We start from the raw sequence: 57222 nt of genomic DNA on the forward strand, positions 1-57222 counted from the left end.
ATTATTTGCCCCTGTAACTGCTGCGTTGCAGGGTAGGCTGAGGCATTCGACAACTTTGTTTGCACGGTAAAAGCAGCAGCGGGGGCAGGCGCTGCGGCTTCTGGCGCTTGCTGGGCGGCTTGGCGATGATCTGCAAAAATTAACCAGAGCGCTAAAAGCAGAGTTAGTAAGATAGCTAAGAATAACGGTGACTTAACGCGAGGTAACAGCATAAATAGCTCTTTATAACAATATTACCGCTAATTTAATCAGTTTTAAGCTGTTTACACAAAAGGTAAATGTAATAAAACGTATAGCATAGCGGTTTTTTCTTCAGCAAATGACCAAGCGCAGCGCATAGGCTCAATACTACAGTGACTAAATAGTCTGGCGGTAATGAGCGCAAAGTGATTATTTTATGCTTTCGCTGGCAATTTGACGCAGTGAAGCGGCTAATTGCTGTGGCTCTTGTGCGCCAGAAATCAGGTATTTGTTATTAATGATAAAGGCCGGAACTGAGGAAATACCGGCTTGTTGGTACTTAGCGATATCAGCAGATACGATATCGGCGAAGTCATTACTGGCTAAGATCTGTTCTGCTTGCCTTTGATCTAAACCGGCATTTTTCGCGCATTCTGCCAGCACTGATCTATCAGCCACATTGGCTGCTTCACCAAAATAGGCATCAAACAGTGCCAGCTTCATGGCGGTGGCTTTTTGTTGTGTGTCGGCCCATTTGACCAAGCGATGCGCATCAAAGGTATTACAGGTTTTGCGCTGCTGTAACTGGCTAAAATTGATGCCGAGGCCGCTGGCGATCTGCATCATATTGGCTTGCGCTTGGCGCATTTCTTCTTCACTTTTACCGTATTTACGGCTAAGTGCCGGTAATATCGCTTCCTGTGGCGCGTTCTTATCCGGATTTAATTCAAAGGCGTGCCACTCTAAGGTGACGGCTAATTCCGGTGCCAGTGTTAATGCCTGCTCTAAGCGGGCATAGCCGATAGCGCACCATGGGCAGGCAATATCAGAAACTAAATCGATTTTTAACGGCGTCATGCAGCTAGATCCTTGTGATGTTAAAAGCCAGTGAAACAATGTGTATAACAGAACGATGAGGGCGACAGGCGCGCGTTTCAACTCAGCTTTGATGCTAAATAGTCCACGAGGACCCGCACTTTGGCGGATAAATGCCGATTTTGTGGATAGATAGCCCAAATACCCTCATCCGGTTGCCGCAGTTCACTAAGAACCGCCACCAACTCGCCTTGCTGCAAATTGTCACTGACATAGTAGTCAGGTAATTGCACTAAACCCAGCCCTTTGAGGGCGGCATCGCGCAGTGCCACGCCACTATTGCAAACAATACGGCCTTGTGGCTTAAACTGAACGATTTTTCCTTGCTGCATAAAGCGCCAATTCGCTACGGTGCCGGTGAGGCATTGATGCTGCGCTAAGGCTGTTAGGCTAGTGGGTGTGCCATGCTGAGCTAAATAGGCTGGCGCTGCCACCACATATTGTGTGCGGCTGGCCAGTTTGCGGGCAATCAAACTCGAACTTTCTAATGTGCCAAGTCGAATAGCCAAATCATAGCCGCCTTGCACCAAATCCAGTTTGTTGTTGCTAAGCTGCAAATCTAATTCAGTGTCGGGGTAGCGCAGCATAAAATCATGTAGCAGTGGGGCAATTCGGGTTTCACCATAAAAAACGGGTGCGGTCAGTTTAATTTGGCCGCGAGGCGTTGCTTTTAGGTTGGCCAGTGTGCGGTTTGCTTCATCTAAACTGGCCACCAAATGCCGACAATGCTGTAAATACAATAAGCCCTCTTCAGTCAGGCTGACACTGCGGGTACTGCGATACAGCAGTTTAATGGCAAGACTCGCCTCTAATTCAGCAATGTTACGACTGACTTGTGCGACCGAAATGCCTAACTGTTTAGCGGCCTTAGTAAAACTCTGTTGCTCAGCCACGGCCACAAACTCACTAATGCCGATCCATTGTTTCATTAAAATGCCATTGTTATTGTTACTCGCCAGATCGCTTGTCACTTTTTGCGTTAATCGCCTTGATCATAGTACAAAGTGCTACATTATTGCAAAAATGAAAAACTGATTTGCATTTTAATGCTATTCAACCTGATATGGAAAAAATCAAAATCAGGTTACACTTAACCCCATAGTAAAATCTTCCTGTGTAACTTTTATAAGGATCAACAGATGAACATGATTAAAACTCGTGCGGCCGTCGCTTGGGGCCCAGGTCAACCGTTAACCATTGAAGAAGTCGACTTAATGCCGCCACAAAAAGGTGAAGTGTTAGTACGTATCGTGGCTACCGGTGTGTGCCATACCGATGCCTTTACTTTGTCTGGTGAAGATCCTGAAGGCATTTTTCCGGCTATTTTAGGGCACGAGGGGGGTGGTATTGTTGAAGCCGTCGGTGAAGGCGTCACTTCAGTGGCGGTAGGCGATCATGTGATCCCACTGTACACCCCAGAGTGTGGTAAATGTAAATTCTGTTTATCGGGCAAAACTAACCTGTGCCAAGCCATTCGTGTTACTCAAGGCAAAGGCTTGATGCCAGATGGTACCACTCGGTTTTCAAAAGACGGTAAGCCAATTTATCACTATATGGGCACTTCCACCTTTTCTGAGTACACGGTATTACCAGAAATTTCACTGGCTAAAATTAATAAAGAAGCCCCGCTGGAAAAAGTCTGCTTACTCGGCTGTGGCGTCACTACCGGCATGGGTGCGGTAATGAATACCGCCAAAGTAAAAGAAGGCGATACCGTCGCAGTGTTTGGTTTAGGTGGCATCGGCTTATCGGCGATCATTGGTGCAGTTATGGCTAAAGCCAGCCGCATTATTGCCATTGATATTAACGAAGATAAATTTGCGATCGCCAAACAATTGGGCGCGACTGATGTGATAAACCCGAAGCATTTCGACAAACCGATCCAAGAGGTGATTGTTGAGATGACCGATGGTGGCGTGGATTTCTCGTTTGAATGTATTGGTAACGTCAACGTGATGCGCTCCGCTTTAGAATGTTGTCATAAAGGCTGGGGCGAATCGGTGATTATTGGTGTGGCGGGTGCCGGACAAGAGATCTCAACCCGGCCATTCCAGTTGGTTACTGGTCGTGTATGGCGCGGTACGGCCTTTGGTGGCGTAAAAGGTCGCAGCGAATTACCGGATTATGTTGAGCGTTATTTAAACGGTGAGTTTGAACTTGATACTTTTATTACGCATACCATGCCGTTAGAGGACATCAACAAAGCCTTTGATTTAATGCATGAAGGCAAGTCGATCCGCACCGTAATCCACTTCTAAAGCTTATCACTAACACGCCTTAGCGCTTTTGCTTTGGCGTGTTAGGCCGATAGGCATCTTGCGTTTTTCGATATTAAGAGGCCGCGTATGACAACTTCTTCTGCACTTATCGCTGTAAGCGAACAACGCTGTTTTGGTGGCAAACAACTGCGATTTAAACATCAATCTGCGGTGCTGCACTGCGAAATGCAATTTTCAGTATTTTTACCGCCGCAAGCAGAGCTACACAAGGTACCTGCACTGTATTGGTTATCAGGTTTAACCTGTACCGATGAGAATTTTTCCAGCAAAGCCGGGGCGCAGCGTGTGGCTGCAGAGCTTGGACTGGCGCTAATCATGCCCGATACCAGCCCTCGTGGCGCCGATGTTGCTGATGATCCAGATGGGGCTTATGACTTTGGCTTAGGGGCCGGCTTTTATGTTAATGCCACTGAAGCGCCTTTTGCTGCGCATTATCAGATGTATGATTATATTTTGCAGGAATTACCGGCACTGCTGCAGGCAGAATTGCCACTGAGCGCGGCTAAAGCCATCAGTGGTCACTCGATGGGGGGGCACGGTGCTCTGGTCATCGGCCTGCGTAACAATGCCGAGTATCGCAGTATTTCTGCTTTTTCACCCATTTGTCATCCGATGAATTGTACTTGGGGCCAAAAAGCGCTGCGCGGTTATCTCGGGGACGATGAAACAAAATGGCAGCAATACGACGCTGCTTATTTGCTGGCGAAGCAGGGCAGTCAGCTGCCGATTTTAGTTGATCAGGGACTCAGTGATAACTTTTATCCGGCACAGTTGCAAACTGACAGCCTGGTTAAAGCCGCAGAGCAAGCAGGCGTTGCCGCTGAAATCCGTTTGCAAGCAGGCTATGATCACAGCTACTACTTTATCGCCAGTTTTATCGAGCAGCATTTGCGCTTTCATGCCCGTCATTTAGGCTTAACTAGCGCTTAGCGAGCTTTGTTTTATGAGCAGTGACGGTATCGTGTTATGCCGTCGCCCTCACTGGCCTCCTATGCTAGCGGTTTCTAGTTAACTCCCACCGTTATGAGCCTTGTTCACTGGGTATTAGCAACAACATGTCGTCACTGTACCGGCTATTTTTCAGGCTAGTGCATAACAAAGCGCAGTGCACTGCTACCTTGTTGCCGTTCATGCTGGCATAATCGGTAAATGTTAACAACCCCAGCCTGGAGCACCTTATGAGCTATCAAGATAACAACGTTTTCGCCAAAATTTTACGTGGTGAATTACCCTGTTTTAAAATTTATGAGGATGAACACAGCTTAGCCTTTATGGATATTATGCCGCAGGCGGATGGTCATGCTTTAGTGATCCCCAAATACCCGGCAGAAACATTGGCTGAACTTCCTTTAGATTATGCCGCTCCTCTGCTAGCGACGGTGCAAAAAGTGATGGCTGCGCAAAAAAGTCTGCTAAAAGTGGAAGGCATCGTCTTAATGCAACTCAATGGTACTGCGGCGGGACAAACGGTGCCGCATTTGCATTTTCATCTGATCCCAACGCATTTAAGCGAATTAAAACGCCACGGTGCTGAGCAAGGTGATATGGGGCATATCAAATCGCAAGCAGTTGAATTGGCAAAGTTATTGACGCAATAAGCGCAGACTAACCGCAGTGGCCATCGGCAAGGTAAGCGGCTAACTCAGGTGTAAAAATACGGAAACCACTGATGCAAAAGCAAACGGGCATACTACTGGCTTTAACGCTGCTGTTAGGCAGTTGTACTCTTCAAACTGAACGGCTGACAACAGCAACGGCAACAACGGGCTTGCAGCTGCAAATTATTCATATTAATGATACCCACTCACAATTTGATGCCTCACCCGCTAAGTTATTTGGGGCGGCAGAGCAGCCGCTTTATACCTTTATTGGTGGTCATCCTCGGGTACTCAGCCATGCGCGCACGTTACGCCAGCAAGCTGCCAATGAGGGGTTGAGTAGTTTGTTTTTACATGGTGGTGATGCCTTTAAAGGCAGTGCATATTTTGAATTGTTTGAGCATGAAATTAATATCGACATTCTTAATCGCATGCAGCTGGATGCGATGGCGTTGGGAAATCATGAATTTGATATCGGCCTTGAGAAATTAGCGCAATTTGCCAGCCAAGTTAATTTCCCGGTATTAGCCGCTAATGTCGATAGCCGCGCCGAGCCGCGTTTAGCCAAGGTCGAGAATTTAAAGCCGTTTCAATTATTTCGTTTAGTGGATCAGCAATGGCAATCGACCTCTTTACCGATTAACCTTGATGAACCGGTGCTGGCGGTATTTGGCCTCGCACTTGAGGATATGCGCGCCATGGTGCCTGATACCGGCGCCTTAGTGTTTGCCGATGAAGTCGCGTCTGCCCAACAAACGGTAGATTATTTACAACAACAGGGTGTCAAACATATCGTAGCGTTAACCCATTTAGGGCATCAGCGTGATCGCACCTTGGCCGCTAAAGTGAATGGTATTGATGTGATTGTTGGCGGGCATTCGCATACCTTACTGGGCGATTTTCGGCAGTGGTCGCTAGGCCAGCAAGCGCCGTATGCCGAGCAAATTCGCAATGCTGATGGCAAGGCCATCACCTGCGTAGTGCAAGCCGGACAGTTTGCGCAAGCCGTCGGTGCTTTAACGGTGAGCTTTGATCGCCAAGGCCAAATCAATCGTTGCGATGGGCAAAACACCTTACTGGCCAGTAAACAGTTATATCACTCGGCTTTGCGCCAAGCCGATAGCCAGCTACAGGGCGAGCCACTGGCCAAGCAATTAGGTTTTATTGCCGCGTTAGCGCGCACGGCCATTACTGAAGAAGATGCTAACTTACGCCAAGTGCTGGATGAGGTTTATTTACCTGCCGTGCAACAAGCCTATGGGAAGCAAATCAGTGCACTGGAGCAAACCCTTTCCCATGTGCGTTTACCGGGTACGGGTGGCAGTGACCAACATGGTTCGCTTTTAGCGGCGCATATTACCGATGGCATTCAATATTGGTTAAATAGCCGTGCGCGCGCGGAATTAGAGCAACCGGTTGATTTTACTTTGCTGGGGGCGGGCAATATTCGCAGTGATTTAACCGCCGGTGCCGTGTTCGAAGGGCATATTCGTTTAGAAGTATTACCCTTTGCTTCTGCGCTCAGCGTTTTAACCGTGAGCGGAGCCGATGTGCTGGCATTATTGCAGCAAACCATCAGCGCTACCTTACCTGCCGGTGCGCATGCGGGGAAGTTTCCGTATAGCAGTCATTTACGATATACCGCAATAGAGCAAGCGGATGGCCGTTTAGTGCTTACAGATGTTGCGGTATTACAACAAGGGCAATGGCAAGCACTGCTGCCCGAGCGGCAGTATCGTCTTGCTACAACGGATTATTTAGCCAATGGCAATGATGGTTGGCATAAGCTGCAACAAGTACAACAAAACGGCAGCGACCGGCGAGATATTATTTTGCTGAACGGTCAGCCAAAAGCGTTTGCGGTAACACGGGTGCGCGCCGAGCAAGATGCCAGTGGTAAAACGGCTTATGTACCGGAATACGCACAAGCGGCTGGCTTACCTTGTCAGCAAACTAACGCGGATTGTAAAGTACCGGCCGAGGCGTTTATTCGTTATCTGCAAGCTTATCCGGCGCTATGGCAACAAACAAGACCTGCAACGGTGACGCTTCAGCGCGCGCCATAGGGCGCATCGCTTGATGGTTGCGCAGAGTGATGGCAAGAACTGAGTGCTCTTATTCCAACTTGGAATAGCGAAGAAGAAAATCGAACTTTATTGTTATTGAGTTTTCGCCGTAAGATACACTTTTAGGCGTAGCTTAACCTACTGCGCCTGCTAGGGGTTTTCCAGCTGCAGAGCTGGCCGCGAAGAGGCTGCAATGAGTATCCATATTGAACAGATCAGTAAACGTTTTGGGCAATTTCAGGCGTTAAACCAGATTAATCTGCAACTGAATACCGGGGAGCTCACGGCGCTACTGGGCCCGTCTGGCTCGGGTAAAACCACCTTATTGCGTATTATTGCGGGCTTAGAGCAGGCCGATAGCGGCCTTATTCGCTTTAATCAGCAAGATATTAGTCAGCAGCATGTCTCTGAGCGGGGTGTCGGGTTTGTGTTTCAGCATTACGCCTTATTCAAACATATGACGGTGTTTGAAAACGTGGCTTATGGTTTAACGGTGAAACCGAAAAAACTGCGGCCAAGCAAAGCCGACATTGCAAAAAAAGTGCATAACCTGCTCGAATTAGTGCAACTAGGCTGGACTGCCGACCGCTATCCAGCACAATTATCCGGTGGGCAACGCCAACGCATTGCGTTAGCGCGAGCGCTCGCGGTAGAACCCAAAATGTTATTATTAGACGAACCTTTTGGTGCGCTCGATGCCAAGGTGCGCGCGGAGTTACGCCGTTGGCTGCGCCGTTTACACGATGAGATCCATGTAACCAGCGTGTTTGTTACGCACGATCAGGAAGAAGCACTAGAGGTTGCGGATCGTATCGTTGTGATGAATCAAGGCCAAATTGAGCAGCACGGTACGCCTGAGCAAGTGTATGATCATCCGGCCAATCCGTTTGTGTATGAGTTTTTGGGTAATGTCAATTTGTTCCATGCCAGGGTTAATCAAGGTCAAACCCATATCGGTAAAGCCGCGATGCCCGCGCCAGAGCATAGCAGTGCTGCTGAGCAGGCCGGTTTAGCGTATGTCAGGCCGCATGAAATTGACGTCTTTAATCAACCGCAAACCGATGCGATACCGGTAACCATTGATTTAATTACGGTGGTAGGGCCGACAGTGCGCTTAGAAGTACAAGCGACGGAGCTGGCACAGCTGGTGCATATTGAACTGCCCAAAGCACAATTTAATACGCTGAATTTAGTGACCGGAGCGCCAGCTTGGATCAGACCTCGGTATAGTAAAGTGTTTTTAGGCGAAGGTATTTAATACCTTACCAACACCAAGGCCTGCTAAGCTGATGGGGGTTGGCTCGACTTTGCGCTGTCGTGCTGTGCTTGTTTGTGGGTGTTGCGTAAATCTCGATAAACTGCCGCGCGCATTAACAACATGGCACTGACCGGGGCCGTGAGCAGTACAAAAGCACTGATTAACAGTTCGTGCAGCACAGGTCGCAGCCCTAAACCGCTAAAATACAGCATCGACGCCAGCACAAAACAGGTGGTACCAAAAGTAATACTGATCGCCGGGCCATGGATACGCTGATAAAAATGGGGTAGACGTACTAAGCCTAAGGTACCAATTAAGGTGATCAGGCTACCGGCAATTAACAGCAAGGCCACCGGTATTGCGATCCACGCTGGGATCGACTCGGCTAATTCAATCATTCGATCACCTCTCCACGTAATAAAAACTTCGCTAAGGCCAAGGTTGAAACAAAGCCAATTAAGGCAATTAACAATGCGATTTCGAAATACAACACGCTGCCAAAACTGATACCGAGCACTAGAATAAATAGCATGGCCACCATCCATAAAGTGTCTAGGGCTAACACCCGATCCTGAGCGGCGGGGCCACGGATCAAACGAATTCCACAGCAGAGCATGGCAAGCAGTAAACAAAATTGGCTAAAATATAATGCCATTGTCAGTAACAGGCTCATTGGCTTGCCCCTTCAAAAATCTCGATCAAAGGTTGTTCATAGCGCTGTTTAATGGTGTCTATCCACCAGGCTTCATCATGTAAATCAAATACATGTAAAGATAACTCATGTGTATCTGGCAAAATCTCTACCCAAACCGTGCCAGGGGTTGAATTAATAATACACGATAAAACGGCAAGCCCGGTGACATCCCTTAAATGCAATGGCACACGAATAAATTGCGAATTCAGTTGATGTTGGCGCCGAAATAAAATGATGCGGCTGACATTAATACAAGAACGGACAATTTCAGTAGCCGACCATGCCAGTAAACGAAATAGTACCCAAGGCTTGCGAATTCGCGAACCTTTAATGGCTAACGGCGCACAATACATAGGAATAACCCATGCGAGCAGGCCGCCTAAAAGCAGTTGAGAAAGGGCCAATGATTGGTTAAGTAGTAGCCATACCAGGATTAAGCTAACCGACAACAATGGACTAGGCAGCAGTTTATTCATGGTGCCTCCTTTCGTGTTGGTAAAGTGCTTAAGACCTGCTCGATATAACGTTGTGGATGTTGTAAGTCAGCAGTAATACGCTCCAGTAAGTTATGTAGTGGCTCAGCAAAAAAAGCTAAGCTGATACAAAGCGCTAACAGCAGTAGCACGGGGCCTGCTTCATTTAATTTCAAGCGCGGGCTGGTGGTGGCTTGTGCTGTCCAAAAGCTGCGCACGCCAAAGCGCATAAAGGCAATAATAGCGGTTAACCCTGCCAGCATGAGCAAAATAAGCAACAGCCAATGGCTTAAGCTAAAGGGTAGCTGCAACAGATGATGCAAGATATTAAACTTGGCGATAAAGCCCGATAGCGGTGGTAAGCCTGCAATAATAAGCGCGCAGGCTACAAAACTCATACCTAAAAAGGCCATTGCCGCAGGGATCGCCACGCCTGCTGACTCTTGCTTTTCTTCCTCTGGTGCAAAAAACTCCATACTCAATGCAAACACGCTATCGGCCGGCGTGTAAATCCGTTCTATCAATTCAGTTAACAACACAAAAGCGGTTACCGCTAAGGTAGAACTGATCAAATAAAACAGCATGGCACTGAGCATACTCGGCTCGGCTAAGCCTAATAAGGTTAGCAACAAGCCTGAAGATATCACCGCACTGTAACTGGCTATGCGACTGGACTCCTGTGACGCGAGTAACCCCAGCGCGCCAAAAGCCAAGGTCATTAAGCCGGCATAAAGTAGGAAATCAGCAGCAAAACCGGCCGAGGCACCGCTATTGGCACCAAATAAAAGGTAATACAGCCGCAGCAGAACATAAATCCCCATTTTGGTTAAAAAGACCAACATGGCGGCCACTGGCGGGGATGCGGCCGAGTAGGTCGTCGGCAACCAAAACCCAAGAGGCCAAATGGCACTTTTTGTTAAAAAAGCCACCGCCAGCATAGCAGCACCCGCGTGCAGTAATTGCCGTGGTTCGTCCGCTAATGCGGGCATTTTCGCCGCTAAATCGGCAAAGTTTAATGTGCCAGTTGCAGAATAGACTAAAGCAATACCCAGTAAGAAAAACACCGCCGCCAGCAGATTCACCACGATATATTGCATACCGGCGCGGATCCGGGTGATGTTGTAGCCGTGTAATAACAGCCCATAAGATGCGGCGAGCATCACTTCAAAAAACACGAATAAGTTAAACAGATCGCCGGTGAGTAAGGCGCCATTAATACCCATTAATAAAAACTGGAACAAAGTATGAAAATGCACACCTAAACGCGCCCAGCGACTATAAGAAAATATTAACGCGGCATTGGCCAGTAATGCCCCGACTAATAAAAATAGCGTAGCCAAACGATCACCGACTAGCACAATACCGAAGGGCGCAGCCCAGTTAGCGGACAATACTACCAGTAAGCCTTCTTCGGCGGGGGCGCTATCGGTGATAACCAACAGCAGAATGGCCAGTAAAAATAGCAGTAGGGTACTGGTTTGATTAATAAAAAACTTAAGCTTGTGATGGCGTTCGTTTATGAGCAGCAGCAAGGCACCGGTGAATAACGGCAACACGATCGGTAATACGATGATCTCGGCTAAAAGCAAACTCATTCGTCATGCTCCTGCTCTTTACCATCGACGTGATCGGTACCGGTTAAACCACGAGAGCCTAATAACACCACCAGATATAACGCCGAGGTGGCAAAGCCAATCACAATGGCGGTGAGTACCAAGGCTTGCGGCAACGGATCGGCATAGAGCCCTTCGATAAAACTGACGGCGTCGCTGGCAAAAGCGGGACGATTGACCTGAATTTTGCCGGTAATAAACAGAAATAAATTCACTGCATAAGACAACAGTAGCAGGCCAATAATCACCTGAAAGCTGCGTGGACGTAAGATTAACCAAATACCTGAAGCGAACAAAATGCCGATGCTAGTTGCTAAAATCAGTTCCATTAACGGCGCTCCTCTGCAGTGTCTGTCTCTGTTTTGATAGCCGGGATACGATGACTGCGCACAGTTTGGTGGGCGATAGCGATTAAGATCAGCATGGTGGTGCCAACTACTACCGCAAAAATGCCCAGGTCAAAAAATAACGCACTGGGTAAATGCAGCTTGCCCAGCAGGGGTAAATCGAGGTGCAAGGTATGCGTGGTTAAAAACGGATGGTCAAAATACCAAGCCATAGCCCCGGTGAGTGCCGCTAGCACTAAGCCAAAACTGAGCCAGCGGTGCGGTTGTAGTTTGAAGCGGGCCTCAACCCAGGCCGTGCCAGACAGCATATATTGAATAATTAACCCTACTGAGAAAATCAGCCCAGCAATAAAACCGCCGCCGGGCAGGTTGTGGCCTCGTAAAAAGAAGTAGGCGACCACCAGCAAAATAATAGGTAACAGCAAGCGTAAATAGACGCCTGGGATCTGTAAGTAACCGCTGATTGCTTGTTGACTGGGCAGTTGTGAATAAGCCGGGTCCAGAGGATTGCGTTGTTGCGGTGGGATCTTAATGCTCTCAATGGCAGGGCGAAAACGTCGCAGTAGGGCATAGACGGTTAAAGCCACGATGCTTAATACCGCAATCTCGCCCAGCGTATCTAAACTTCGATAATCCACTAATAGTAAATTGACAACGTTGCTGCCGCCGCCTTCAGGTATGGCTTTTTCTAAGTAAAAACGACTTAAGGTGGCGTTATCTGGCTGGCGCAAAATAATATAACTGATAACAGCTAAAGCTGAACCAGCACTGATGGCAATGATTAAATCGCGAATGCGGCGTAACCGATCGCGTGCCGATGCCTGTAAATTCAGTTTTTTCGCCGCAATACGCGCCGGTAGCCAGCGTAAACCAAGCAGTAATAATACCGTGGTGACGGTTTCCACCATCAGTTGTGTTAAGGCTAAATCGGGTGCCGATAACCACAAAAACGTGACACTGGTGGCGATACCGGTACCCCCCACTAAAATAAGGGCGGCTAAACGGTGAAATTTTGCCTGCCAGGCCGCCGCAATGGCACAGCTACAGCCCACTAACCATAACAATGCAAAAGCCAAACTGAGCGTGTCGTTTGGCCAACTGACACTGAGTGTTGGCCAAGCCGATAACAGCCATATCGATGCCGCTAACCCCGCTAAAATCATCCATATTAGTTGCGGTTGTAAGCGGCGGGTACTAAGCTGCCGCTCCAAGCGTGCGGCGCTGGCAGCGAGGATCAACATGGTGGTTTCGTAAGCGGCTTTACCATTTAAGCGATGCAATAATGGCACCCGATCACGTTGATGCAATTGGCAATAACGGCTGAGCCAAAAATAAAAACTGATACCGCCAACAAAGGCCAATACACTCATGACTAGCGGCAAGTTAACGCCATGCCAAATGGCTAACGAGTATGCGGGTAGGGCTTGACCCAAGACTGATTGTGCGGCGCCGTGTAACACCGGCCCGATACTCAATTCAGGTAAGACCCCCACCACAAAACAGCACAGCACTAAAAACTCGACCGGAAAGCGCATCCAGCGTGGCGGTTCATGCGGGTTGGCTTTAACCGTTTGAACTGGGCCAAAAAACACCTGAATAAAGCGTAGCGAATAAGCCACGCCAAAGATCCCCATTAACACCGCCGCGGCCGACATCCACCAATTTGAGCTTGAGCCGACTAACAACGCCTCGGCAAAGAACATTTCTTTGGATAAAAAGCCATTTAACAACGGCACACCCGCCATCGCTGCGCTGGCCACGATGGCTAACGTGGCAGTGTATGGTAACACCTGGCGTAAGCCACTGAGCGCGCGCATATCACGACTGCCGCTTTCATGGTCAATGATACCCACGGCCATAAATAACGAGGCTTTAAAGATGGCATGATTTAAGGTGTGAAAGATAGCCGCCACCATGGCTAAAGGCGTACCGATGCCTAATAAGCACACAATCAGGCCAAGATGACTAATAGTAGAGTAGGCCAGTAGGCCTTTTAAATCATGTTGAAAAATCGCCAAAAAAGCACCGACCAACATGGTACAGACCCCAGCAGTGCCGATGATCCATGTCCATTCTGGTGTGCCCGCGAGCACCGGCCACAGTAACATCAATAAAAAGATGCCTGCTTTAACCATGGTAGCCGAATGTAAAAAGGCCGAAACTGGCGTGGGGGCGGCCATGGCATGCGGTAACCAAAAGTGAAATGGAAATTGTGCGCTTTTACTTAAGGCTCCTATTGCCACTAACAGCACAATCGCTAAGTACCAAGGATGAGCTTGAATGGTTGTACTGGCTTGGCGCACTTGATCCAAGTCGTAGCTGCCTGCGACATGGCCAAGTAATAACACGCCAATAAATAAACACAAGCCACCAAAGGCGGTAACGGTAAAAGCCATTCGAGCACCACGGCGTGCGTCGGGTCGATGATGCCAATAACCAATTAATAAAAAGGAGGTAAGACTGGTTAACTCCCAAAACATCACTAGCTGTATTAAGTTACCAGATAACACGATACCTTGCATCGCGCCCATAAAGGCCAACAGAAAAGCGAAAAACCGCGGTACCGGATCTTTAGGAGACATATAGTAGCGAGCGTAAACCACCACGAGTAAACAGATCCCTTGGATCAAGGCAGTAAACAGCCAGGCTAAACCATCAAGCCGAAACACCAAGTTTAAATCGATAGCCGTGAACCAACGGATCTCTTGGCGTAAGCTCAGTCCTTCGGAAATAACCGGATATTGAGAAAAGGTCAGCAGCAAACCACTCAGTGCAATCAGTGCGGTAAACCAGGCTTCGCGGTTTCGCGCATGTGCAGGCATAAAGGCCGCGATAAGTGCGCCGACAAAGGGCAGTAAAATCAGTAACAGTAGCATTTCGCTCCTTGCAAACATCTGCTGTTAAATAAAGAGTATAGAGGGTAGGTATTTACGCCCGCAAAGGCATTGACCTGTCTTTGCCACTATGGTGTTGCCATCTTAGCATTACTGGCTGTCTTTTCAGCTTAGCAATGTTTAAAAATACCGATAAAAAGCCTGAACCTAAAGTTATTAAGGACAATTTCGTATTTAGCTTTGCCATTTTAACTGAACCGCTTATACAGCCCGTTGCAGGCGCCATTGTAAAACGGCTTTGACGATGAGCGTGGCAATTGCCATCAAGGTTAATAAAGCGGCGGCAATAAAGGCTCCTGTCGTATTGTAATCTTGCTGCAATAACTCGATATGCAAGGGTAAGGTATTGGTTTGGCCGCGTATCGTACCTGAAACGACGGAGACCGCACCAAACTCACCGACCGCACGCGCGTTAGTGAGGATCACGCCATATAACAGTGCCCAACGAATATTCGGAAAGGTAATATGCCAAAACACTTGCCAGCCACTGGCACCGAGTAACACTGCCGCTTCTTCCTGTTCGGTGCCCAGAGTAGACATTAAGGGCACGAGTTCTTTCACTACAAAAGGGCAAGACACAAATACGGTGACCATCACTAAGCCTGGCCATGCAAACATCAGCTGCATATCGGCGGCGTCTAGCCACTGGGCAAAAGGACCGTTGCTGCCATAAAGCAATAAATACAATAAACCGGCTACCACAGGTGACACCGCAAACGGAATATCAATCAGCGTTAGCAATAAGCGGCGGCCAGGAAAGGTAAAGCGCGTAACACACCAAGCAATTAAGGTACCAAACAGCACATTAATGGGCACAGTTAACCCTGCTACTAACAAGGTCAAACCAATGGCATGTAGCATATCGGCATCTTGTAAATTTTGCCAAACACCGCCAACACCGGCAGCAAAGGCGGCGATAAAGATAAAGATCAGCGGCACCAACAACAGCAGCACACTGAGGGTAATTCCGGTACCAATTAACCACCATTTTAAGGGGTGTTTTACCCGAGCCGTCATTTTAATGCTCCAGTAATGTGTTGATAGCGCTGCTGAATACCATTAATGATAAATAATAAGATTAACGAGCTTAGCAGCACTACGCTGGCAATCGCCGCAGCCGCGGCGTAGTCAAATTCCTGTAAGCGGACAAAGATCATTAACGATGTCACTTCGGTTTGCCAAGGCAAATTACCGGCAATAAAAATAACGGCACCAAATTCGCCTAAGCTGCGGGTAAACGACAAGGCGGTACCGGTTAATAAAGCGGGTTTAATTTCCGGTAAGATCACCCGAGTAAAAGTTTGTAATGGGCTTGCCCCCAGCGTCGCCGAGGCTTCTTCGTATTCAGGGCCAAACTCTTCTAAAACGGGCTGAACGGTGCGTACCACAAAAGGCACGCTGGTAAACAGCATGGCGATGACAATACCCAACCAGGTATAAGACACCTTGATATCCCATAGCGCAAAATACTGGCCATACCAACCTTGAGTAGCAAACAATGCTGCCAAGGTTAAGCCGGCTACCGCCGTGGGTAAGGCGAAGGGTAAGTCCATTAAGCCATCAAGTAACAGCCGCCCAGGAAAGCGATAGCGCGTTAAGATCCAAGCCATCAGCAAGCCAAAAAACAAATTCAGTATGCTGGCCACTAAAGCAGCCGACAGTGTGACTTGGTATGTGGCCACCACGCGGGGATCGCTAATAATTGCCCAGTATTCTGCTAGGCTCAGTTGCGCTACTTCCATCACCAAGCCGGTTAATGGCAATAAAATAACCAAACCGATAAAAAATAAACTGCTGCCCAAGCTAATGGAAAAACCCGGTAACACTCTTTTGGTTTGGTAAGCAGCCATTAGTTACGGCGTCCTTCAGCTAAAATTTTATCCAGTTCTGCGTTACTGCCAAAGTGCTGCTTATTCACTTGCTCCCAGCTGCCAAATTGTTGCTCAACGGTGAACAATTCCGTTGCTGGAAATTGTGCTTGGCTGCTAGCTTGCACTTTTGGGTGATGTACTCGATAGAAGTAGCTCGCTAACACCTGCTGGGCTGGCTCAGAATATAAAAAGTTTAAGTAAGCTTTTGCTTGTGCAGTGGTGCCATTACGCTCAACATTTTTGTCGATCCACGCTACCGGGAACTCCGCTAAAATATTGGTTTTCGGTACCACGCGTTCCAGTTGTAACTCGGGGTATTGCTTGATGATGTTGTTCACTTCCGATTCAAACGTAATCAGCACATCGCCTAATTGCCGCTCAACAAAAGAGGTTGTGGCGCCGCGACCGCCGGTATCAAACACCACCACGCGGCTTAAAAAATCGACCATCCAATTTCGCGCGGCTTGATCATCAGCAAGCCGTAACTTGGCTGCACCGTAGGCCCCTAAATAAGTGTAACGGGCATTGCCAGAGGTTTTTGGGTTAGGAAAGACTAAGGCGACATCGTCTTTAGTGAGGTCGGCCCAATCTTGAATATGCTTTGGGTTTCCCTTCCGAACCAAAAAAGCCATGGTGGAGTAGTAAGGTGAGCTGTTATTGGCCAGCCGTTCACGCCAATTCTGCGGCAGTAACTTACCGCGCTGATACAAAATATCGATGTCGGTACTTTGGTTAAAGGTGACGACATCCGCCCGCAGCCCTTGAATAATGGCTTGCGCTTGGCGTGAAGAACCGCCATGCGATTGGTTAATGGTTAGTGTTTCACCGCTTTCAGCTTGCCAGTGTGCTACAAACAACGGGTTAATTTCAGCAAAGAGTTCGCGGGCGATATCGTAGCTGCTATTGAGCAACTCTTTAGCCACTAAGGCCGGACTTAATAAACTACTGCTAAGCACCACAGCCAATAATAGGTTACGCATTGTCATTCACTCCTTCATGATCAGAAGTGTTAGTTTAATATGCGTATTGGTTACTACAAGAGAGTTAGTAATGTCATTTTGTTATATAGCATAGTTAGAAGCTATATGCTGATGATGGAAAAGCTTATGTCTGAGCACTTTCCAGAGCTGTAATTGTTTAAATGACCGTCTATTTTTGTTGTTTCATTAATGAGATGGTAAAAAAATAGTATTTAGCTATATTATTTGCATTATTAACAAAAAACCAACAATCGTGTCGATCTGTTGGCTTTAACGGGTAACATTAAATTGCGAGTTCAACAGTCAGTACTTAGTCGCAAGTTATGATTTCTGGGGCATCAGCATGAAAATATACTGGTCATTTAATCATATTCCGGAGCTTTCCCATTTATCAGCGAGTGAAAAAAAACGGTTATGGCAAAAAGCTTCCTCGAAATGTTTGCGTAGTTGGCTCGGGTGGCTTGGGCTGATTTTCTGTGGTCTTAGTGGATCTTTAGGCGCTGATATAGGGGAAATATATGAATTAAAAATGCTTGGTACTGCTCTAGGTGGCGCCAGCGGCGGTCTTATTTATGCTCAAATTGTTACCTATTTTGCGGTAAAGCATTACAAAGAACTTTTGGCAGAGCCACGTTCTTCAGATGACCCTGAAACTTAACCAGACGCTGTTGTTGTCAACGCTAGCCCTTCGTGAGGCGGTTTATCTGCACTGTGAGCCGCAGTGATAATTTGGCTATTTAGGAATGGTTATAACTGCCCTAATCGATAAATAAGCAAAGCTGATTTTTCGATGTTTTTGCTTAAACTCGTTAGATCTGCCGTTTCATTTTGAGTGTGAGCACCCGCGCCCATTAAACCTAGCCCATCAAGTGCCATGTCTACATGGTTTGCAGCAAATGAGATATCGGCAGCACCGGCATTGCGTGGGTTGGCTGCCACCACTTTGTTGTAGCCTAAATCTTCACTGGCTTTGCTATACATGGCCAATAATTTTTGATTGCCTTCAGTCATTGCCATGGCGGGGTAGCCGTCTGCAAATTCAAGCGTCGCTTTGCTGCCATTTAAGTTATGACTAACAATACGTTGCATTGTTTTTTTGGCATCTTCTTCTTGTGTGGGAGACAGCGCACGTAGATCACCGGCAACATAGACTTTTTGGGCGATAACATTACTTTTTCCAAACGCCGTTGCGGTAGAATGGGCATTGTCGAAATCGGCATGAGTGCCGCCAACTATCAGTCCTGGGTTAAAGGTTAAATTAGGCTGCGAAGCGAGTTGCTCTCTAAAGCTATTTAAAATGCGAGAGACTTCATAAATAGCGCCAAAACCCACGGTGTCACTAAATATTTGTGACGAATGAGCAGCTTGTGCTTCCACGGTAAGTGTCCAGTCGATATAGCCTCGCCGCGCGACCATAGCGGTTTCAATATTGTTATCCGCATTCTCATAGCCCAGAGCTACATCTGCCCAGATTGCCGCATCGACTATGGCTTGCTTCGATAAATTCAATGGCTGGCCGCTGCTTTCCTCATCGCCAGTGAGTAACACCTTAATGCTGACATTGTTAAGCAAATTGAGTTCGTGCAGGCTTTTAAGGGCAGTAATAATAATCGTATTGCCGCCCTTCATGTCGGCAACACCCGGACCGGATGCTAAAGTCGGACTAAGTTGTGTGTAGGTGTTAAAATTATCGTTTTCGGCGAATACGGTATCAAGATGGCCAATCATCAGTATTTTAATGGCATTTGGATTGTTGCTTTCGCGTGTTGCAAGCACATGGCCCGCGCGGTTAAAAGCGCTGCCATCCAGCCATTCTACTTTAAAACCAATAGCGGTTAATTGTGCAGTGGCTAACTGTCCAACCTTTTTAACACCCGCAAGATTCAGCGAGCCACTATTGATATTGACGGCTTGTTCTATCTCTTTTAATGCCTGAGGCAGATGTTGTGCAACCTGTGTAACGATTTGTTGTTCGTTTTTATCAAGCTTAGCGTAGCTGGTTAAAGGAAATGTCGTGGCAAGCGCAATGATAAGTACATAGCTTAATTTTAAGAATGACATGGCAGCCTAATTAATCTGCAAGAATGAACTGAATATGCAGTAAAACGACATCATATTCAATACGAAAAAACTGCATTGCACCATCTCGCGTTAGGAGTAACCGTTAGGCAATGTTAAAGATGGAGCAGCCCATAACTCAGCTTTTGCTAAAGGTTTCTGGCCATTTATGCTTTGTCATGAATACAACCTGTTATATAGGCTCTGGATATTTTACAAAGTTTGACGTTACCAAGTTAAGTTGTTAACAAAATTATCCCATGTATCGAGATAGGTTGAAATCACTGCACATTAGGAGTGTTACGAATTGCACCAGATGTAGGGTGAATAATTAGCGACTTACAAATTATGTAATGCAGCGTATTTACTCATCACTAAATATGGCACGATCTCGCCCACTGTTTTTAGCTAAATACAACGCTTTATCGGCACGTTTTAACCAGCTATCCTCTGTGGTGCCTGGTAACCAAGGTGCTACGCCAAATGACACGGTGATTTCTTTACCATCAGGTGTTTTTAATGCGTTTTTAATCGCCGTTCTCAGATGTTGAATAAAGGTGTGATAATGTTCATTGATTTGAGGGACCAATAGCACAAATTCTTCACCACCGAACCGATACAGCCGATCATATTGCCTTATCTGCGAGGTAGTAATGGCCACAAAATCTTTGAGAACCTGATCGCCCACCGCATGACCAAATTTATCATTTATAGCTTTAAAATAGTCCAAATCTAAAATGGCGAGCATTGGTTTACCGCCGTTTCGTTCTGCGGTTGCTAGGGCGGCTTTTATATCAACGCTCATGGCTCGGCGATTAAAGGCGCCGGTAAGTGCATCGACTGTATTGAGGGTTTCCAGTAAACTAAACTGCTTAGCGCTATGGCTGGCATAAACAAAGGAGCATAGAGACAACATTAAGATGGAAATAATATAAGAGTCGAGTGACACAATGACAAAAATGTCGGAAAGCAGCGCCAGTGCAATACCAGCTAGTGTATTAATGATAAAGGCTTCAACTGGCTTAACTAAAATAAAAGTACTGACGAAAACCGGGTAGATCCATAAAAAACTGTCTATACCATTAGCACTGCCAATAACGACGACACCTGTATTAATAAAGATGGCAATTACAATGCTGACCACACGGATATGCAGGCTTAAATAGGCATAAACAACTAACATTATAATGCCCAAAACCAGCGTGATATCGATGACCGCTGCTATCAAGTTGCCTTCTAGGTAACGTATTACGGCGAAAGGTAAAACACCCAGCACAGCAACCACACCAAGTAACAACAGCAATGACAGTTGATATTTTTGCTGTAACTGATTAATCATAACCTTCTCGTTTGAATGAAATGAGTATATTTATCACTTTACATATTAACATGACCAAAACGTTATTATTATTTTATCTTTCTTCAATTTGTGCAGTGCGGTTATCAATATTTTTTTATTTAATCAATGCAAAAACCTGCGCCAGTTGGCTATTACGATCAGTCTAGTTTTAACAGAAAAGCAGAGCTTTGAAACCTACCGAGTTGTTAAAGGATTATATTGTTGCATTTGCAATCCTTAACTGTTATTTATTGTTAATAAATTTTACAGTAGTTCAGAATAAGCTCGATCCCCGCGGTAGTTCGGCCGGCAACTCTGTGTTTATGTGTGCAGCAAGCCACTTTCAGATTGCGCTGTTTTGGGTCGGTTTAACGCAGGCAACCTTCAGCATAAAGCATGAAGCATAACGGTGAAACAATCTTAGCCGAAGTATGGTGTCATAAATCAAAAACTAGAGGGAATTAGTGATGAAAAAAATCGTGTGTATAAGCGTGTTAAGTGTGCTTTTAATCGGTTGTAAAGCCAATGATTCGGTACAAAGTACTGATCACGCCGCGGCACTGGCTGGGCTAAATTATCTTAATCTTACGGCTGAAGATAAAAAAGATTTATTAGACGAATATTGGATAGCCGAAAAAAAACAAGAACCACGTTATCCGCTTGATGCTGCGTTTAACCAGCTATCAGGTTGTGTCGATATGCTTGTGGGTATTGATAAAGACGGCAAAGCTACAGCAGTATCGATTATTACATCTTTTCCTAAGGGCATTTTTGATGCAAACGCAATAGAAGCGTTATCGCATTGGCAATGGGTCGCCAGTGCTAAAAACAGTGCGAAGCAACCGGTGCTGACTTCCATTAAATTTGATTTTACGGTCAGTGGTTCAAAAAACTTAACGAAAGCTGAGCAGCAATGTGATTATGTGCATACGGTTGATTAGCGATTAAAACGGTCGTGTTGGCTATTCTCACGTATTTAAACAACGCATTTAAACAAGGCGCTTAAAACATAGCGGATGACAAGTAGCGCATACTCGATGCGCTACTACCATTAAGAACGGCTGGCGGTCACTAGGCTTTGTAAGTGTAAGATAATGGCATCAGATTCATACAGCCACTGCGTTTCTCCCGAGTCATCTTTGATCTGCAAACAAGGTACTTTCACTTTTCCGCCACCGCTAAGCAGTTGTTGCCGGTACTCGGCATGGTGCTGTGCGTCACGTTTTTGGATGTTTAAGCCTAAACGGGCCATCTCTTTGCGCACTTTAATGCAAAAAGGGCAGGCGGCAAATTGATACAGTGCCAATTGCTGGCAGGCTTGAGATAATTGTTGTTGTTGCTCGGCGCTATGAGCCATCGGGCTTGGGGTGCTGAGTTTTTCAGCCAGTAACATAACAGGGGTTAATACCAAACGAATAAAGCGAAAAAATAAACGGATGATCACACGCATAAACAACTCTGCTGCTCGTCATTGAATAAAAATAGTGGCGCAGCATAGCACAATTTAGCGGTTTTTTGCTTTAACGAAATAGCACCACGATACCTTTGCGATACAGCGGCCATGCTAAACTTAAACCGCGTAATAACATAAATAGCGACAAGGCTAGCCAAAGCGCATGATTATTTAAATGTTGTAGCAGCAGGTAGCACAGCGCAAAGCCACTAAAGGCAAGCAACATACTGTTTCTCATCGCGCGTGCTTGTGTTGCCCCAATATAAATGCCATCAAGCAAGTAGCCCCAAACGGCTAACAGCGGTAGTCCAATTAACCAAGGCAAATACAGGTTTGCTTGCTGTTGCACCGCGGTAATAGAGGTTAAGCTGCTAATAATTGTCGAGCCTGCCAGCCAAAACAGCGCGCTGAATAGCCCCCCTAATAACCATCCCCAGCCCGCCAAGATCTTAAGCAGCAGCCGCAATTCGCTTTGATCTTTTGCACCAACCGCTTTACCCGTCAGAGCTTCTGCGGCATAGGCAAAGCCATCTAGGGCATAAGATACCAGCATTAAAAAGGTGATCAGCACCGCATTTGCAGCGACTACAGTATCGCCAAAACTGGCACCTCGAAAAGCGATAAATACAAACACCAGTTGTAAACAAAGACTGCGAATGAAAATATCACGGTTTAAAGCAAAGAGTCGGCTATAACCGTCGGCTGAGAACAGCTGTGGCCATTTAACAGGCCCCAGTTGTTGTTGTCGCCATAAGCGGCGCACCAAGTAAAGCCCAACGGCAAGCGTACTGTAATCGGCCAAGACCGACGCCGCCGCGACACCACTGACTTTCCAGTCAAAGCCCAAAACAAATACTAGATCAAGTAGGATATTGATGGTTTGATTCAGCAGGAGTAGCCACATGGGATAACGGGCGTTTTGCAGGCCCAAAAACCAACCGAGTAATACCATATTCAGCAGGGCAGCAGGAGCGCTCCAAATACGGATCTGAAAATAGATCTCAGCCTGAGTTAACACTTCCGTGCTCGCACTGCTGAGCTTATAGACGATTGGCATTAACCATGGATGCACGATTAACAAAAGTATTGCTAAGCAGAGCGCCACTAAGCCCGCTTGTAGTAAACTTTGGCGCAAAGCTTGTTGGTTATTGCGGCCTAAAGCTTGTGCAGTCAAACCGGTGGTGCTCATACGTAAAAAGCCGAGTAACAAAAACACTAAGCTAATTAAACTGCTCCCCAGCGCCACACCGCCTAAATACCACGCCTGTGCTAAATGCCCTACCACGGCGGTATCGACCAACGACAGTAATGGGATGGTGAGGTTGGAGGCAATCATGGGCAGTGCAATCAATAACACTTGCTTTTGTTTAGGATGCTGTAAAGTTAACAACGCTAAGGCAACTTGCTGCTGTTCATATTAAGGCCGTTTCTCTCATGTATATGACTTAAAACGCTTGGCGTTTAAATTTGGTTTCTAAAATGACCGACGAGGTGGTGCGTTCAACCCCTTCTAAATTACCAATATCATCAAGTAAATGACTCAGTTGCTCAGTACTCTGAGCTTGCACAATCGCAATTAAATCGTACTCGCCACTAATGGCATAAAGAGCGGCTATTTGCGGTATTTGCTTTAATTCATTATTGGTGCGGGCCGTCAACTTTTGTTTCACTTTGATACTAACGTGTGCTGCCACTAAACTGGCTAACCAGCTTTCGCCCACTTCAACGGTATAGCCTTTGATCACGCCAGTTTCTTGCAATTTTTGCAAACGATTTTGCACCGTGGCGCGAGACAAGGATAAGGCTCGTGCCAGGTCGGAAATACTCGCACGCGCATCTTTTTGCAGCAGTGCGAGCAGTTTTTCATCTTCTTTGCTTATCACTTTGTATTATGTCCTTAGCAAATTGCTATATAAGTCTTTTATTCTGTTAAAAATGATACTGCAAAATGTCAGCTATGGCGAATATAATGGTATTACGACGAGTTACTGTTTTATCGCTTATTCGCTGAGGCTATGTGTATGTTATTGATCCGACCGATTACGACGGCTGATTTTGCCGCCTTAAAACAAATTGCGGTGGAATCCGGCCCTGGCTTTACCTCTTTACCGGTGCATGATGAGCGTTTACAACACAAAATTGCCCATGCTTCACACAGTTTTAATGTGGATGTTTCTGCACCAGGCGATCACGGTTATTTATTTGTGTTAGAAGACTGCATCACAGGTGAAATCGTCGGTACCACCGGTATTGAAGCGGCCGTTGGCTTACATACACCGCTGTATCACTTTCAACAAAACACCGTGATCCATCACAGCGCAGAGTTGAATGTATTAAACCAATTAAAAACCTTGACGCTATGTAACGACTACACCGGTGCATCAGAAATTTGTACTTTATTTTTACGAGAAAGTTATCGGCGTAATCATGCTGGGCGCTTTCTGTCTAAGGTGCGGTTTTTATTTATGGCCGAGCATCCGCAGCGCTTTTCTGACATCGTGATTGCCGAAATGCGAGGTGCCACCAATGCCGAGGGCAAACCGCCTTTTTGGAATTGGTTACAGAACTTGTTTTTAACCATCGACTTTCCTACGGCCGATAAACTGATTGGTGTCGGCAAAAAGGCTTTTATTGCTGAGTTGATGCCGCGTCATCCTATTTATGTGGGCTTACTGCCTACTGAGGCGCAGCAAGTGATTGGTCAGGTGCATGAAAATACTAAGCCAGCCCTAAAAATGCTGGAAAAAGAAGGCTTTAAGCATCGGGGGTACATTGATTTGTTTGATGCCGGCCCAACGGTAGAAGCCCGCTTACAAGATATTCGTTCTGTCGCGTTAAGTCGCCGTGTACCGGTGACCATTAAAGAAGTGCGTGGTGAGCGCACTTTAGCTGTGGCGAATACTGCCCTGAGTGAGTTTAAAGCCAGTTTTGGTAAAAATGCCCAGTTTGATGAACAACAACAACAGTTACAGATCAGCGCAGAGTTAGCCGCAGCCTTGCAATTGGCCGAAGGTGATTTTGCACGTTTTATTAATTTAGATTAATGTCGGCGTAGCGGTGTTTGTTAATATAAACACATGCGGCTGTGCCAGCCTAGCCATTATTGGGAGTTGCAATGCATACTTGTGTAAAAAGCTTATTTGAAAATTTATGGCAAAATTACCTGACGGTAACGCCATCAGCTCGTCAAGTGCACCAGTTGTTGGGTTCATCACAAAAAGATGATGTGATTAATGACCATATTGCGCTACGTACCTTTAATTTACCGAAAGTCAGTTTAGATAAGTTGGCAGCGCATTTTCTGGCACTGGGCTATACCGAGTGTGGTGAGTACCATTTCGAAGCTAAAAAACTTTATGCCAAGCATTTTGAACATGCGGATACCAGCCTGCCGAAAGTGTTTATTTCTGAATTGTTATTAGATAAGTGCTCCGCCTCGCTGCGTGAGACGATCACCGCATTAGTGGCACAGATCCCTGACGATGCAGTAACGGCGGATAACTTTTTATACTCGGGTACGCATTGGCAAATTGACAGCGCCACCTATGCCGCTTTATTAGCTGAGAGCGAATACGCTGCATGGACCGCCGCTTGGGGTTATCGCGCAAATCATTTTACGGTTAACGTGAATGATTTACAGAAGTTCACTAGTCTAGAACAAGTGAATGAAGCGTTAAAAAGCGCCGGTTTTTTATTGAATACGTCTGGTGGTGAAATTAAAGGTACGCCAGAGGTGTATTTAGAGCAATCCTCGACGTTAGCCGATATTGTGCCGGTACAGTTTAGCGATGGTGAAGCGCAGATCCCAAGCTGTTTCTATGAATTTGCTCGTCGTTATACACTACCCAATGGCAAGTTATACACCGGTTTTGTCGCGGCTTCAGCCGATAAAATTTTTGAAAGCACCAACGCTCGCTAAGCATTGGGTTTACGAATAAGGCCCCGCACTATGCTCTGTAGTGCGGGGCTTTTTTTAGCGCGGTGCAAAGCCTGACGGTTTGTTAATTTTACTGGGTAAATTCAAATAACTTTGTTAGTCTAGGCCTTTATAATAGTGAGATGGCCGCTGTGACTGAATATGAGAAAATGCTTAACGCTCAATGGTATAACCCATTAGATCAAACTTTACGTGAATTGCGTTTAGCCACTCGACAGTTGTTATATAAATTTAACAAAACCTCGCCTGAACAAGTGAAAATTCGACGCACGCTGCAACAGGATTTATTTGCTGAAGTGGGCCGAGATGTCTTTATTGAACCGCCTTTTTTCTGTGATTATGGTCAGCACATTCGACTGGGCGATAAGGTGTTTTTTAACTTTAACTGCGTGGTGCTGGATGTCGGTTGTGTGACAATTGGTAACAACGTGTTTTTCGGTCCTGCAGTGCAAATTTATACAGTGAATCATCCTTTAGGGGCTGATGAGCGGCGCAGCGGTATCGAGCAAGCGTTACCCATTAACATTGCCGATGATGTATGGATCGGTGGGGGCGTGATTATTTGTCCTGGCGTGAGCATTGGAGCAAGAAGCGTTATTGCTGCAGGCAGCGTTGTGACTCAAGATGTACCTGCTGATGTTGTTGTGGCAGGCAATCCCGGAAGAGTGTTGCGCCGTTTAAATGCTGACACAACCGCTGATACCTAGGTACACAGCTAAACTTTTTGGTTCTATGACACGTAGTTAACGCAGATTATTTAAGGGAAGAACATTATGCGCTTTATTACCGCGTTGGGTATATGGATCACACTTGCTATCCCGGGTATTTATGCCCCTTTTAGTGCAGCGTTTGAAATGGATCGGGTACACGTGGCCCTAAGCCACCCAGCAAATGGCAGTATCATGATGCTGCAAGGCCAAAATCAATTACTGGTGTCTGGCTTTAGTCAATTCGAGCGTTGGTTAACCCTCGTAGAACTAGATCAATATCAAACGTTAGCCGTGCCTATTCCAACCAACGCGCAGTTTTTCAGTAAAGCGCGATTAGTTGGCTATGAGGCCGAGCAGTTGGTCTTTTTAACCGCTGACGGCATTGTGCATTACCAACAAGCCAGTGCCGGTTCATTATCCGCCGGGCGCTTTCAACCTTTGCTGGCCAGCAGTTCAATGTTTCGAGTGATTGATGAAGTGCGTTTACGCGAACGTAATTTTGCCCTTGATTTGGGGTCGGGACGCAGCGACTTTTTAATTGCCGATTTTCAGCATATGCACCTTTATCGCCAGCAAGCGGATGGGCAGTTTGTGCATTATGCGTTACCCGTTAGCGCAAGAATACAAACCTGGGGCAACAATCGAGCCGATTACTCAGGCCGCAGTCATTATGCGATAGATGTGGATCAAGATGGTTTATTAGATCTGGTGTTTGTGCAGCAAGGCCGTTTTAGTGTATTTTTGCAGCAAACGGATGGCAGCTTCGCACTAGAGCCTTATTATCCCGGTTGGCCGGTATTGCTATCAACCGAGCGCCAAGCAGACCAACGCTCGGATGCGGGTCGCAGCTACTCGGGCCAAAATATCACCACCTTAGAAGATATCACCGATTTAGACGGTGATGGGCTGCCCGATTTGGTACTAAATGTGGAGCAAATAGCCGATGCCTTAGAGCGCAGCAGTCGCTTTCAAATCTTCTTTGGGCGAGCAGCGGATGATGGTGTCACTTATCCAACCGTCGCCGATACCGAAATCAGTATTGATTCAGTGCCTACCGAAGTGGTGATTGACGATTTTAATGGTGATGGTCGAAAAGACTTTTATATTCCGACTACCAAGATTGGTGTCGGCACCATTGTGCGAGTGCTGCTGCGCGGCAGTGCTAATTTAGATGTCGATTTTTATTTGTTATCTGAAAATCGAAGCTATGCGGCAAAAGCCGATTTTCGACAACAAGCCAAGATTGATGTCAGCATCAGTAATCTGCGCTTCGACATGCCGTTATTTAAACTGATTGATGTGAATGGCGATGGTCGTAAATCGTTGTTACTAGGCGAGGGGGGTAATGAATTACGCTTTTTTGCACCTGATGGCAGCGGGTTGTTTAAGCGTAATAGCGATAAAGTACAGATGCCCTTACCTCGTGATGCCAGCCGGGTACAGGTTGTTGATCTTAACAAGGATAACAAAGAAGATTTGGTTTTACCTTTTGATAGCTTAGATGATGCCGAGTTACGCAATCAACTGATTTTACTATTCAGCCGTTGAGCGCGGCTGACCTTTTTTGGGGCAAGCGTGCTTGCCCCTTATCTATAATCTGTGCACGAACCTCTTGCCAACAGTCTTAATCTAATTAGCTAAAAATACCACTGACCACATTATTGATGGTGATCAGCCAAACTAACTATGCGTTGGCTCTGCTGGAATGATTTGGAATATAACTAATGTAACCATATTAGAATTGAAATCCGATGTATATGGCATCGACTTATAATGTCAAAAGTTGTAACAAGGCGACGGAGTAATAATTATCTGTAAATCGTTAAACTGAGGTTTAATGACAAGTAATGTGGTCTTTTGCAGAAAAGAACCAAGTTAATAGAGGGTTTTATTAAATGACGTTAAGCATAGTTTCTATAACGTGAGGCTAAGCTTCTGTTACCGTGGCATTTAGACGTGTCTTGCAAGCGATAACGCTAAAGGTATTGTTGAACATTAATAGCATGCATATGAATAGCGGAGTGTGATCTACACACTCCGCTAAAAGCTAACTTAACGTGGTTCGAAGAAGAATGGCTGACGTTTGCGCTCACGCAGACCAATTTCATTCATGCTTGCGGCATCAAATAACCGGCCATTGACCATGGTGTAGACCACTTTATCGGTCACGCGGATATTTTCTAGTGGATTACCGTCGATGACGATTAAGTCAGCCAATTTGCCTGGTTCAATACTGCCAAGTTGATGATCCATACCAAAGGTTTTAGCAGGGTTTAACGTGGCGGTGCGTAAGGCTTCTAACGGTGTCATACCGCCTTGCGCAAACATCCAAATTTCCCAGTGTGCGCCCAAACCTTCACGTTGCCCATGGGCACCGATATTCGCAATCACCCCGACGTCTTTCAGCTCATTTGCCGTTTTTACCACATTAAAGTGGTTATAGTGATGCTCTGGTGCTGTTGGCCGGCGCATACTGCGCGGCGCTAACCGATCCATCGGGACATATTGACTTAACCTAGGGTGTTTCCAAACCTCAGTTTTATCGTACCAATAATTTTCGCCCCAGATACCGCCATAAGCCACGTTTAATGTTGGTGTATAAGCGGTGCCACTGGCTTGCCACAATTGTTTAATATCATCATAAACTTTTGCTGCAGGTAAAGCGTGTTCAATAGTGGTATGGCCATCGACAATCATCGTTAGATTGTGCTGCATCAATGAACCGCCTTCAGGTACTACCATCATGTTCAATTCACGCGCGGCTTGGATCACTTGCTGGCGCTGATTACGGCGTGGCTGGTTGTAACTTTTCACACTAAAGGCGCCGACTTTTTGTAAGCGCGTTAAGTGAAACTTCGCATCCTCTAGGCTATCGATATGCGAGGTATAACCTGCGCCTTCCGCACCGTAAAGAATCGTACCCGTAGAGAAAATACGTGGGCCAACAATTTGACCGCTGCGTTGTAACTCGCTGGCACTGAAGATCTCACGGGTATCATTAGACGGATCATGAATACTGGTTACACCAAAGGTTAAGCCAGCATAGTTTTCCCAGTTTTGCTGCGGGGTAATTTGCTGCACACCTTGGCTGCCGTGAGCATGAGCATCAAAAATACCGGGCATCAACGTTTTACCGGTAATGTCGAACACTTTGGCGCCTTTGGGAATAGCGATATCCGCACGGCTTCCTACGGCTTGGATTTTGTTGTTTTCAACTAAAACTACCGCGTCTTGTAACACTTGATCGCCGTTCATGGTAATCACTTGGCCACCAACAAACGCTACGATCCCACGAGGCATATCAACGGGCATTTTAAAACCTAAGGATACGGCTTGCTCGGTGGGGCTGTGTTGCTGTGCATTTGGAGCGAAAAGGCCATCGATGCTAGCTTGATATAACTCAGGGCCTAACGTCCAATACAGTTTGTCACTGTCGCCATTCCAGCTGATGTACTCACCTGCGCGTACCGACAATTGTTTCACTGGGAATTGCTTATCGTTGGCGCCAATCGCGATAGCGCTGCCACGTTCAGTAAACGGCGTAACAAACACTTTAAAACGGTCGGCAAAGGCTAAATGTTTGCCATCTGGCGAGATTTTAAATTCTGTACCAAATTTTGCGGTGTACAGTGTTTGTTGCGTGTGTTTTTGCAGGTCAATGCTGATTAAGCTAGGGGCACTCCCATAATCCATCGCATACACTTTGTCATTGTTGGCGCCAAACATCGGGCTGCGACCATTACGAGCGATCAAAGTGGCATCGCCGCCGCGATTGCTGATTTTATATAAACCGGTTTGTAGCGACCATTGCAGTGGCAAAATACCGCCAGCACCGATTTTACGATACACCACGGTTTTGCCATCAGGGCTAAATGTCGGTTCGATATACTTGCCTGGCTCATTTGTCAGTTTGGTCACGCGGTTGTTGCGCAAGTTGATAATATTAACAGCTCCTTGCGTTTGGTCATTCCAGCTCACAAAAACCAGCTCGCGGCCGTCGCGGGAAAATTGCGGATATAGCTCAAAATCGGTCGTTTGACGGGTCAAACGACGTGGTTTAGGATCGCTAATATCGGTGATGTAGAGATGGCCAAGCGCGGTAAAGACCGCTTGTTTACCATCAGGCGAAATTTGAGTAAAACGTAACATTTTTACATCAAATTCGTCTTGGTCTAAGTTTTGTTTAACCCGTACTGCCGTTTGAATTTGTTTGCTGGTATTCACTTCAAAGGGAATGGTGCTCACCTTTTTATCGCTAAGCGCTAAGCGTTTAATTTCGCCTCCCGCCCAAAAGACCAGATGTTTATTATCAGGTGTCCAGCTGACGGTAGGGTAAACACCGTGTATGGCCCAGGTTTCTTGCATGTCGCGATCTAATCCATCATAGAGTTTGATGTGTTCGCCACTGGTTAAATCATATAAAAACAGCGTACTTTGAAAGTCGACTCGACGAATGTATGCCAAATATTTGCCATCAGGTGAGGGGGTTGGCCGAATTGCACCGCCCGGGCCTGTTAAAATGACATCCATTTTACCGGTTTCACGTTCAAAACGTTTGATGGTGTAAATACCCGACTCTGAGTCTTTGCTGTAGTGAAAGGTTTTGCCTGGCGTATCATCTTGTGAAAAATAAATATAGCGGCCATCGGGTGAGAAGGCGGGCTCACCCAGATCTTTTTGATCATCAGGTCGCTCGGTTAACATCACACCGCTACCGCCACTGATATGGTATTGCCATACTTCACCCGCGCCTAAAGAACGGCTGGCGGTAAAGTGTTTACGCGCCACAATAAATTGGCTATCTGGGCTCCAAGCGGGGCTGTTGAGTAAGCGAAAGGTTTCGTTGGTGACGGCCCGAGGCGCTGAACCATCGCTGCCCATGATCCAAATGTTGTCTCCACCATCGCGATCTGAGGTAAAAGCAATGTATTTACCATCGGGGCTAAATACGGGCTGCATATTCCAAGCGATATCGTTGGTCAGCGGTGTGGCTTTACCACCGCTAATCGGCATGGTGTAGATGTCGCCCAGCAAATCAAATACCACGGTCTTACCGTCAGGGCTGACATTAACGTTCATCCAGCTGCCTTGCTGTACTTTAATATCAACATTGCTGAATTCGCCGATAGGGGCATTAACCTGCCAGGTTGCAGGTTCTGTTTCGGCATAACTAAAAAAGCTACTGATGGCTAACGCGAGTAAGGTTGGAGAGTGAATACGCATAAGGATCCTTATTATTGTATTTTTTATATTTTAGTTAGATTCTCATACTCTATAAGATTAGTTAAGAGGCTAGCGCAGTTGCTGCGTTAAATCACCCTTAGCGTCAGATAAAAACCGCTAGCGAAAGGCTTTTTTGTATCAATAGCACAACAGCATCAATAGCAAAGCGCGTGGCGGTAAAATAAGCGATAAAAAAAGCCTGTCAGCATCAGTGACAGGCTTTGTCTTAGTCATAGAATATTAGCAAAAGCATAGAGGTGCTAGTTTTTTAAAAACATCAATCTGCATAGGGATACAACGAATAAGGCCTTGAGTTGCTTTGTTGCTAGAATAAATCAAAATGCTCAATGCTTCGCTGGAGGCAGCGAGATAAAAGCATATGTATTAACAGATTTAGGAGTGGATTTTGATTAGGCCAAAATGAAAAAAGCCAGTCAAATTGACTGGCTAAAAGGAGAGGGAGTGTTAATTTTTAGCGGTTAGCCACCTGCGCGAGCAACTAAAACTTCGACAACAGGTGAGTCAGCAAAGCCATTACCTTTAGCCCAATCAATGTCACCTGATGAGGCAACGATGCTGCCTGGTAATTGTTTGATGATAAATTCAGCGGTGTCATTTGCGTTGTTTTTGATTGCAAAACGGACCAAGGGTAAGCTGTCACATACTATACCTTCGTACACATTGCTTAAACGTAAACGATTATCAGATAAAGTTTTACGTAACTGGTTACGGTTATCTGCAGCGACGTAAGAGCAAATTGATTGTGCTAACTGTTCGTCAGCAGCAACAGGAGTACTGATAAAAGCTGATGTAGCAACTAAAGCGACAAATGTAATGATGGTCTTAGTCATGGTGTGCTCCTGCGTGTGCCATAGGCGATCACTGTAAAGTAAGTTGGTTAAGTGATAGGCAAATCATGCGGGAAGCGTGATCATCAATTAACATGGGTTAATCAATGGCAGCCCGGCTATCATAGGGAAGGTCCCGTTAGATCCGTAGCTTTGCGTGTTCACCCTTTCGGATGACTTGCCTGTCAATGAATTAATACTAATCAATGATTATTAAATGTGCAAGAAATAAATGGATCATTTTTTAAATTCTTTTTTTCAGCGGTGTGTTTGCCAGCGTGTTGCGTGATTTTTACGCCACCATCGAAAGGGGTTATTCCAGGGGAAATGGCTTTAGATTAAAACAATACTGGGCGTTAAAGCCCAGCATTGTTTAATAAGTTAGCCATTAATTCTAAAGCGGCTAAGCCTTGAATATCAGTGGCTTGCAGTGGGATCTTATAGCGCGGTAGCTGGCTAAAATCCTGTTCAATTTGCTGTAAATGACTTTGTTCTTGGTTGCGTCTTTTTGCTAAAAACGCGCCATCCGCTTCAGCAGGTAAAATACGATTAACGATTAAACCGGCTAACGGTAATTTTTCGTGCTGTAAACTTTGCACCGCACGTCCTGTTTCTAAGATAGGTAATTTCTCGGGCGTTAATACAAAGAGTAAAGCCGTACGCTTTTTATCAAGCAATAACTCACGGGTGCGTTGCAATAAACGTTGCCGAGTTAATAGGGTTTCGGTAATGGCTCTATTGCGCTCATCCATGCCAGATGTCGCCAGCTCGGCGGGATCAACCAGCGGATTATCAATATCACGGCCGCCTTTAGGGGTAAGATGTCCAAGCACTTCACCGAGTTTTTCCGAGCGTTTATTGGCACTGAGTAAGCCTTGCGTCCACGCGGCCATGGCTTCAGGCAAGCTGAGTAAGCGCAAAGTATGGCCTGTGGGTGCCGTATCGAATATGACTAAATCATAATCGGTTAAACCCAGTTCAATCGTATGCGCAATCCTTTCCAGCATGGCCGCTTCTTGTGCCCCAGGTGATTGCCGTGTTAAACGCATTTGCCGTTCAATTTCAGCGTACATTTCAGGACGGGTAAAACGCTTTAGTTGCGCGCTAACTTTGGCTAAGTGTTGATTGACTTCCTCGTCAGGATCGAGTTCTAACGCATCCAGATTTGCAGCTAAGCGAGTAATCTTATCGCCTATTTTTTCACGACCAAAGGCATCGGCCAAGCTATGCGCCGGATCGGTTGAAACCAATAACACTTTTTTACCGCGTTGGCTGGCTAATACCGCTAAGGCGGAAGACATGGTCGTTTTACCGACTCCGCCTTTGCCACCAATTAGCAATACTTTTTTGTCGGTTAACAACATTTGAAATTATCCAGTGGTGAGTGCTCCATACCCATTCGGGTATGCCAATCATGAAATCGCTCTATTAACAGTGGCTGCAATTCTAAGGTGTAATAACTTGCAGGGTTGGGGACACCCATCATTTCAGAAAAGATCAGCAGCATGAAGAGGTCATTTTGTTCCCGTTGCGCTCGGGCAATAGCCGAGCGGTAGGGGGCATTATAAGCCTCTTCAGCATAAAAACTGGCCTGGCGAAACCAGGCCTTAATGGTATCGAGCTTCATACTTTATCGTTGGCAAGCTTATTGGCTTTTATTTGTCGGGTAAGCGTCCCCACAGATTCAAGGATCACTAAGATTGCTGCGATTAAGATAACTAAGTCTAGGGTGAATAAGAACCAATCTTGCTTGTCATAAAAGCTTTTGAGTTGAATTAACAGACCTAGAGTGGTCATTGTTAATAAGAAGATTAATGGTGCCAGCGTGTACCACATTGGACGGCCCAGTTTTACTAACATAACCGTGATCACTAGCAAGGTTAAACCTGCTAATAGTTGGTTAGTGGTACCAAACAATGGCCAAATCATCATACCGCCTGAACCATCACCACCGGCACCAAAAGCCAGCAGTAAACAAGAACCTACCGCTAACAGCGTGGCGGGTGCAGCTTTTTGCATCCAACTAATATTATAAATACTGCCCCATTCTTGGAAAATGTAGCGTTGTAAGCGTAAGCCGGTATCCATCGTGGTACCTGCAAACAAAACCACCATTACCGTTAACAAGGTCTGAGATAAAACCGCGTCTAAACCAATACCATTTTCCAAGATATTGGCACCGCCGCGGATAAAGGCACTTACGCCACCTTGGCCAAAGCTATGATAAATCGCCTGCCAATCAGCAAGGGTAGCAAAACCGGCAGTGGCAGCAATGATGGCGGCTAAAGCCAATGAACCTTCACCAATGGCGCCGAAGTAACCAACAAAACGTACATCGGGTTCTTTATCAAGCTGTTTAGAAGTTGTACCGCTAGAGACTAAACCATGGAAACCGGAGATAGCACCACAGGCGATAGTCACGAACAATAATGGGATCAGCGAAGGTGTGCCTTCCGGTACATCATGATTAAAGGCTGGAGCAACAATATCTGGGCTGGCAAAAATAACGGCAGCGTATAATAAACCTAGACCGATAAATAATTGGATGCCGTTAATGTAATCACGTGGTTGTAATAAGGCCCATACCGGTAATAATGAGGCGATAGCTGCGTAGACAAACAGTAAGACAATCCAGCCTTGACGATCAGATAAACCCATGACGGTTTCTGGTAACGACAGCGGGAACATTGGGCCGGCATAAATCATCGCATAGAGCGCGACGACACCAATAATGGTCACCATTAACAAACCAATCAGCTTGCGATAAATTAACTGACCGATAATTAAGGCAACCACAATGGCGCCCCAGACAGGCACGGTGGCACTTGGAAAGTTAATTAACTGACCGGCAATAACCACGGCAAATACCGCGTTGACCATCAGCAATACCAAGAAAATAACGATCATAAAGATACTGCGGGCGCGATTACCGACGATATCACCTGTTAAGGCACCGATAGATTTTGCTTTGTTACGGCTACTGGCCCAAATTGCGCCTGCATCGTGCACACCGGCAAAGAAAATAGTACCAAAAACAACCCATAAAAAAGCGGGTACCCAACCCCAGATCACCGCAATAGCAGGGCCGATGATGGGGGCTGCTCCTGCTACGGAAGTAAAGTGATGCCCCCATAAGATATACTTGTTGGTTGGCACATAATCGATACCGTCTTGCATTTCATGAGCGGGTGTACGGAAATTTGGATCCACTTTGAATATTTTTTCGCAAATAAACTTTGAGTATACAAAGTAACCCAGCGCCATGGCGGCTAGGCCCATTACCATCAAATAAATAGCATTCATGCTATAACCTCTTAGTGGGTGTTAAAATCAACCTTAAATAATACAGTAAGGCTTGATGTTCAAGTATGCGACTAAAGTCTAATTACTTGTTCCCGCTATCGGTCAAGTTGTCATTTTGTTGTAAAAATCAGCGTTTTTGTACCCATTTACCTTCAAGTAAAATAAAATGCCCTCGCTGCGTGCGTTCGATAGCCTTTTGACCTGCCAAGGCTTCAACATCTGCAACGGCGATGTTGTTGTCTTTTGCTAGGCGCGTATATTCGGCGCGGCGTGCATCATTAATCAGTTTAGCGATGGTGTCGGCTTCACTATTGGCGTTGATCACCCCAAGATAACCATTCAGTTGTTCACCCACTAAACCTTGTGTTTTGGCGTTAGGTAAAGCGGCCATTGCTTGTTGTAATGTCATGGCCATAATTGGCAAACTGACAGCCATTAATACACTCAGTACTAACAGTTTAAGTGAGCTAAAAGCGGTAAAACGTGATAAAAAAGTCATGGTGTTCTCCTTAGAATAACCCGCTGGCATCACTGAATAAATCGTCGAGTTGCTTATCTACTTTAATATAGATCTCATGTTGGATTTTTACATTAAGGTTAATGTTAATAGGCTCATTGGCTAGTGCGACTTCCACCTTTGGGGTGCAAGCAGCAAGGGCGAAAACTAAGCCTAGCCCTAGCAACGCATGTCGTTTCATCGTTTTTCTCCTGCAGCAGCTTTCGCAGCTTGTTGTCGTTGAATATATTGTTGGACCCGTTTGGTCAATGTATCGTTCAGTTTGTTGGCCAACTGCAAGCTCGCGAGCATGGCCGGTAAATCTTCCTCTAAGTTAATATTTAAATTAATCGCTCGGCCTTGTTGTAAAGCCGGATTGGCACCTTTTAACTGAAGCGCCAACGTCAGTTTGCCATCGGTTGCATAATTAAGTTCAGAGTTAAGTACACTAAATTGAAAGTTTTCTAATGCATCAAAGACGATTTTCATACCGCCAGTCTTCGCTGAGGCAGCACTGGCGGCACTGCGATACTGTAAAGTACCGCCTGGCGCTTCTGCGGCTAATTGACCTTGTTGCACACTGAATTGTTTGTTGTTGATGGTTAATGGAATACGCCCGCTTAGTTTACCATTGGCTTTTAATTCTGTAGTGGGGTGCTGACGCACCAGCTCTGCTAAATCAAGTTGGTTGATTATTAATACCAGTTGTTGGCTTGGCTGTTTTAGTGCCATTAATTGCGGTTCAACAGACAACTCACCTTGCATAAAGCCAAGACGAGCGTCTAACAGTTGTAAATTACCTAAAAAAGGTTCTGCTAACGTCGCTTGATACTGCGCCTTCAGCTGTAACGGGCCCATCTGTAAGCCATGGTTAAGCTGCGCCAGCTGTAATTCAGGCACCTCGATGGTGAATTGCTGGGCTTTTAAATTCACTAAAAACGCAGAGGTTAAGCCAGTAAACAGGGTACGATCATAAAGCCCTGTTAATTCTCGAAAATTCACTTGTGTATTAGCAACAAGTTGTTGCTGATAGCTAAGCTGGCCATAGGCGTTAATGCGACCACGAGTTAAATTAAGTAAACTTGGCCAAGCTTGGAAGCTTGTGGCTAAAGGGTTGCCTGCCAGTAAAAACAAGTCCTCTAGTTGCCAATCCATTTGCAGTTGTGCGGGGGCTTGCCACGCGGTTTGTTGTTTAACGATTAAGCCACTGTCGTTGCTTAACACCCCTTCAACGTCAAGCTTTACGAGGGAGCCACTGGCGTTGCCTTGCCATTGCCAGTTTTGTGTTAACAGTTGAGCATGTTGCAGTTGTTGTACCTCTAGTTGCAGTTGGCTGCTCAGTGTGACATCGGCGTCTGTTGCTTGGCTAATGGTGGTGCCATTAAGGGCTAGTTTCACTTGACCTTTTGCGTCGGGATGCGTCACTTTGGCCGCTAAGCTAGTGTTATCGGCTAGTTGTAATTGCCAATACTTGGCCTGCCAAGCGCCATGAAAACGGCTTTGCAATGTCACATCTTGCAGTTTTAATTGGTACGCTTTGACTTGCAGTTGCTTGGTTTTTAACATGAGCTCAGCTTGATTGAGCGTGATGGCTAACTCTGGCGTTAAACTTAACATCGCTTGTGCATTAAAGCTGCTTTGTACTGGGCTGGCTGAAATAAGTTGAAGTTTTAGCGGCAGTTGCGTTAATGACGGGCTGCTGGCGCTTTGACTATCAATTTTAATCAGCAGTGGCGCTAGCGGATCGGCGAAATAAGCTTTCAGGCCAAAATCAGGATAATGACTTAATGCCAGATCAGCGGCTAATTGCCACTTTGACACATGCTGATCGGCAATCTGGAGCTGTGCTTTTAATTCTCCTTTTAACCAGCCGATATTGGGAATAATAAATGCGTCTGGGGCTCTGGCAATAATATCTATCTCGGCATTAACCAAGGGTAACGCGTTGGTTGCTAGCCTTGCCTCAGGCCATAGCTTTGGTAATTGCCAACGGGCGACAAGATGTAATTTTACTGGTTGAGTAAATTGCTCGCGCCATTCATCAGGTAGCTGCAGATCCCACTCGTTAAGCCAAGCTAATAAGGCCGGTGAGGGCGGCGAAATGGCTAAGGCTAACTCGGTACTGGCAGCACGATCGATAGCAAGCTGTTGTTTAAAACTTAACGCCAGTTGCTGATCTAGGAGCAAGGTCGCTTGAATGGCCAGTGCATCAGGACCTTGCTGCAATTGCCAGTCAGTTTTGACGGTTTGCTGATACTGTGGGCTTTTGAGCGATAAACTGGCTTGCCAAGCTTGCTGCTCATCCGCACTGGCCACTAGACTAGCTTGCAAGGCACATTGGCCGCTGGCACAGGGCAGCAATAAATCGATTTGGTCTAGTTTAATCAGCTTTGGCAACCATGTAGGTAAGCGCCAATCCGCTGATAGCGCCACAGGGAGCCGAGCGGCGGTGTCTGCAACGTGCTCGCCGGTTTGCTGCACAGTGATGGTGGCACTGGCCAGTTGGATGCTATGTGCTTGAATTCGAAAAAAGCCTGGCCATGACCAGCGCAGTTTTAAGTCGTGAAAGCTCACTTCGCTACGATAGTGGTCGTTTTCATAAACGAGATCTAATTGGTTTAAGTTGGCTTGATGCCAGGAAAGGTGTGACAGTTGCAGCGACCAGCTACTGATCCCAGCCATTTTTAATTGAGTATGCAGGTAAAACCAAGCGATAAACAGTAACACCGGTAATACTAACAGCAGCATAGCTAAGATTTTTAGCAATCGACGCATGCAAGCTCCTCGTTAGTTTACCGCCAATGGTGAGTGTGCTTTAGCCTAACTGAATTGATTCTGAATTTATAGCGATAAAAAAAGCAGCCGAAGCTGCTTTTTAATGTAACTGATTAAATTAAAAAATTATTCTTGGCGTTGTGCCGCTGAAGCATCACGAATAGCGCGGAACTCGTTACCTTGATACCAGTTTGGCCACAGTCGACTATTCGCTAACTCGTCACCGACGCGGTAGTACAAGAACAGATCTTGCTGAGCACCACGTAAGTCCCAACTTTCATCCCATTCATCGCCTACTTTGTGATAACAACAGCTGTTGTATTCTGCACGTTGAGCCGAACCCCATTCTGAGCCGTTTTGATAGTGGTCATTACCGCCTTTGGCATACAGGATCGGTACCCCTTTTTTCGACAAACTAAAATGGTCTGAACGGTAAGCAATGCCTGCTTCTGGATTCGGCTCTTTTACGGCATATCGATTTTGTGCTTTGGTGTGTTTTACCAATATTTCTTCTAAGTCGGTGTTACCCAGTCCAACAACGACCATGTCTTTCATTGGGCCATAAACGTTCATCACATCCATATTGATGGCTGCTACTGTTTTCTCTAATGGGAATACTGGATTAGCAGCATACCAAGCAGAGCCAAGTAAGCCACGTTCTTCCGCTGTCACTAACACAAATACCACTGAGCGCTCTGGTTGGGCGTGTTGTTTAAAGTATTCCGCTAAGGCAATAACAGCACCGGTGCCGCTGGCATTATCTTGCGCACCATTGAAGACTTTATTGGTTGGGTTAGAGAAGTCCATGCCAAGGTGGTCCCAATGCGCCATGTAAAGTACGTATTCATCGGGGTATTTGCTACCTTCAATGTAACCGACCACATTACTTGAGTTGAGCTCACGTAAGTTGTTATCGATGGAAACCGACGCTTTCACATTTAATGGCACCGGTTTGAAATCACCTGATAAAGCTTGTGCACGCATGCTTTCAATATTTTGATCAATGTTGCTAAATAGCTTTTCAGCGGTTTCAGCGGTGATCCAACCTTCCACTTGTGCACGATCACTGTTTTTGTTTTCTTTGATTAAATCAAATTTAATCGGCGAGCCATGCGCAACCACGCCCCAACCATAGCTAGCAGGTGCAGTTTCGTGAATGATCAAGACCATTGCCGCACCTTGACGAGCTGCTTCTTCATATTTGTAAGTCCAACGACCGTAATAAGTCATGGCATTACCGTTAAACAATTCAGGATTTTGAGTTGCATAACCGGGGTCGTTAACAAACATCACGACGGTTTTGCCCTTAACATCTAAGCCTTCGTAGTCGTTCCAATTATATTCTGGCGCAACAATACCGTAGCCGACAAACACCATTTCGCTTTCTGCGACATTAACTTTATCAACAACTTGGGTGGTCCAAGCAATCATGTCATCGCGATAAGCTAAGCTATCAGGCACGGTATTGCCACCGCCCGTAAGTGTCATTGCCGTGACATTTTTCGGATCAATTTGCACCAACGAGACCGGTTGTTTATAGCTGTCGCCATCAATGCCTTTTAAACCGATACGGCGAAAATTATCCTCAATGTAAGCGACGGTAAGCTCTTCGCCTTTAGTGGCTGGAGCGCGCCCTTGAAATTCATCTGAAGACAGGGTTTTGATGTATTCAGCGAGTTTAGGGTTAAAGTCGGTATCGACTAACGCAGGGGCTTCGGTGGTTGCCGTAGCCGCTGCCGCGTTACTAGGGGCTTCGGCAGGTTTATCGCAAGCACTGAGGAATAGTGCAGAGGCTAAACTTAACCAGATAGCAGGTTTAACAGTATCTTTCATGAGAACTTCCTTGGATGTGTTAGGCTATATTCTTAGTGTATGAGTCGACGACACACTTGCCTAGTGCTGCCGTCGCGAAATTAGGGCGGTTAATCGGCATAACCCCAAGGTACAGGCGGTAAAGACACCGGTTGAGTCAAATCAAAGTCGACCCGAAATTCGCGGCCTTCGCGCACTAGCCGATAAGTAAATTGTTCTGGATAGACATACATTTGCCAGGTATTGCCAATGGATTGTGCAGAGCCATTGGCGGCAAATAACTCTTTAGAGTATTGATCGGCAGGAAACGACTGCACGTTTGGCCAACCGGCATCAACAGTATGGCCCCCATACATGGTTTGCTCGTCATGCGAACCATCTTTATGGCGGTGATCATGTTTTAAGGAGAGTCCTGAACCCGTTTTAGTGATAATCCAAGTACGCGAATGATTGTCACCGACATGAAACGGTATTTGTAATTCTGTATCAGTGCAGCGGCGTACATGCATAATTAATGCACCTTCAAAACCCGGTGCAGCGGGCGTATCAACGACGGTTTTACCGGCAAAGGCTTTTCCGCACAGTGCTTTTAATTGATTAAAAAAACTATCATGCGTGGCAATAGAAACGAGCGGTGCGGGTTGGACAATGTTGGCGTGAGCTGCAAAGATGCTGAGTAAACTGGCAGCAGCAAAGGCTATTTTCATTATTTTTCTCCTTTAAAGACAATCGAACTATACCGATAAAGCGTAACTGGTTCAAACCGAACAAACTGGAGTCATTATGCAAAACGAAATTGATGGCAAGTTCTTACTGAATTTGTACAGTAAAATTGAAAAATCAGGTCAAGCCGTGAACACCGAGCACGGGGCGGGCTTTGAATTAGAAGGCATAACCGTAAGCCAAGGTTTTGATGGTTATGAAGTCTACTTTACCGATGGGCAAGTGCAACTCACCTTGGGTTTTCATAATAAATGGCATGCCGATGCCGCTGAAGAAAAAACCATGGAACGTTTTTTAGAACGGTTAAAACATATTCAAACACATTATTAATGTCTCGTTGGCGCTTGACGGTTCAAGAAAATAATTGCATTCTTACATCTAGATGGCTAAAAGGCTATTGCAAGTCTGCAGAAATCTTGGTAAAGTCCGCGCCGTCAATCGTATTCGATAGACCAGAAGAGGCGCGCTAGCCAGGTATTCTATGTCAGAGCACTATCACTCGTAGCATAGTTGAGGGGGTTTAGCGCCGAGAGTGAGTAACGAGATAGACATTACTTACTCGGTCGCTAAGGCTGAATCCTTAGGACTGTCACCTGTAATCGGTGGAGAGCTTCTGGCCTTTGTTACTTTCAGCAACGGTCTGTTTCTATTCTCGTTTTGCCTGCTAGCAAATGCCATGCTCTGCTTATCTAATTTGTTAAGGAGAGACCTCAGTGTCTAAATTTATTATTGCCAAATTTGGTGGCACCAGTGTCGCTGACTTCGATGCTATGTCTCGTTGTGCCGATATCATTCTGGCAGATGACAATATCCGTGTGGTAGTGGTTAGCGCAAGCTCTGGCGTAACCAACTTGTTAGTGGATATTACCAAAACTACTGATGTCAGTTCCCGTCACGATGCCTTTGCTGGCATTGAGCGTATTACTTTAAATGTGTTGAATCGCTTACAGCAACCGCAAGCCGTAGCCGAGCCTATTGAGTTGTTGTTGGCTGAACTTAGAGCGATGATTGAAAATGGCGGTGCGGTATATAGCAGCGCACATAAAGATCTGATCCAATCCTTTGGTGAGCGTTTAAGTTCAGTGCTGTTTGCACAAGTATTAGTTGAGCGTGGTGCGGCCTCACTGTGTTTTGATATTCGCCGTGTTATGCGCACCGACAGTCGCTTTGGCAAAGCTGAGCCGCAATTAGCGATGATCGCTGAGCTTGCTCAAGTGCATTTAACACCGTTGTTAGCCGATTATCGTGTTGTTACCCAAGGCTTTATTGGCGCAGATGATTTTGAACAAACCACAACCTTAGGCCGTGGCGGTTCCGATTACAGTGCCGCCTTATTAGCTGAAGCGATCCAAGCGGCAACGGTACAAATATGGACCGACGTTGTGGGTATCTTCACCACCGATCCGCGTTTAACCAGTGATGCGCGTTGTATCCGCGAAATCAGTTTTGACGAAGCAGCAGAAATGGCCACTTTCGGTGCTAAAGTGTTACATCCTGCTACCTTGTTGCCGGCAATGCGGCAAAATATCGCGGTGTTTGTCGGTTCAAGCCGTGAACCGGCTGCCGGTGGAACGTGGATTGCGAAGACCGTGCAAGAGCGGCCACCTTATCGTGCTATCGCTTTGCGTAAATCACAAACCTTGATCACAGTAAAAAGCCCTGCCATGTTGCATGCCGCGGGTTTTTTAACACGGGTGTTTGATACGCTTAGCCGTCATCAGATCTCGGTCGATTTGGTCACAACATCCGAGATCAGTGTGGCGCTAACGCTGGATGAGGGCGGCATGACCAGTGCTTTTTCTAATAGCGTTGAACCCGCGTTAGATGAGCTTAAAACCTTTTGTGAAGTTACCGTTGAGCAAGGTTTAAGTTTAGTGGCGGTAATTGGTAACCATTTACATAGCAGTAAAGGGGTAGCCGGCGCGTTATTCCATGCGCTTGAGCGTATTAATATGCGGCTGATTTGTCACGGCGCTTCAAAGCATAATCTGTGTTTCTTAATCCAAGATCAGGATGGCCCCGCTGTCGTTAAGCAACTGCATCAAAGCTTGTTTAGCAGTTAACACGGCCTCATTTCGCCACTGAGCTAGCGTAAAAAAACCGGTTTTAACTTAAGATAACCTACTTAAGCCTAACCGGTTTTTTTGTGGCTGACGGGCTCGTTTTCGTGTGATGTTGGTGTAAGCCAACGAGCTAAGCTGTTAACGATAAGCCAGCACACTGGCGTGCAGTTCGCCACAGCAATTGAGGGGTTGGCCAACGCACAGCTGCTGCGTATCGCTGAGCCAAACCGACAAAGGTTCAGCGCTATCTGTAAGACGCAGTAATAGCTGCTCATCACTAAGGATCTGCTGTACGACGCCACTAACCTTAACTTGCGGCAAGCTGGCAACAATGGCTTGTAACGATGGGTTTGCTTGGATGTCGTCATCGCTCAGCCGTTTGGCCTCCCACAAACTACAACGCAGCGTAATCGTCTGTTGACGCCGTTCTGCTATGGCATCAAAATCGTCTTCATCACCATCAATGATCAGTGCTTTTAATCCTGTATAGCTACACTGGGCCAACTCTGCACCGGCAGTGTAGGGCAGGCGACTCAGTTTAGTGATCTGAGTGTCTATTTGCATGGCGCTTCGCTCCTATTTAGCAAAAGACAGGATTAAACAGACAGCGCCGTTATTCATATACCAACGGATCGCTGGTGTGATTAAGTGCAAAGGCTTCTAAGCGCTCCTGACAAGAACCGCATTTACCACAAGCATGTTCACGACCGTTGTAGCATGTCCAAGTTTTGCTGTAATCCAAGCCCATTGCTAAACCATCTCGTAAGATCTCAATTTTTGTTTGATATAAATACGGGCTGACAATGTCGACGGGTTGATAATTAGCGATCTGACAAACATCATTCATTTTTTCAACAAATTCAGGTCGGCAATCTGGGTAGATAAAGTGATCACCTGAATGTGCACCATAATATACCGCGCGCGCACCAAGAGAGTCGGCATAGCCGACCGCAAGCGACAATAAAATCATATTGCGGTTGGGCACTATGGTCGATTTCATGGTATCAGCAGCATAATGGCCTTCAGGTACATCGATGTCACTAGTCAGTGAAGAGCCGCTAATTAATTGGTTAATCGCGGTAATATCAACAATTTTATGGTCGATATGTAATTCCTGGCAAACTTGCTCTGCGCATTTTAGCTCTTTAACGTGGCGTTGGCCGTAATTAAAAGACAGTGCATATACCTGATGGCCGGCATGAATGGCATTGTGCAGCACCGTGAAGGAGTCCATACCGCCAGAATAAATAACCACAACTTTTTGCGTCATTCGCGCCTCTCTCTAGTATAATGCCGGAAAATTTGGCCGCGTAGTATAGTGCAAAAGCGGCTAGGGCGCACTAATTGCGTCGGTTACTTTAATTTAGAGGATTAACAAAGCGGGTGTATAAGGTTAACGAAGTTTTTCAAACCATTCAGGGCGAAGGTAGTTTTACCGGTATGCCAGCGATTTTCGTGCGATTGCAGGGCTGTCCTGTGGGCTGTGCTTGGTGTGATACTAAGCACACTTGGGCCATTAATATGGAACAGCAAGTCGATTTGGCCCAGGTCAGTGCGAAACAAGCCGATAGTGAATTTTGGGCAAATGTCACACCGAAAGCCTTGTTAGCACTGTTTGCCGAGCGTGGTTATCAAGCCCGGCATGTGGTGATTACCGGGGGGGAACCTTGCATGTATGATCTCGTCCCATTATGCCAAGCGTTAAGCGAGCAAGGTTACAGTAGCCAAATTGAAACCAGCGGCACGTTTGAAATAAAAGCCCCTGCTGATTGTTGGGTGACGGTATCACCAAAATTGAATATGGCGGGGGGCTATAAAATTTTAGCTAGCGCTTTGCAGCGCGCTGATGAAATTAAACACCCGGTGGCCATGCAAAAACACGTTGATGAGCTTGTGACGTTATTAACCGAGCATCAAATTTTAAATAAGTTAGTGTATTTACAACCGATTAGCCAGCAAAAGCGCGCCACTGAACTCGCCATCGCCAGCTGTATTCAGCATAACTGGCGGTTGAGTGTGCAAGTGCATAAATACTTGGGTATTGAATAAGAATACAACATCAGCTTTCAGCTCTGAGGCTTAGGCGTTATGTTCGAACCAGCTTTCAAGTTGCTCTAAGCAATAGGCAGGATCACTTTGCGCTAAGCTCACCTTAAGTGCCGGTTGCATTGGCAGTAATTCTAACCAGCGCCCGGCCAGCCAAGCGCCATCATCCAGTTTAGGCTCTGGGTATAATTCCGCTAACAGCGGGTATTCGTCTAAGAGCGCCGCAAAGGATTGCGCAAAGCCATGCTGAGCTGCCGGCAGCAGTGTATCAGCCCAATCTGCTTGTGCTTCTACTTCGGCTATGTGCAAATTATCACTCTCTTGCCAACGGTGGCAGATATGATAACGACTTACGCCACGCAAGGTGATGCCTAAGAGACCATCTGGCAATGCTTCAAAATCTTCTATTTTCACCTTACAGACCAGTGGCAATATCCGATCAGGGTGTTGTTGACTGACGAATGGATTTAACGTGGCCATTGCAAAATCACGTTTTTCACTTAGCGATTCTTTGACCAACCGGACATAGCGTGGCTCAAATACCCGCAATTTCATTCTGCCACCGGGTAACAGAAAACTGCTTAATGGAAATAGTGCCAATTGCTCGCTCATAACTACTGCATATGTTTATTCAAGATAGTGAATATTACGGACTCAATGAGCAAGCAGATTGCTCGCATAAAAAAAACTGCAAGATACTGAGGGTAAATTGCAGTTTTGCTGGATTAACGACCCGAGATTTTGCGCTCAGGATCATCTTTTAATTTGGGGATTTTTAAACCGAGTTCTTGGCCGCGATTGCGGGCAAAGTAGGTGCAGCCATAAAACATGACGCAAGATAGCACTAACTCAACTGCAGACAAGGCTTGATATAAGCCGCTGCTGACCCATAAGTTGGTTAAACTGTGTAAAAAATAGATCATGACAATAAAATTAGCCCAAGCAAAGGTATATGCTTTGGCTTTGATGATGCCTATCATCGGTAACCATAACGGTAGCCACAAAAAAAGGAGTGTACTAAGCGTGCTGGGTTGCAAATTTTGATCTTCACCATAACTCACTGGGGCCAACCAAAGATGCCACAGCGGGATCAATAGCCATAAGCCCCAATAGCCAAGCCTACCCAATAACAGAAAACGTTGGGTTTGCGCAGACATGGGCACTGCAGAAGTTGCTGTCATTAACTTGTAAATCCTTTGTTTTTCAATGCAATACTAAGCTGACCTAGGCGTTTGCCAAAAGCCAAGGCTAATCGCTGTTCGTCAACCGATAACTGGGTATCATGGTTTAAACCACTCACATGGCTTGGGCCGTAAGGAGTGCCGCCACTCTGGGTTTTATGCAGCTCAGGCTCGCTGTAAGGCACGCCCATTAATACCATGCCGTGATGTAGCAAAGGTAACATCATACTGAGTAGGTTGGCTTCGTTGCCGCCATGCAAACTGCCTGAGGACGTAAAGACCCCCGCGGCTTTGTTAATTAGCTCGCCTTTAAGCCAACAACTGCTAGTGGAATCCCAAAAAGCTTTTGCTTCAGCGGCCATATTACCAAAACGTACTGGGCTACCAAAGGCTAAACCATCACATTCTCGTAACTCTGCTAATTCAGCGACGGGGTGCTTAGGCACGCTGGTTTTATCAAAACCAGCGATACAGCGAACCTTTGCTTCGGCACCGGCTTGTTGGATGCCGCTAGCGATTTTCTCAGCCAAAGCGGCGACTGAGCCATGACGTGAGTAATAGAGGACTAAAACACTGCAAGTCATGCTAACAACGCTTCAATATTAGCTAACGGCCGGCCAATCGCCGCTTGCTCACCTTTAACTACGATAGGGCGCTCCATTAAACGGGGATGCGCAACTACGGCCTCGATAATCTGCTGTTCGCTGAGCGACGGATCTGCCAAGTTCAAACTTTGATATTCTGGCTCTTTACTGCGTAAAATCTGCCGTGCAGGTAATTTTAACTTTGCCAATAAATCAACGATAGCTGGGTAATCCAGTGGCGTTTTTAAGTATTCAATAACTTGATACGGTTGGCCGCTATCGGCCAGAAGCGCTAGGGCGTCACGGCTTTTTGAGCAACGTGGGTTATGGTAAATAATCATAATAGGTCCTGATCGTCAGTTACATACGTTGCAAGCGCTCAAATTCAGCTTGCAGTTGACGTTTTTTGGCTTCAATTCGCCGGTTTTCTAAACGGGCATCGGGTTTAAGACTGTTCAACGCTTCATTCAAATCATCGATGGCTTTTGGATAATTAGCCAACTGATAAAACAGATCCGAGCGTGTTTCATAATATTTGGCGAAGTCTTCTTGTGCTTTATAAGCTTCTGACAGCAAATCATAGGCTAAGATATTATCGTCTTTGTAATACAATAAGTTACGTAGTAAATGTACGGCTAAACCGTAGTTAGCTGATTTCACGGCCACATTAGCATAGTTTAACGTGACCACTTGGTTATTCGGCCGCAGTAAATAGGCTTGTTGTAAAAACTCTTTGGCTTGCTCGTATTTCTTTTCAGCTATCAAGATATCCGTATAAACATCAAGGTAATACAGGTTGTACGGATCTTGTTTTAGTAAGTCTTCTATAAGAATTCGGGCTTCTTCATAGTTTTTGTTATCCAGCTTGGCAATGGCTAAACCGTAATGATTAGCGCGGGTATTGCCACCGGGTTCAGTTAGCATACGTTCGAAAATGATTAACGCGTCTTTGGTACTGTAATGATAACGGGCTAAAATGCGCGATTTAGTTAAAGTGAAATCTTGGCTATCCGGCACAAAACGTTTTGGAAACTGTTGAGCTCGTAAACGGGTGTCGCTGACTCGAGCTTGCGAAAGAGGATGCGTTTGTAAAAAGGCTAATTGCTGATTGACAAACCGGCTTTGTTGACTTAATCGGCTGAAAAATATCGGTACGGCATTAGGATCAAAACCCGCTTCGGCTAGGATAGTCATCCCTATACGATCGGCTTCTTGCTCGTTACTGCGGGTAAAGTTAATGGCACTTTGCTGTGCCGCGCCCTGCGAGGCGGCCATCGCAGCCATACCCGCTTCAGGGTTGATGGTCGCTAAAATAATCGAACCCAACAAACTGGCAATGGTAAGTGGCGAGCGTTGGTTTTGCGCTTCGACAAAACGGGCGATATGTCGTTGTGTCACGTGGGCAACTTCATGGGCGATCACCGACGCAAACTCACTTTCACTTTCAGAGACCGCTAAAGTACCCGTATGAGAAACGATATTGCCGCCTAAAGAGGCAAAAGCATTAATCTCTTGGTTATTGACCCAATAAAATTTAAAGGGAAATTTTACATCATTCGAGCGAGCGACTAAACGATTACCCAGTGCATTAAGGTATTCATCGAGTAAAGGATCGTACACCATGGGTAAACGAGCACGGGTTTGTCGGATCAGTACATCACCGATTTGTTTTTCTTTTTCAGGCGTTAACGTTGAAAAAGCGTTGCCGCCGATATCGGGCAGGGTGTTTAAAGCCATAGCGGATGGCGTCTGCAAACTTAATGTGAGCAGAGAGAGCAAAATTGTCTTTCTTACTGCAAAGCGTATCATAAATCACTGACCTGTTTGATGCTGCAAATTAAGCTACATTTCTGCTGGTTTGGCTCTGTTAAACGCTGTAAGTTCAGTAAAGTTTAACGAAGCGTCACTGATTGTAGCTTTTTAAAACAATCAGTAAGCTAACGGCTCAATACAGCACTAATTTACCACATTCAGCACCCTGTCTAACAGTGAGTCGTTACTTTTATGCTGATGTTGGTATACTGCAAAATCGTTTACATTTACGCGAGACATCACATGCTAGACTGGTTGCAAAAATGGTACAAAAACAAATTCTCTGATCCGCAGGTTGTTACGCTGTTTTTGATGCTGCTGACCGGTTTTTTTGCCATTTATTGGCTCAGTGGTATGTTAGCGCCAGTGTTGGTCGCCATTGTATTTGCCTACTTATTAGAATGGCCTGTTGCACGTCTAACGCGCTTTGGTTTTAATCGAACCATCAGTACCAGCGTGGTGGTGCTTGGTTTTATGAGCATTTTGATCCTGCTGTTGATGTGGGTGGTACCGATTGCTTGGTATCAAGGCCGAAACTTATTACGCGATTTGCCACAAATGATTGCACTCGGTCGCACTTACTTACTCGAATTACCTGAACTGTTACCCGGCATGGTCGGCGAAGATCAGATTTTATTGCTGATGCAATCAGTTGATGAGCGAGTCATGACGTTTGGTCGCACCGTGCTGTCGTTATCACTGGGATCTATTGTGGATTTAGTCGCGCTGCTGATTTATCTGGTATTAGTACCTGTCATGGTTTTCTTTATGCTAAAAGATAAAACCGAGCTGTCTAATGGCTTTGTGCAGTTTTTACCCGATGAACGCAAATTAATTACTCAAGTTTGGCACGAAATGAACGTGCAGATCATGAATTATATTCGTGGCAAAGTGCTGGAGATTGTCATTGTTGGTACGGTGAGTTACGCGGTATTTTCGTTATTTGGGTTAAATTATGCGATGTTATTGGGCTTACTGGTCGGTTTCTCGGTACTTATCCCCTACATTGGGGCGGCCGTGGTCACACTGCCGGTGGCAACGGTAGGCTTGTTTCAGTTGGGTTTAACACCTGAATTTGGTTACTTACTGTTGGCGTATGGCATTATTCAAGCCTTAGATGGTAATGTATTGGTGCCGCTGTTATTTTCAGAAGTGGTTGATTTAAATCCCGTTTACATCATCATTGCGGTATTGTTTTTCGGAGGGTTATTTGGGTTCTGGGGGATTTTCTTCGCCATACCTTTAGCTTCACTGGTTAAAGCAACAGCGAAAGCGTGGTCAACGAGAGTTCATCCCGCTGACCCCGCAGATTAAGATTACCAGCGATAATTTAGGTTCACACCCGCACTAAAATAGCGTCCAGGTGCGGGTTCAAAAGCGCGGCCATTACTTTGATTAACCACCACCGCACCCACATTTTTCCGATCGGTCAAGTTGTTCACTTTTAGCCAATAACGCACTTGCCACTTTGCTAACACCTGCTCGCTGCTGATAGCGGCATCAAAAGTAACGGCGCTTGGCGCAAAATCACTATTCTCATCATCGGTTGCAATTTTACTACGATAGCTGCTGATCCATTCTAAATACAATGGCAGCGCTAAGCGGGGTTGATAGCGTAATTGCGAATAAGCATCTGTTTTTGCTACGCCGGGTAAGCGATTTCCTGATAGCGCTGTTGACGCAAAGGTCGCATCAAGTAAGGTTAAGCTAAAATCGTGTTGCAAATGCGCGGATAACTCGGTGCGCATTGCCAACTCAATACCATCTCGCGCAGTATCACCGGCATTACGATAACTAGTGCGGCCGTTATTGCTACTGGCAACCAACAATTCATCGCTGCTGCGGATACTGAACACACTTAAGCTCATGCTGCTTGAAGCATCTTGGTACTTTACACCTGTTTCCCACTGTCGATTTTTACTTGCCTGTAAGCCTAAATTTAAGCCACTGCCTTCAGTTTTATAGGCAAGCTCGCTTAATGTGGGGGCTTCAAAACCCTGACCTGTGCTGATAAACCAAGCCCAGTTGGCGGCAAACTGATAATTCATACCGATGGCGCCAGCATGTTGGTAATAATTGCGCTCACCACTGTCATCTGGATTTGCGCCTTGGATAAAATTATCGCGAATGGCATAGTACAGTTCGGTGTAGCGTAAGCCCCCATTAAAGCTCAATTTATCGGTCGGTTGATAATTGACACGCCAGTAAAGATCCCGGTTTTCGGCGAGATTGGTTTCGTTACGTCGCAAGTCACCCCGCTGTCCGAATTGATTGACATAACCCTGGCGAGCATCATCACTTTTTGCAAAAGCCGCGCCAACCAAAGTACTCAGCTCAGGGTGCAGCTGCCATTGCTTTTGTGCATTCGCGCCTTGGAAATCGCGGTCTAGTGCAATGACACCGCCTGATGAGGTGATGGCAGAGCCGGTGAAGGCTAAGTTTTGCGCCACTTCACGATTACCTTGCCAAATAGCAACTTGCCAAGGATGCTGACCACTGTGGGCTAAGGCGAGGCTGGCTTGATGTTGTTGGGTGCTTTTAGTGGTATCAAACAAACTGGCTTGAGGTGCTGTTTGCTCAGGATCTTCTCGCCATTGCTCTGCGGATAAACTCAGCGGATCTTGCAGCAGGGGATCATTCGAGCCATCAATACGCAGGCGCAGAGTCAGCTCGTCTGTTAATAAGCTTTGCCAACCAAATTGAATTTGTTGCTTACGAGCGCTGGAACGCTCTCGAAAGCCCTCTGTTTCAAAGTGTTTAGCGGCTAACTGCCAACTATTATTTAATGAGCGTTGGCTAATTTGCAGTTGGTATTGCTGATGCATAGAACTTAACGCGAGATCACTGCTCACCCCACTGGGTTGTTGCTCATTAGTGTATAACGAAATCACGCCACCGGCGCCATTGCCATACAATACGGCCATCGGGCCACGTAATACTTCGGCATAAGCAATGTTATCTAGTAAAACGCTGGAAAGTTGGCCTTGGCCATCGGGTGCCGAGATGGGTATACCGTCTTGTTGTAAGTAAATACCACGAATACCAAAAGCGCTGCGGCTACCAAAACCACGTAAACTGAGCCGTGTGTCTTGCGCAAAATTGGCACGACTATCAACTTGCAAGCCGGGGATCCCTTGCAGGAGTTCGGCGCTATCGATTAACAGACCGTGTTCATTGCGCCTGGCAATGTCGATACTCGCAGGCGTACTGAGCCAAGATTGTTGTTGCTGACTGGCTGTAACCACAATAATTTCTGTGGGTTCAGCCGCGAATGCCGAGTAGGGCAACAAGCTGGTGGCAACAAGGCCACCGGCTAGTGTAAATCGAGGAAGTATAGACATGTTTAATTGGCAGCTTTTAATCGAAGAATTTGGCCATTAATTTGATCGGTCAGCAGATACACTGCACCATCAGGGCCTTGGCGGACATCACGGATCCGCTGGCCAATCATAATACGTTCTTCATGACTGACTTTTTCACCGTTGAGTTCTAAGCGCACGAGTTGACCAAATTTCAGTGATCCAACCAATAAGCTGTCTTTCCACCCAGGAATGGCGTCAGATAAGTAGAAGCTCATACCGCTGGGTGCAATGGATGGCACCCAATAATGCATTGGCTGCTCTAAGCCGGCTTTTTTGGTTTGACCAATAGTGCCGCCGCCATATTCTTCACCATAAGTAATCATCGGCCAGCCATAATTAAGTGTGGCACGAGTGACGTTAATTTCATCACCGCCTTGCGGGCCGTGTTCATGCGTCCACAATTCACCCGTTGCAGGATGCAGAGCTGCACCTTGAATATTACGATGACCATAAGACCAAATATCATCTAAGACTGCAGCATCTTTCACATAAGGGTTATCGGTAGGTACGCTTCCATCTAAATGTAAGCGGATCACTTTACCGTGATGGTTATCTAAGGTCTGTGCATCATCGCGGCGCTGCCCTCGATCGCCCAACGTGATAAATAAGTAATTATTATCTTGGATCACTAAGCGCCCGCCAAAGTGATGGCGGCTTTCAAATTTAGGATTAGCACTAAACACAATTTTTAAATCGCTGATTGCTGTGTCGCTTAAAGTTGCCAGGGCGACTGCTGTACTGCTGCCATTTTCGCCAGGCTGATTAAAACTGAAATAGAACTGCTTATTCGATGCGAAATCGGGGTGTAACACCACATCGAGTACCCCCCCTTGACCGTTGACAACGATGTCGGGTAAGCCCTGTAAAGGTGCGCTAAGGCTACCGTCTGTATTGACTAAACGCAGCTTGCCAGCGCGTTCTGTTACTAACATCCGACCATCGGGTAAAAATGCTAGGCCCCAAGGGTGCTCTAAGCCTTCGGCCACTTTTTCAATAGACAAGACTGATTTTTCTGTTTGTATGGTTTGTGCATTCACAACAGCTGAGGCTAACAATAGGGCCGAAGCCAAGGCAGAAAATGATATTAATTTATTCATCGGGTGCTCCAAATAGGGAAAAAGCTAGGCGTAATCGCTGGATATGATGCTAGCAGTTCTGCCGTTATTTAGTATAACGACAGGCTAAAATGCGAGTCTGGCAAGATGAATGCTAGCCTTTTAAGTAGCTGAGTACGACTTCGTGGTGATCTTTGGTTTTAAATTTATCGAAGACTTTTGCAATGCTACCGTCTTGATTGATAAGAAAGCTTAAACGATGCAAACCATCGTATTCTTTACCCATGAATTTTTTCAAGCCCCAAACGCCAAAAGCTTCCGCAACCTGATGGTATTCATCTCCAAGCAAGGTAAAATTCAATTGATCGCGTTCAGCGAATTTGGCTAAGCGTGTCGGTGCGTCAGTGCTAATGCCTACCACTTTAACGCCTAACTGTTCAAGTTCAGCCATGCTGTCACGCAGCGCACAGGCTTGCACAGTGCAACCTGGCGTCATGGCTTTTGGGTAAAAGTAAACAAGTACGCGCTGCTGTTTAAGCAAAGCACTAAGATTGACGGGCTGTTGTTGTTGATCGGGCAACGTAAAATCAGGGGCGATTTGTCCGGCGGTTAGTGTTTGCATAGCGTTTCCTTATTGTTGTGCTTGAAAAGTACCTTGTAAGCCGAGTTGTTGCATCAAGGCAAAGAGTTCTACAGAAATGTGTTCAGCATCAATTCCTTCCGCTAACTCCAGCGTCATTTGCGTATGCATCATTACGCCGTTTGCGCTGGGGCTGGTAGCCGATTGCAAAGAGCCAATGTAAATATTGTGACTGGCTAATAATCCCGTAATAGCACCAAGTGTACCGACTTTGTCTGGGCCCGCGTAGTCCAATACATAATGCGACACAACGTGAGTTTGCGATTGGCCACTAGTACGTTTACTCATCGTGGTTAGATCAAGTTCTAATCCTAGCGCCGGTAACAGGTGCTCAATACGGCTGATGGCTGGTAAATCTCCAGAAAGCAGCATAATAAAGGTGAATTCACTGCCGAAAATAGCCATACGGCTATCAATAATGTTGCAATTACATTCGGTCACCAAGCGGGCTAGCTTACTGACGATGCCGGTGCGATCCGGGCCTATCGCGGTAACCACAAGTTGAAGAGGCATAGCACTTCCTATAAAGGTCTAAAAACAGCAGTTTTTTTGCCAACATGATACGGCGCGCAGTTTAGCATATTGCAAATGAATGTCATCTGCCCTTACGCATCAGCAATCAGGGTGAAAGCTTGCTTGTGTTTACTGGCTGCTGTCTTTAACATAGGCGCCCTTAATACAAAATGTGGAGCCACAGTAGCATGTTCAAAGGTAGTATCGTTGCCCTGGTGACGCCGATGACCGATGAGGGTCAGGTTGATTATGAGAGCTTAGCGCAATTAGTGGCTTTTCACTTGGCGCAAGGTAGTGCCGGTCTGGTGATAATGGGCACTACAGCAGAAGCTGCTACCTTAACCATGGCAGAACAACATGCAGTGATGGCTAAGGTATGCGAGCAAGTGGCGGGGAAGATCCCGGTCATTGCGGGTAATGGTGCAATGTCGACCAGTGAAACCATTGCTAAAACGCAATTTTTTGCTGATCTGCCCATTGATGGCTATCTAACAGTGACACCGTTTTACAATAAGCCAATGCAAAAAGGCATGCTGGCGCATTTTACTTCGGTAGCGGCGGCAACTGACAAGCCGATCATTTTATACAACGTGCCGGGCAGAACGGGCGTTGATTTACTACCGGAAACGGTAGCAGCATTAGCGAAAGTTAACAATATCGTCGGTATAAAAGAAGCGACCGGTTCACTTGCTCGTTTAGCCGAGCTTAAAGCGTTATGTCCTGCTGATTTTTTACTGTTAAGTGGCGACGATGCGAGCTTTGCACAGTTTATGTTAGCGGGGGGGCACGGTGTCATCTCGGTGTCGGCTAATGTCGTTCCTGCGGCCATGAGCCAAGTGTGTCAGGCTGCTTTTGCCGGACAAAATGCAGCAGCCTTAGCCATGGATGCAAAGCTTCAAGCGCTTCACCAAGATTTATTTATCGAATCCAATCCAATTCCAACAAAGTGGGCATTAAAACGCATGGGCTTAATCAAGTCCGATTTTTTGCGCTTACCGTTAACCCAGTTGGAACCAATTCATGAAAAACGAATCGAACAGGCATTACAAAAAGCCGGAATTTTAGAGCAGGAGTAGTTTAGGTGCAAAAGTGGGCAAATGGTATTATCGCTGTCAGCGTCTTAGTAAGTGGCTGTTCAGTTTTTGACAAAACACCAACAGAAAGCACTGAGCTGAAGAAAGTTAACTTGCAGATCCCCGCAGGTATGGCCACACCCAATCAGCCAGCAATCTATGATATTCCAGCCAATCAGCCGGTGCAAACTGCCTCGAAAGAGCAAATCAGTAAGCGTTCTCCTACCTTAGTTCTTGCCACTGCAACCAGCAGTCGCCTAGAGGAAGAAGAAAAACTTGCTCGGGTATGGTTTGAACGTAATGATTTAACCGGTGAGTTAACGCCTTTTGTGACTGAGCAATTGCAGGCGTTTTTTCAACAGCAAGCCATTGAATTAAATCAAACTGACGATGCCGGCTTACGGTATGAAACGGGTTGGATCAAGCGCTCTGAGACTTCCGGCTTTCTGTTTTGGAAATCTGAAGATGCTGTGGATCAAGTACGTTTTCAAATTGAGTTAGCGCCTCGGCCGCATGGTCGCAGTTTAAGTATGACGGTGACATTGTTAGAGCATCAGTATTTTGTGCCAGGTGAACAGCTCAATGCGGTTCAAATTAAAGCCAACGAAGTGAATTTACTTAACCGAGTGATTAATCAAGTGGCTGTAACCGAGGTCGCCAAGGCCCGTGATTTACGTGCACAAGTGACGGAAGTCTCTTTGGCTCCCGGTATCGACAAAGCCGGCAATGCCGCTTTAATCACTGAACAGCCGTTAGATGTGACATGGTCACAGTTAGAGTTATTATTTAATGATTTAAATTTATCGGTAACAGATTTTGACCGTTCTGTTTATACCTATTATTTGAATTACACCAAACCAGAACGGGGTTTTTGGCGCACCATTACGTTACGTGATGCCCCTTTACAGTTACCCATAGAAAATGGCGATTACCGGATTGTGTTATCACGTTTAGCCAACAACCATACTGCGATTGCTTGGTTAGACAAAACAGGTGAGCCATTATCTGCTGATATTGTGAACAGTATTTACGAGCCGATGGTCACTGCCATCCGTGCAGCCGGTGCTGAGTTATAATCTGCGGTAAA

Annotated in this window: 55 protein-coding genes and 2 riboswitches (1 of these 57 running past the window's edge); of the genes, 17 read left to right on the forward strand and 38 right to left on the reverse strand. The window is 46.1% G+C overall.

Translation table 11 applies throughout. The annotated features are described in order from the left end of the window. The 3 genes from JAO78_RS11495 to JAO78_RS11505 form a co-directional block, all read right to left on the reverse strand. Positions 1 to 212, reverse strand: partial view of an efflux RND transporter periplasmic adaptor subunit gene (locus tag JAO78_RS11495; protein ID WP_226751501.1) — the start only. 865 nt of this gene lie to the left of the window's left edge; 212 of the gene's 1077 nt are visible here — the first part of the coding sequence; the start codon lies at positions 210 to 212; the stop codon falls past the left edge of the window. A 178-nt stretch (positions 213 to 390) separates the two neighbouring features. After that, positions 391 to 1038 carry a DsbA family oxidoreductase gene (locus tag JAO78_RS11500; protein WP_226751502.1) on the reverse strand — a complete coding sequence of 216 codons (648 nt, stop codon included), beginning with the start codon at positions 1036 to 1038 and terminating at the stop codon, positions 391 to 393. Between the two features lie 77 nt (positions 1039 to 1115). After that, a complete protein-coding gene (locus JAO78_RS11505) occupies positions 1116 to 1985 on the reverse strand; it encodes a LysR family transcriptional regulator (protein WP_226751503.1) in 870 nt (289 codons plus the stop codon). Between the two features lie 210 nt (positions 1986 to 2195). Between JAO78_RS11505 and JAO78_RS11510 the strand changes: the two genes are divergently transcribed. The 5 genes from JAO78_RS11510 to JAO78_RS11530 all read left to right on the forward strand — a co-directional run bounded on the left by JAO78_RS11510 (position 2196) and on the right by JAO78_RS11530 (position 8257). Then, positions 2196 to 3314 (forward strand): S-(hydroxymethyl)glutathione dehydrogenase/class III alcohol dehydrogenase, encoded by a 1119-nt coding sequence (locus JAO78_RS11510; protein ID WP_226751504.1) that lies wholly within the window; start codon positions 2196 to 2198, stop codon positions 3312 to 3314. A gap of 87 nt (positions 3315 to 3401) precedes the next feature. Beyond that, positions 3402 to 4265: an S-formylglutathione hydrolase gene (fghA, locus tag JAO78_RS11515; RefSeq protein ID WP_226751505.1), complete on the forward strand. Its 864-nt coding sequence runs from the start codon at positions 3402 to 3404 to the stop codon at positions 4263 to 4265. A 248-nt stretch (positions 4266 to 4513) separates the two neighbouring features. Next, the gene (locus tag JAO78_RS11520; protein WP_226751506.1) at positions 4514 to 4933 is read left to right on the forward strand and encodes an HIT family protein; all 420 of its coding nucleotides are present in this window, start codon (positions 4514 to 4516) and stop codon (positions 4931 to 4933) included. Between the two features lie 71 nt (positions 4934 to 5004). Then, complete coding sequence (locus tag JAO78_RS11525; RefSeq protein WP_226751507.1) at positions 5005 to 6999, forward strand: bifunctional metallophosphatase/5'-nucleotidase; 1995 nt, start codon at positions 5005 to 5007, stop codon at positions 6997 to 6999. Between the two features lie 193 nt (positions 7000 to 7192). Continuing rightward, complete coding sequence (locus JAO78_RS11530) at positions 7193 to 8257, forward strand: sulfate/molybdate ABC transporter ATP-binding protein (protein WP_226751508.1); 1065 nt, start codon at positions 7193 to 7195, stop codon at positions 8255 to 8257. A 23-nt stretch (positions 8258 to 8280) separates the two neighbouring features. Here the strand turns inward: JAO78_RS11530 and mnhG are convergent, their stop codons facing one another. The 9 genes from mnhG to cysP all read right to left on the reverse strand — a co-directional run bounded on the left by mnhG (position 8281) and on the right by cysP (position 17129). Further along, the gene (gene mnhG, locus JAO78_RS11535; protein WP_226751509.1) at positions 8281 to 8655 is read right to left on the reverse strand and encodes a monovalent cation/H(+) antiporter subunit G; all 375 of its coding nucleotides are present in this window, start codon (positions 8653 to 8655) and stop codon (positions 8281 to 8283) included. After that, a complete protein-coding gene (locus JAO78_RS11540) occupies positions 8652 to 8930 on the reverse strand; it encodes a K+/H+ antiporter subunit F (RefSeq protein ID WP_226751510.1) in 279 nt (92 codons plus the stop codon). The genes mnhG and JAO78_RS11540 overlap by 4 nt, the downstream gene beginning before the upstream one ends. Next, positions 8927 to 9427 (reverse strand): Na+/H+ antiporter subunit E, encoded by a 501-nt coding sequence (locus tag JAO78_RS11545; protein WP_226751511.1) that lies wholly within the window; start codon positions 9425 to 9427, stop codon positions 8927 to 8929. The genes JAO78_RS11540 and JAO78_RS11545 overlap by 4 nt, the downstream gene beginning before the upstream one ends. Next, entirely contained in the window at positions 9424 to 11019 is a 1596-nt protein-coding gene (locus JAO78_RS11550; protein WP_226751512.1) for a monovalent cation/H+ antiporter subunit D, read from the reverse strand. The genes JAO78_RS11545 and JAO78_RS11550 overlap by 4 nt, the downstream gene beginning before the upstream one ends. Beyond that, positions 11016 to 11366 carry a Na+/H+ antiporter subunit C gene (locus JAO78_RS11555; RefSeq protein WP_226751513.1) on the reverse strand — a complete coding sequence of 117 codons (351 nt, stop codon included), beginning with the start codon at positions 11364 to 11366 and terminating at the stop codon, positions 11016 to 11018. Before JAO78_RS11555 ends, JAO78_RS11550 begins: the two co-directional genes overlap by 4 nt. Then, positions 11366 to 14260, reverse strand: coding sequence for a monovalent cation/H+ antiporter subunit A (locus JAO78_RS11560; RefSeq protein ID WP_226751514.1), 2895 nt, complete (start codon positions 14258 to 14260; stop codon positions 11366 to 11368). Before JAO78_RS11560 ends, JAO78_RS11555 begins: the two co-directional genes overlap by 1 nt. 219 nt (positions 14261 to 14479) lie before the next feature. Then, positions 14480 to 15295 (reverse strand): sulfate/thiosulfate ABC transporter permease CysW, encoded by an 816-nt coding sequence (cysW, locus tag JAO78_RS11565; protein WP_226751515.1) that lies wholly within the window; start codon positions 15293 to 15295, stop codon positions 14480 to 14482. Next, positions 15292 to 16128, reverse strand: a complete 837-nt coding sequence (cysT, locus tag JAO78_RS11570) for a sulfate/thiosulfate ABC transporter permease CysT (protein WP_226751516.1) — start codon at positions 16126 to 16128, stop codon at positions 15292 to 15294. Before cysT ends, cysW begins: the two co-directional genes overlap by 4 nt. Further along, positions 16128 to 17129, reverse strand: coding sequence for a thiosulfate ABC transporter substrate-binding protein CysP (cysP, locus tag JAO78_RS11575; RefSeq protein ID WP_226751517.1), 1002 nt, complete (start codon positions 17127 to 17129; stop codon positions 16128 to 16130). The genes cysT and cysP overlap by 1 nt, the downstream gene beginning before the upstream one ends. Before the next feature lie 343 nt (positions 17130 to 17472). On the opposite strand from cysP, the gene JAO78_RS11580 reads away from it, so the two are divergent. Continuing rightward, positions 17473 to 17787, forward strand: a complete 315-nt coding sequence (locus JAO78_RS11580) for a hypothetical protein (protein ID WP_226751518.1) — start codon at positions 17473 to 17475, stop codon at positions 17785 to 17787. A gap of 89 nt (positions 17788 to 17876) precedes the next feature. On the opposite strand, the gene JAO78_RS11585 is transcribed toward JAO78_RS11580, so the two are convergent. Together JAO78_RS11585 and JAO78_RS11590 are read right to left on the reverse strand one after the other, a co-directional pair. Continuing rightward, the gene (locus JAO78_RS11585) at positions 17877 to 19190 is read right to left on the reverse strand and encodes a M20/M25/M40 family metallo-hydrolase (protein ID WP_226751519.1); all 1314 of its coding nucleotides are present in this window, start codon (positions 19188 to 19190) and stop codon (positions 17877 to 17879) included. Between the two features lie 361 nt (positions 19191 to 19551). Then, entirely contained in the window at positions 19552 to 20526 is a 975-nt protein-coding gene (locus JAO78_RS11590; RefSeq protein ID WP_226751520.1) for a GGDEF domain-containing protein, read from the reverse strand. Between the two features lie 467 nt (positions 20527 to 20993). On the opposite strand from JAO78_RS11590, the gene JAO78_RS11595 reads away from it, so the two are divergent. Further along, positions 20994 to 21467: an energy transducer TonB gene (locus JAO78_RS11595; RefSeq protein ID WP_226751521.1), complete on the forward strand. Its 474-nt coding sequence runs from the start codon at positions 20994 to 20996 to the stop codon at positions 21465 to 21467. A gap of 110 nt (positions 21468 to 21577) precedes the next feature. Here the strand turns inward: JAO78_RS11595 and JAO78_RS11600 are convergent, their stop codons facing one another. The 3 genes from JAO78_RS11600 to JAO78_RS11610 form a co-directional block, all read right to left on the reverse strand. After that, positions 21578 to 21976, reverse strand: coding sequence for a glutaredoxin family protein (locus JAO78_RS11600; RefSeq protein WP_226751522.1), 399 nt, complete (start codon positions 21974 to 21976; stop codon positions 21578 to 21580). A 70-nt stretch (positions 21977 to 22046) separates the two neighbouring features. Next, positions 22047 to 23369, reverse strand: a complete 1323-nt coding sequence (dinF, locus tag JAO78_RS11605; RefSeq protein WP_226751523.1) for an MATE family efflux transporter DinF — start codon at positions 23367 to 23369, stop codon at positions 22047 to 22049. A gap of 55 nt (positions 23370 to 23424) precedes the next feature. Beyond that, a complete protein-coding gene (locus tag JAO78_RS11610) occupies positions 23425 to 23862 on the reverse strand; it encodes an Lrp/AsnC family transcriptional regulator (RefSeq protein WP_226751524.1) in 438 nt (145 codons plus the stop codon). Positions 23863 to 24000: 138 nt separating this feature from the next. Here JAO78_RS11610 and astA point away from each other — a divergent pair, with 138 nt between their 5' ends. The 4 genes from astA to JAO78_RS11630 all read left to right on the forward strand — a co-directional run bounded on the left by astA (position 24001) and on the right by JAO78_RS11630 (position 28174). Next, positions 24001 to 25023, forward strand: coding sequence for an arginine N-succinyltransferase (gene astA / locus JAO78_RS11615; protein WP_226751525.1), 1023 nt, complete (start codon positions 24001 to 24003; stop codon positions 25021 to 25023). A gap of 71 nt (positions 25024 to 25094) precedes the next feature. Further along, positions 25095 to 25898: a DUF1338 domain-containing protein gene (locus tag JAO78_RS11620; RefSeq protein WP_226751526.1), complete on the forward strand. Its 804-nt coding sequence runs from the start codon at positions 25095 to 25097 to the stop codon at positions 25896 to 25898. A 140-nt stretch (positions 25899 to 26038) separates the two neighbouring features. Next, a complete protein-coding gene (locus tag JAO78_RS11625; protein WP_226751527.1) occupies positions 26039 to 26623 on the forward strand; it encodes a sugar O-acetyltransferase in 585 nt (194 codons plus the stop codon). Between the two features lie 66 nt (positions 26624 to 26689). Further along, entirely contained in the window at positions 26690 to 28174 is a 1485-nt protein-coding gene (locus tag JAO78_RS11630; protein ID WP_226751528.1) for an FG-GAP repeat domain-containing protein, read from the forward strand. Between the two features lie 504 nt (positions 28175 to 28678). Here the strand turns inward: JAO78_RS11630 and JAO78_RS11635 are convergent. The 10 genes from JAO78_RS11635 to JAO78_RS11680 all read right to left on the reverse strand — a co-directional run bounded on the left by JAO78_RS11635 (position 28679) and on the right by JAO78_RS11680 (position 41790). Beyond that, the gene (locus JAO78_RS11635; RefSeq protein WP_226751529.1) at positions 28679 to 31849 is read right to left on the reverse strand and encodes an amidohydrolase family protein; all 3171 of its coding nucleotides are present in this window, start codon (positions 31847 to 31849) and stop codon (positions 28679 to 28681) included. 479 nt (positions 31850 to 32328) lie between these two features. Then, complete coding sequence (locus JAO78_RS11640; protein WP_226751530.1) at positions 32329 to 32700, reverse strand: DUF3718 domain-containing protein; 372 nt, start codon at positions 32698 to 32700, stop codon at positions 32329 to 32331. Between the two features lie 103 nt (positions 32701 to 32803). After that, a riboswitch (cyclic di-GMP riboswitch) is annotated at positions 32804 to 32890 on the reverse strand. 163 nt (positions 32891 to 33053) lie between these two features. After that, a complete protein-coding gene (locus JAO78_RS11645) occupies positions 33054 to 34061 on the reverse strand; it encodes an ArsA family ATPase (RefSeq protein ID WP_226751531.1) in 1008 nt (335 codons plus the stop codon). Then, the gene (locus tag JAO78_RS11650; protein ID WP_226751532.1) at positions 34052 to 34324 is read right to left on the reverse strand and encodes a cory-CC-star protein; all 273 of its coding nucleotides are present in this window, start codon (positions 34322 to 34324) and stop codon (positions 34052 to 34054) included. Before JAO78_RS11650 ends, JAO78_RS11645 begins: the two co-directional genes overlap by 10 nt. Then, entirely contained in the window at positions 34321 to 36000 is a 1680-nt protein-coding gene (locus JAO78_RS11655; RefSeq protein WP_226751533.1) for a carbon starvation CstA family protein, read from the reverse strand. The genes JAO78_RS11650 and JAO78_RS11655 overlap by 4 nt, the downstream gene beginning before the upstream one ends. Positions 36001 to 36127: 127 nt before the next feature. Further along, positions 36128 to 36499 (reverse strand): YdbL family probable chaperone protein, encoded by a 372-nt coding sequence (locus JAO78_RS11660; RefSeq protein WP_226751534.1) that lies wholly within the window; start codon positions 36497 to 36499, stop codon positions 36128 to 36130. 10 nt (positions 36500 to 36509) lie between these two features. Further along, positions 36510 to 36698, reverse strand: coding sequence for a YnbE family lipoprotein (locus JAO78_RS11665; RefSeq protein ID WP_226751535.1), 189 nt, complete (start codon positions 36696 to 36698; stop codon positions 36510 to 36512). Next, positions 36695 to 39271 carry an intermembrane phospholipid transport YdbH family protein gene (locus JAO78_RS11670; RefSeq protein WP_226751536.1) on the reverse strand — a complete coding sequence of 859 codons (2577 nt, stop codon included), beginning with the start codon at positions 39269 to 39271 and terminating at the stop codon, positions 36695 to 36697. Before JAO78_RS11670 ends, JAO78_RS11665 begins: the two co-directional genes overlap by 4 nt. Before the next feature lie 126 nt (positions 39272 to 39397). Further along, complete coding sequence (locus tag JAO78_RS11675) at positions 39398 to 41104, reverse strand: M28 family metallopeptidase (protein WP_226751537.1); 1707 nt, start codon at positions 41102 to 41104, stop codon at positions 39398 to 39400. Between the two features lie 89 nt (positions 41105 to 41193). Further along, entirely contained in the window at positions 41194 to 41790 is a 597-nt protein-coding gene (locus JAO78_RS11680) for a hypothetical protein (protein ID WP_226751538.1), read from the reverse strand. A gap of 76 nt (positions 41791 to 41866) precedes the next feature. On the opposite strand from JAO78_RS11680, the gene JAO78_RS11685 reads away from it, so the two are divergent. Both JAO78_RS11685 and lysC read left to right on the forward strand, forming a co-directional pair. Beyond that, complete coding sequence (locus JAO78_RS11685; protein WP_226751539.1) at positions 41867 to 42136, forward strand: DUF3081 family protein; 270 nt, start codon at positions 41867 to 41869, stop codon at positions 42134 to 42136. Between the two features lie 118 nt (positions 42137 to 42254). Beyond that, a riboswitch (Lysine riboswitch) is annotated at positions 42255 to 42427 on the forward strand. Positions 42428 to 42519: 92 nt separating this feature from the next. Then, complete coding sequence (gene lysC / locus JAO78_RS11690; protein WP_226751540.1) at positions 42520 to 43869, forward strand: lysine-sensitive aspartokinase 3; 1350 nt, start codon at positions 42520 to 42522, stop codon at positions 43867 to 43869. 138 nt (positions 43870 to 44007) lie between these two features. Here the strand turns inward: lysC and JAO78_RS11695 are convergent, their stop codons facing one another. After that, entirely contained in the window at positions 44008 to 44433 is a 426-nt protein-coding gene (locus JAO78_RS11695; RefSeq protein WP_226751541.1) for a hypothetical protein, read from the reverse strand. 49 nt (positions 44434 to 44482) lie between these two features. Further along, positions 44483 to 45139: a 7-cyano-7-deazaguanine synthase QueC gene (gene queC, locus JAO78_RS11700; protein WP_226751542.1), complete on the reverse strand. Its 657-nt coding sequence runs from the start codon at positions 45137 to 45139 to the stop codon at positions 44483 to 44485. Positions 45140 to 45252: 113 nt separating this feature from the next. Between queC and queE the strand changes: the two genes are divergently transcribed. Next, a complete protein-coding gene (gene queE, locus JAO78_RS11705) occupies positions 45253 to 45918 on the forward strand; it encodes a 7-carboxy-7-deazaguanine synthase QueE (protein WP_226751543.1) in 666 nt (221 codons plus the stop codon). Between the two features lie 30 nt (positions 45919 to 45948). Here the strand turns inward: queE and JAO78_RS11710 are convergent, their stop codons facing one another. The 5 genes from JAO78_RS11710 to bepA form a co-directional block, all read right to left on the reverse strand. Further along, on the reverse strand, positions 45949 to 46527 hold the full coding sequence (locus JAO78_RS11710) for an LON peptidase substrate-binding domain-containing protein (RefSeq protein ID WP_226751544.1): 579 nt from the start codon (positions 46525 to 46527) through the stop codon (positions 45949 to 45951). A gap of 113 nt (positions 46528 to 46640) precedes the next feature. Continuing rightward, positions 46641 to 47096, reverse strand: coding sequence for a DUF2069 domain-containing protein (locus JAO78_RS11715; protein WP_226751545.1), 456 nt, complete (start codon positions 47094 to 47096; stop codon positions 46641 to 46643). Then, the gene (gene wrbA / locus JAO78_RS11720; protein WP_226751546.1) at positions 47096 to 47680 is read right to left on the reverse strand and encodes an NAD(P)H:quinone oxidoreductase; all 585 of its coding nucleotides are present in this window, start codon (positions 47678 to 47680) and stop codon (positions 47096 to 47098) included. Before wrbA ends, JAO78_RS11715 begins: the two co-directional genes overlap by 1 nt. Continuing rightward, a complete protein-coding gene (gene arsC / locus JAO78_RS11725) occupies positions 47677 to 48021 on the reverse strand; it encodes an arsenate reductase (glutaredoxin) (RefSeq protein WP_226751547.1) in 345 nt (114 codons plus the stop codon). Before arsC ends, wrbA begins: the two co-directional genes overlap by 4 nt. Positions 48022 to 48040: 19 nt before the next feature. Next, the gene (gene bepA, locus JAO78_RS11730) at positions 48041 to 49489 is read right to left on the reverse strand and encodes a beta-barrel assembly-enhancing protease (protein WP_500786068.1); all 1449 of its coding nucleotides are present in this window, start codon (positions 49487 to 49489) and stop codon (positions 48041 to 48043) included. A 246-nt stretch (positions 49490 to 49735) separates the two neighbouring features. On the opposite strand from bepA, the gene JAO78_RS11735 reads away from it, so the two are divergent. Continuing rightward, entirely contained in the window at positions 49736 to 50806 is a 1071-nt protein-coding gene (locus JAO78_RS11735; protein ID WP_226751549.1) for an AI-2E family transporter, read from the forward strand. Between the two features lie 2 nt (positions 50807 to 50808). On the opposite strand, the gene JAO78_RS11740 is transcribed toward JAO78_RS11735, so the two are convergent. From JAO78_RS11740 to JAO78_RS11755, 4 genes are all read right to left on the reverse strand, one after another. Next, positions 50809 to 52833: a TonB-dependent receptor family protein gene (locus JAO78_RS11740; RefSeq protein ID WP_226751550.1), complete on the reverse strand. Its 2025-nt coding sequence runs from the start codon at positions 52831 to 52833 to the stop codon at positions 50809 to 50811. Between the two features lie 2 nt (positions 52834 to 52835). After that, the gene (locus JAO78_RS11745) at positions 52836 to 53951 is read right to left on the reverse strand and encodes a PQQ-dependent sugar dehydrogenase (protein ID WP_226751551.1); all 1116 of its coding nucleotides are present in this window, start codon (positions 53949 to 53951) and stop codon (positions 52836 to 52838) included. A gap of 112 nt (positions 53952 to 54063) precedes the next feature. Next, positions 54064 to 54531, reverse strand: coding sequence for a thioredoxin-dependent thiol peroxidase (gene bcp, locus JAO78_RS11750; RefSeq protein WP_226751552.1), 468 nt, complete (start codon positions 54529 to 54531; stop codon positions 54064 to 54066). A 9-nt stretch (positions 54532 to 54540) separates the two neighbouring features. Next, entirely contained in the window at positions 54541 to 55062 is a 522-nt protein-coding gene (locus JAO78_RS11755; protein WP_226751553.1) for a glycine cleavage system transcriptional repressor, read from the reverse strand. Between the two features lie 188 nt (positions 55063 to 55250). Here JAO78_RS11755 and dapA point away from each other — a divergent pair, with 188 nt between their 5' ends. Then, on the forward strand, positions 55251 to 56138 hold the full coding sequence (gene dapA, locus JAO78_RS11760; RefSeq protein WP_226751554.1) for a 4-hydroxy-tetrahydrodipicolinate synthase: 888 nt from the start codon (positions 55251 to 55253) through the stop codon (positions 56136 to 56138). A 5-nt stretch (positions 56139 to 56143) separates the two neighbouring features. Then, positions 56144 to 57211, forward strand: a complete 1068-nt coding sequence (gene bamC, locus JAO78_RS11765) for an NlpB/DapX family lipoprotein (protein WP_226751555.1) — start codon at positions 56144 to 56146, stop codon at positions 57209 to 57211. Positions 57212 to 57222 lie beyond the last annotated feature (11 nt).

Origin of the sequence: Alishewanella maricola, from assembly GCF_016343785.1 — a bacterium.
GTDB lineage: Bacteria > Pseudomonadota > Gammaproteobacteria > Enterobacterales > Alteromonadaceae > Alishewanella > Alishewanella maricola.

What these genes read in the sequence shown, in the direction of transcription:
- JAO78_RS11500 (WP_226751502.1), bottom strand. Translation starts at nt 1,038, where the DNA reads ATGACGCCGTTAAAAATCGATTTAGTTTCTGATATTGCCTGCCCATGG.
- JAO78_RS11505 (WP_226751503.1), bottom strand. Translation starts at nt 1,985, where the DNA reads ATGAAACAATGGATCGGCATTAGTGAGTTTGTGGCCGTGGCTGAGCAA.
- JAO78_RS11510 (WP_226751504.1), top strand. Translation starts at nt 2,196, where the DNA reads ATGAACATGATTAAAACTCGTGCGGCCGTCGCTTGGGGCCCAGGTCAA.
- fghA (WP_226751505.1), top strand. Translation starts at nt 3,402, where the DNA reads ATGACAACTTCTTCTGCACTTATCGCTGTAAGCGAACAACGCTGTTTT.
- JAO78_RS11520 (WP_226751506.1), top strand. Translation starts at nt 4,514, where the DNA reads ATGAGCTATCAAGATAACAACGTTTTCGCCAAAATTTTACGTGGTGAA.
- JAO78_RS11525 (WP_226751507.1), top strand. Translation starts at nt 5,005, where the DNA reads ATGCAAAAGCAAACGGGCATACTACTGGCTTTAACGCTGCTGTTAGGC.
- JAO78_RS11530 (WP_226751508.1), top strand. Translation starts at nt 7,193, where the DNA reads ATGAGTATCCATATTGAACAGATCAGTAAACGTTTTGGGCAATTTCAG.
- mnhG (WP_226751509.1), bottom strand. Translation starts at nt 8,655, where the DNA reads ATGATTGAATTAGCCGAGTCGATCCCAGCGTGGATCGCAATACCGGTG.
- JAO78_RS11540 (WP_226751510.1), bottom strand. Translation starts at nt 8,930, where the DNA reads ATGAGCCTGTTACTGACAATGGCATTATATTTTAGCCAATTTTGTTTA.
- JAO78_RS11545 (WP_226751511.1), bottom strand. Translation starts at nt 9,427, where the DNA reads ATGAATAAACTGCTGCCTAGTCCATTGTTGTCGGTTAGCTTAATCCTG.
- JAO78_RS11550 (WP_226751512.1), bottom strand. Translation starts at nt 11,019, where the DNA reads ATGAGTTTGCTTTTAGCCGAGATCATCGTATTACCGATCGTGTTGCCG.
- JAO78_RS11555 (WP_226751513.1), bottom strand. Translation starts at nt 11,366, where the DNA reads ATGGAACTGATTTTAGCAACTAGCATCGGCATTTTGTTCGCTTCAGGT.
- JAO78_RS11560 (WP_226751514.1), bottom strand. Translation starts at nt 14,260, where the DNA reads ATGCTACTGTTACTGATTTTACTGCCCTTTGTCGGCGCACTTATCGCG.
- cysW (WP_226751515.1), bottom strand. Translation starts at nt 15,295, where the DNA reads ATGACGGCTCGGGTAAAACACCCCTTAAAATGGTGGTTAATTGGTACC.
- cysT (WP_226751516.1), bottom strand. Translation starts at nt 16,128, where the DNA reads ATGGCTGCTTACCAAACCAAAAGAGTGTTACCGGGTTTTTCCATTAGC.
- cysP (WP_226751517.1), bottom strand. Translation starts at nt 17,129, where the DNA reads ATGCGTAACCTATTATTGGCTGTGGTGCTTAGCAGTAGTTTATTAAGT.
- JAO78_RS11580 (WP_226751518.1), top strand. Translation starts at nt 17,473, where the DNA reads ATGAAAATATACTGGTCATTTAATCATATTCCGGAGCTTTCCCATTTA.
- JAO78_RS11585 (WP_226751519.1), bottom strand. Translation starts at nt 19,190, where the DNA reads ATGTCATTCTTAAAATTAAGCTATGTACTTATCATTGCGCTTGCCACG.
- JAO78_RS11590 (WP_226751520.1), bottom strand. Translation starts at nt 20,526, where the DNA reads ATGATTAATCAGTTACAGCAAAAATATCAACTGTCATTGCTGTTGTTA.
- JAO78_RS11595 (WP_226751521.1), top strand. Translation starts at nt 20,994, where the DNA reads ATGAAAAAAATCGTGTGTATAAGCGTGTTAAGTGTGCTTTTAATCGGT.
- JAO78_RS11600 (WP_226751522.1), bottom strand. Translation starts at nt 21,976, where the DNA reads ATGCGTGTGATCATCCGTTTATTTTTTCGCTTTATTCGTTTGGTATTA.
- astA (WP_226751525.1), top strand. Translation starts at nt 24,001, where the DNA reads ATGTTATTGATCCGACCGATTACGACGGCTGATTTTGCCGCCTTAAAA.
- JAO78_RS11620 (WP_226751526.1), top strand. Translation starts at nt 25,095, where the DNA reads ATGCATACTTGTGTAAAAAGCTTATTTGAAAATTTATGGCAAAATTAC.
- JAO78_RS11625 (WP_226751527.1), top strand. Translation starts at nt 26,039, where the DNA reads ATGGCCGCTGTGACTGAATATGAGAAAATGCTTAACGCTCAATGGTAT.
- JAO78_RS11630 (WP_226751528.1), top strand. Translation starts at nt 26,690, where the DNA reads ATGCGCTTTATTACCGCGTTGGGTATATGGATCACACTTGCTATCCCG.
- JAO78_RS11635 (WP_226751529.1), bottom strand. Translation starts at nt 31,849, where the DNA reads ATGCGTATTCACTCTCCAACCTTACTCGCGTTAGCCATCAGTAGCTTT.
- JAO78_RS11640 (WP_226751530.1), bottom strand. Translation starts at nt 32,700, where the DNA reads ATGACTAAGACCATCATTACATTTGTCGCTTTAGTTGCTACATCAGCT.
- JAO78_RS11645 (WP_226751531.1), bottom strand. Translation starts at nt 34,061, where the DNA reads ATGTTGTTAACCGACAAAAAAGTATTGCTAATTGGTGGCAAAGGCGGA.
- JAO78_RS11650 (WP_226751532.1), bottom strand. Translation starts at nt 34,324, where the DNA reads ATGAAGCTCGATACCATTAAGGCCTGGTTTCGCCAGGCCAGTTTTTAT.
- JAO78_RS11655 (WP_226751533.1), bottom strand. Translation starts at nt 36,000, where the DNA reads ATGAATGCTATTTATTTGATGGTAATGGGCCTAGCCGCCATGGCGCTG.
- JAO78_RS11660 (WP_226751534.1), bottom strand. Translation starts at nt 36,499, where the DNA reads ATGACTTTTTTATCACGTTTTACCGCTTTTAGCTCACTTAAACTGTTA.
- JAO78_RS11665 (WP_226751535.1), bottom strand. Translation starts at nt 36,698, where the DNA reads ATGAAACGACATGCGTTGCTAGGGCTAGGCTTAGTTTTCGCCCTTGCT.
- JAO78_RS11670 (WP_226751536.1), bottom strand. Translation starts at nt 39,271, where the DNA reads ATGCGTCGATTGCTAAAAATCTTAGCTATGCTGCTGTTAGTATTACCG.
- JAO78_RS11675 (WP_226751537.1), bottom strand. Translation starts at nt 41,104, where the DNA reads ATGAAAGATACTGTTAAACCTGCTATCTGGTTAAGTTTAGCCTCTGCA.
- JAO78_RS11680 (WP_226751538.1), bottom strand. Translation starts at nt 41,790, where the DNA reads ATGAAAATAGCCTTTGCTGCTGCCAGTTTACTCAGCATCTTTGCAGCT.
- JAO78_RS11685 (WP_226751539.1), top strand. Translation starts at nt 41,867, where the DNA reads ATGCAAAACGAAATTGATGGCAAGTTCTTACTGAATTTGTACAGTAAA.
- JAO78_RS11695 (WP_226751541.1), bottom strand. Translation starts at nt 44,433, where the DNA reads ATGCAAATAGACACTCAGATCACTAAACTGAGTCGCCTGCCCTACACT.
- queC (WP_226751542.1), bottom strand. Translation starts at nt 45,139, where the DNA reads ATGACGCAAAAAGTTGTGGTTATTTATTCTGGCGGTATGGACTCCTTC.
- JAO78_RS11710 (WP_226751544.1), bottom strand. Translation starts at nt 46,527, where the DNA reads ATGAGCGAGCAATTGGCACTATTTCCATTAAGCAGTTTTCTGTTACCC.
- JAO78_RS11715 (WP_226751545.1), bottom strand. Translation starts at nt 47,096, where the DNA reads ATGACAGCAACTTCTGCAGTGCCCATGTCTGCGCAAACCCAACGTTTT.
- wrbA (WP_226751546.1), bottom strand. Translation starts at nt 47,680, where the DNA reads ATGACTTGCAGTGTTTTAGTCCTCTATTACTCACGTCATGGCTCAGTC.
- arsC (WP_226751547.1), bottom strand. Translation starts at nt 48,021, where the DNA reads ATGATTATTTACCATAACCCACGTTGCTCAAAAAGCCGTGACGCCCTA.
- bepA (WP_500786068.1), bottom strand. Translation starts at nt 49,489, where the DNA reads ATGATACGCTTTGCAGTAAGAAAGACAATTTTGCTCTCTCTGCTCACA.
- JAO78_RS11735 (WP_226751549.1), top strand. Translation starts at nt 49,736, where the DNA reads ATGCTAGACTGGTTGCAAAAATGGTACAAAAACAAATTCTCTGATCCG.
- JAO78_RS11740 (WP_226751550.1), bottom strand. Translation starts at nt 52,833, where the DNA reads ATGTCTATACTTCCTCGATTTACACTAGCCGGTGGCCTTGTTGCCACC.
- JAO78_RS11745 (WP_226751551.1), bottom strand. Translation starts at nt 53,951, where the DNA reads ATGAATAAATTAATATCATTTTCTGCCTTGGCTTCGGCCCTATTGTTA.
- bcp (WP_226751552.1), bottom strand. Translation starts at nt 54,531, where the DNA reads ATGCAAACACTAACCGCCGGACAAATCGCCCCTGATTTTACGTTGCCC.
- JAO78_RS11755 (WP_226751553.1), bottom strand. Translation starts at nt 55,062, where the DNA reads ATGCCTCTTCAACTTGTGGTTACCGCGATAGGCCCGGATCGCACCGGC.
- dapA (WP_226751554.1), top strand. Translation starts at nt 55,251, where the DNA reads ATGTTCAAAGGTAGTATCGTTGCCCTGGTGACGCCGATGACCGATGAG.